Here is a 57,671-nt window from a genome sequence, read left to right as displayed (position 1 = left end):
CCGGCACATTTAATTTAAAAGAAATTAAAACCGAGTTCCCCTCACCTAAAATAAATTTATTTTTGATGTATAACAGAGCGTCACTCAATAATAATGGGTTTGACGATTTCATTAAAAAAATAAACAACAAGCACAACCTAAAAAACTAACAAGTAGACCTTTATCAATTCATTTTGAATTTGTATGAATAAATGCAATCCAAAATAATTGTGAATATATTAAAAAAGTTGCACCCAACAAAAATTAGCATATCTTATTGTCAGTATTTGTTATTATTTTGAATAATGATTCTGATATGAGTTCAATATGTCTATTTATAAAATCCCGCTTGGTCAAAACGTGCTGGAAGCCGCTCTGGAGCGCATAACCTGGACACTTGAAACCCTACCTCGTGTTTGTGTCTCCTTTTCCGGCGGGAAGGATTCAGGACTAATGCTACATCTGACAGCCATGCTTGCACGCCAACTGCATAAAAAAATAAATGTGTTGTTTATCGATTGGGAAGCACAATTCTCCTGCACTATCGACTATGTAGGAGCTCTACGTGAACATTATTCCGATGTCATCGAAAATTTCTATTGGGTGGCATTACCGCTGACGACGCAGAATTCACTGTCACAATTTCAACCCGAATGGCAGTGTTGGGAGCCGGGTACGCAATGGGTTCGCCAGCCGCCCGCAGATGCCATAACCGATCCTGAATATTTCTCCTTCTATCAACCCGGCATGACCTTTGAACAATTTGTTCGTGAGTTCGCTGACTGGTTTTCGCAGAAACGACCGGCTGCCATGATGGTGGGCATCCGCGCCGATGAGTCATATAACCGCTTTGTTGCCATTGCCAACTCGCAAAAGCAGCGTTTTGCCGATGACAAGCCGTGGACGACTGCAGCACCTGGTGGACACACCTGGTATATTTACCCGCTGTATGACTGGAAAACAGCCGACATCTGGACGTGGTTTGCGAAGTCAAAATTGCCGTGTAACCCCCTGTATAATCTGATGTACCAGGCCGGGGTCCCGACACGATATATGCGCATTTGCGAACCCTTTGGCCCGGAACAGCGTCAGGGATTATGGCTATATCATGTCATTGAACCCGAGCGCTGGGCGGCTATGTGCGCCCGTGTCAGCGGTGTTAAAAGCGGGGGTATTTATGCCGGTCATGACAACCATTTTTACGGTCATCGGAAAATACTTAAACCAGAGCATTTAAGCTGGCAGGAATATGCCATGCTGCTATTGAACAGCATGCCGGAGACTACCGCAGAGCATTACCGCAATAAAATCGCCGTCTATTTGCAGTGGTATAAGAAAAAAGGCATGGATAATATCCCGCAAACTCAGGAAGGCGATATTGGTTCGAAAGATATTCCTTCATGGCGACGTATCTGCAAAGTCCTGTTGAATAATGATTACTGGTGTCGGGCACTTTCATTCAGTCCAACGAAACCCAAAAACTACCAACGCTATAACGAACGTATGAAAACAAAACGCCAGGAATGGGGAATCTTATGCAACACCGACTAACTCACGAACTCCTCGGCTTTCTTTCTGGCCTGTCAGAAGAAGAACGAATTGAAGCCATCAATGAATTCAGGCGGGCGATACACAGCGTCAGTCCCTTTCGCGAGGAACCCGTAGATTGCGTACTTTGGGTTAAAAATGATCACATTTCACCCAATGACTACAACCCCAATAACGTTGCACCACCGGAGAAAAAGCTGCTGCTGAAGTCCCTTGAAGCAGACGGGTTTACACAGCCCATTGTGGTGGTTCACTCAACGGCAGAGGAATACGAAATTGTCGACGGTTTCCACCGCCACGAGTTAGGTAAAGCCAAAGCCTCACTGAGGCCCAGGCTTAAAGGATACCTGCCGGTTGCCTGTTTAGAACGAGAACGCCATGAGCGTATGGCGGCGACCATTCGCCACAACCGCGCCCGTGGGCGTCATCAAATCCACGCCATGTCCGAGATTGTCCGCGAGCTATCGCAACTGGGATGGAGTGAAGAAAGAATTAGCAAGGATCTCGGCATGGACAACGACGAGGTGTTACGCCTGAAGCAAATCAACGGTCTGCAAGAGTTGTTCGCCGACCGTCGATTCTCCAAAGCCTGGACGGTGAAATAGCTACAGCGACACCAGACGTTCAGCTGCTGTTAACAGCGTCGATTCTTGCTTGGCAAAACAGAGACGAATCAGTTTATGCGGGAAAGGATCGGCGCAGAACACAGACAGCGGTATCGCCGCAACGCCCACTTCAGTGGTCAGCCACTGGCAAAATTCCACGTCGTTAAGCGTGGAAACGGCGCTGTAATCGACCAGCAGAAAGTACGTGCCTTCACACGGCAGAATTTCCAGTCGGCTGTCACGCAGCGCATTCACCAACACGTCGCGTTTTTTCAGATAAAACGCAGGCAGCTCGCGATAGTGTGCAGGATCTTCTCGTAGCATATCCGCCAGGGCCAACTGAGCCGGCGTGTTGACGGAAAACGTCAGATACTGGTGTACCTTGCGTAACTCAGCGCTAATGGCTGCTGGCGCAACGCAGTAGCCAATCTTCCAGCCGGTCATATGGTAGGTCTTACCAAACGATGAAACAGCAACAGCGCGTTCCCGCAGCTCTGAATGTGCCAGCACACTGGCATGCCCTTGCCTGGCAAAACAGATATGCTCATAAACTTCGTCGCTGATGACAAAGATCTCGCGTTCTTTAATTGCTTGCCACAGCGCGTCAAAATCGGCGTGATGCCACACGGTGGCAGAAGGATTATGTGGCGTGTTCAGGATAACCAATCGGGTACGGTCGCTGAGTAAGGCACTAAAAGCCTGCCAGTCGACGCGAAAAGACGGTGGTTGCAGCGCGATACGTTTAACCACCCCGCCGGATAATTCAACCGCAGGCGCATAGCTGTCGTAGCTCGGATCAAAACAAATCACCTCATCACCTGGGCGCACCAGCGCAGTGATCGCGGCATACAGCGCTTCTGTGGCCCCCGCAGTGATGGTCACTTCACTATTCGCGTCGGGTTTGTAGCCGTACAGGTCTGCCGTTTTATCCGCGATGGCTTCGCGCAGCGGCTGCACGCCCGTCATCGGTGCATACTGGTTTGCACCGTGCGCGACGTGATACGCCAGACGCTCCTGCAAAAAGAGCGGACCGTCAAAATCAGGAAATCCCTGCGAGAGATTAATGGCCTGATGCTGCTGCGCCAGCGCACTCATTTGCGTGAAGATAGTAGTGCCCAGGTTAGGCAGTTTGCTTTGCGGAATCAGCGGGTTATTACTCATTATTGTTATCCCAGCGTGTGATGTTGTGGTTGAAGCCACTATAACACGATGCTAGTATTTGGCAATCAAGACGTTCAGACGTCTATATAAAAATAACCTGCCTGGACAGGACAGCCAAAGGACAACACAACATGAGTAATACAGAGATTCGCGTCGTCACCGGCCCGGCCAACTATTTTTCCCATCCCGGCAGCCTGTCGAGACTCAACGATTTTTTCACTACCGACCAACTTTCACGCGCCGTGTGGGTTTATGGTGAGCGCGCTATCGATGCGGCCCGCCCTTATCTGCCAGAGACATTTCATCTCGCCGAGGCTAAGCGCCTGCTGTTTACGGGACATTGCAGCGAAACCGATGTTGCTCAACTGGCAAAAGAGTCGGGAGATAATCGCAGCGTCGTGATTGGCGTGGGCGGAGGAACATTGCTCGACACCGCTAAAGCGTTGGCCCGTCGTCTGGATCTGCCGTTTGTCGGTATTCCTACGATTGCGGCGACCTGCGCCGCCTGGACGCCGCTCTCCGTCTGGTATAACGATACAGGCCAGGCGCTGCATTTTGAAATTTTTCCTGATGCCAATTTCCTCGTTCTGGTCGAACCCGAGATCGTTCTCAATGCGCCAGAGGAATATCTACTGGCGGGGATCGGCGACACGCTGGCGAAGTGGTACGAGGCCGTCGTGCTTGCGCCTCAGCCGGAAAACCTGCCATTAACTGTTCGTCTGGGTATCGATGCCGCGCAGACGATCCGCGACGTCCTGCTGGAAAGCAGCGAGCAGGCGCTGACAGACAAACAACAAGGCTCGTTAAGCCGCACGTTTTGCGATGTAGTGGATGCGATTATTGCCGGAGGCGGCATGGTTGGTGGTCTGGGCGAGCGCTACACCCGCGTGGCGGCGGCGCATTCTGTTCACAATGGCCTGACCGTCCTCCCACAAACAGAGAAGTTTTTACATGGCACTAAAGTCGCGTACGGCATCCTGGTGCAGAGTGCGTTGTTGGGACAAGATGCCGTGCTGGCGCAGTTAATTACCGCCTATCAGCGCTTCAACCTGCCCACCCGATTAGCTCAACTGGACGTGGACATCAATAATCGCGCAGAAATCGACAAAGTGATTACGCACACCCTGCGCCCGGTGGAGTCCATTCACGCCCTGCCGGTAACGTTAACGCCGGAGACACTGCGCGCAGCATTCGAAAAGGTAGAGTCGTTTACGGTATGATTAGGGTATGGGATGCCTGATAGCGGCTTCGCCTTATCAGGCCTACGACGACTAATTATAACGGCAAATGCGATGTTGTAGGCCGGATAAGCGTCAGCGCCATCCGGCAAAAAATCAACAGCACTTCGCGCCGCCTTTCCCCCCATATCGCGCATCCTGGCGCTCGCGGAAAAATTCTTCGTAGGTCATTGGCGTTTGGTCCGGATGCGTGACGCGCATATGTTCAACATAGTTGTCGTAATCCGGCACACCTATCATTAATCGGGCGGTTTGACCTAAATACTTCCCGGCTTTGGCGAGTGTTTCAAACATAGTGATTCCCTGTCGTACAAACGCCCTCCCCGTTCAGGAGAGGGCTCATTGGTTAAGAGAATATTAGTGCGCGCCTTTCGCCTGCGCCACGATCTCTTCGATATTCTCAGGCATCGGCTCGTACGGCGTCTCTTTCGAAGTTGGTTTGTCCTCTTTCAATGCTGCCAGCGCAGTTTTGATGGAGAACAGACCCAGCACCACAACGACTACCATGAAGAAGATGGTGAGACCCGCATCCAGGCGGTTGTTAAACACCAGCTGCGTCAGCTGCGACTGGGTGTACTGCGCCGGAATGTTACCGCTGTCGATCATCGCCTGGAATTTGTTGGCGATAGCCAGGAAGCCGATTTTTGCATCCGGGCTAAACGCTTTCTGCCAGCCAGCGGTCAGGGTACAAATCAGCAGCCAGGCGGTTGGGACCAGTGCCACCCACGCGTAGCGCTGGCGTTTCATCTTGAACAGCACCACAGCACAGAGCATCAACGCCATACCGGCCAGCATCTGGTTGGCGATACCAAACAGCGGCCACAGGGTATTAATACCACCCAGAGGATCCACCACGCCCTGGTGTAAAAAGTAACCCCAGGCCAGTACGCACAGCGCCGTCGCCAGCAGGTTCGCAGGCAACGAATCGGTACGTTTCAGGCCCGGTGACACCACGCCCAGCAAGTCCTGCAGCATAAAGCGCGCAGCGCGTGTACCGGCATCAACCGCCGTCAAAATAAACAAAGCTTCAAACAGAATGGCGAAGTGATACCAGAACGCCACATCCATCATGCCACCCAGTGCGCCATGCAGAATGTACGCCATCCCGACGGCCAGCGTCGGCGCACCACCTGCGCGGGAGATAATGGATTGCTCACCCACTTCATTGGCAATTTGGTGCAGAGTATCTGGCGTAATAGCAAAGCCCCAACTACTGACTACCTGTGCCGCAGAAGCCACTACATCAACCGTGCCCGCAGGAGCCAGCACCGCCATCGGGCTGTTCATCGCAAAGTACACGCCCGGATCGATGATGCACGCGGAAACCAGCGCCATAATGGCGACAAAGGATTCCATCAGCATTCCGCCGTAGCCGATAAAGCAAGCCTGCCCTTCATTCGCCAGCATCTTCGGCGTGGTACCGGAGGAGATCAGCGCATGGAAGCCAGATACCGCACCACATGCAATGGTGATAAACAGGAACGGGAACAAGTTACCGGTCCAGACCGGGCCAGTACCGTCAACAAACTTGGTCAGAGCTGGCATGGTCAGCGTCGGACGCATGATCAGAATCCCTACCGCCAGACCAACAATGGTGCCGATTTTCAGGAAGGTAGAGAGGTAATCACGCGGGGCCAGCAGCAGCCACACCGGCAGCACGGCGGCGACAAAACCGTAGCCCACCAGCATCCAGGTCAGCTGTACGCCGGTAAAGTCAAAGTACGGTGCCCAGGTCGGGCTTTCCGCTACCCAGCCACCGGAAATAATGGCAAACACCAGGAATACCAGACCGATGACCGACACTTCACCAATGCGGCCCGGGCGCAGATAGCGCAGGTAAATCCCCATAAAAATCGCCAGCGGGATAGTGAACGCTACGGTGTAAGTTCCCCACGGGCTGTGGGTCAGCGCTTTCACGACAATCATCGCCAGTACCGCGAGGATAATCACCATGATCATAAAACAGGCCACCAGCGCAATAACACCCGCCGTAGGGCCCATCTCTTCTTTCACCAGTTCGCCAAGGGAACGACCATCGCGACGGGTAGAAACAAACAGCACCATGAAGTCCTGTACCGCCCCTGCCAGTACCACCCCGGCGAGCAGCCAGATCATACCCGGCAGGTAGCCCATTTGCGCCGCCAGCACCGGTCCAACTAACGGACCCGCTCCGGCAATCGCTGCAAAATGGTGACCAAACAGTACTTTTTTATCGGTGGGTACATAATCCAGACCATCGTTATGACGCACGGCTGGCGTCATACGCGTCGGGTCCAGCGCCAGTACATTTTTCGCGATGTACAGGCCGTAGAAACGGTAAGCGATAAGGTAGACACAGACTGACGCCACGACTATCCACAACGCGTTGATCTGTTCACCACGATTTAACGCAATATATCCTAGGGCAAATGCTCCGATAACGGAGAGCAATGTCCAGAGGAGGTATTTCCCTGATTTATTCATAGTTGTTGTCCGTTTGCGTGATCCAGAAAGATGTTACATTTTGTTTCTATAACATCTTTCCTGATTTTAACAACCTGACAACCACATAAACCTGAGACATAACTGACTATTTACATTGCATTGTTAACTGGATCACTTCATTTACCTGTTAACTCTGCAATTTCATTTTACTTTGCCGGGTAACCTCACCCCATCACCGCCGTGCCTAAACGGCAGGTGCAGCAGCGTCGTCCCTGCTCATCAAAGATGACGATTTCCCAGCTTTGATTTTGACGCCCAAGATGCAACGGCTGACAAACGCCGCGTACTTTCCCCTGCGATACCGCCCGATGATGCGTGGCGTTTAGTTCCGTCCCCACGACACACTGCCCGTCGCGCGTCATCAGATAACCCGCCATCGAACCCAACGTTTCCGCCAGGGCCGCCGACGCGCCGCCATGCAGCAGGCCAAACGGCTGATGCGTTCGGCTATCCACCGGCATTTCGGCTTCCAGCACATCATCACCCAGTCGTGTATAGACCATTCCCAGATGCGCCACCATCGTGTTCTGACTGGTGGCATTGAGTTCATCCAGCGTCAAATGACGTTTCCAGATCATCGTCATGCCCCCAGCGTGGAACCGCCGTCCACCACGATATCCTGTAATGTAATGTGGCTGGCCAGATCGGAAGCGAGGAATAAAATAGTGTTGGTGATCTCTTGCGGCCGGGCGATTTTCCCCAGCGGAATCCCAAGCTTAAACTGCTCGCCAAATCCACGAATGCGCTGTTGCTCCGCGTCATCGCTGACCCACAGCGTACGCTGCATGTCGGTATCGGTCGACCCCGGAGAAACCACGTTACAACGCACACCGCTGCCTGCCAGTTCAAGTCCGACGGTCAGAGCCAGGCTTTTCAACGCGGCCTTTGACGCACCGTAAGCACTCATGCCGATACGCGGCGTGTGCGCCGCATCCGACGCGACGGTCACGATCGCCCCGCCCTGCTGGCGACGAAACTGCGCCATCGTCTGCTGAAACAGATTGAACGCTCCGCCAACGTTAACCGCAAACGTCTGCTGCCACTCCTCAGCGCTTAGCGCATCGGTGGCACCCATACGCAAAATACCTGCGGCATTGACCAACACATCCAAACGCTCGCGCGCTTTGAGGACGCGCTGGCACACCTCAGCTACCTGTCCAGCATTCGCCACATCCAGCACTTCGGTCGTAAACGGGTAGTTATCCTGAGGAAATTCGCGATCGAATCCAGTCACCTCAGCACCTGCATTCGCAAACGCCAGCGCCGTGGTGTAGCCAATCCCTTTTCCCGCCCCGGTTACCCAGACGGTTTTCCCGGCAAAATCAAATCCGGCCATTACTTCAACTCGCGGGAGAGCAGAGCCCACCATGCGTCAATGGTCGGTTTTTTCGCCAGCATCACGAAATCAATATCACCATGAACCTTACGCCAACGCGCCGCCAGCGCCATCATGCGCACGGAATCCAGCCCATAGTCGATCAGGTTTTCGTCATCCATCGGCTCTTCGGACTCATCCAGCAGCGGCAGAATAATGCTGCGTAACGCATCTTTACTGGCCGGAACCGGCGTCGGTAATAATTCCTGGGTCATAACCACACGCCCGGAACGTCCCGCCACGTATTTCAGCGACATCAAGTGTTCGTCACGGCTAAAGTCCGCCAGCGCATCGGCAACCATAAACGGCTTGATGTCACGCATGAAAGCGTCCGTTGCGGTGGTCATACAACCAATATGTGCATACACCCCGGTAATGATCAGTTGATTACGCCCGGTTTCCTTGAGCATCTGTTCCAGCGGGGAGCGATGGAATGCGCTATAACGCCATTTCACAAGAATGGTATCCGCTTCATCCGGCGCCAGCGCCTCAACAATCTTTTGTTGTTCCGGCGAACGCGTCAGGCCCGGTCCCCACATATCATTGAGCAGAGCGCGGTCTTCATCGCTCTGCTCTTTCGGTTGAGCGGTGTAATACACCGGAATATTATGCTCTTTGCAGTACTGGCGCAGCGCGGCGATGTTCGCGACGACCTGCTCCATCATCGGACAGTTATCGCCCCAAAAGCCGATAAAATAATCCTGCATGTCGTGGATCAGCAGCGCGGCGCGTTCAGGGTCAAATGCCCAGTCGACTTTGTTCACCGGAACATCAAGCGCCGTTGGTAGCGCATAAGCCTGCAGTTTAGGAATTGCCATTTCTATTTCTCCTTCAGGCCAGTGAACGTGATGCCAGCCACTGACGTAATTGTTTTTTATCTACCTTCCCCACTGGAGTCAGCGGTAATGACTCAACGCACTCAACACGATCGGGTAATTTGAATTCCGCCACACCCTGTTCGCGCAGAAAACGGCGCACCTGAACCGCGCGCAGCGGCTCTTTTACCACTAGCCAGGCACAGCTTTTCTCGCCCATCAGTTCGTCATCCATACTGACCAGCGCGGCATGGATAACCATTGGATGGCGCAGCAGCAGGTTTTCAATCTCTTCAGCAGCGATCTTCTCCCCGCCGCGGTTGATCTGATCCTTTTCGCGTCCCTGAACGGTGATGTAGCCATCCGGGTCGATAGCGATCAGATCGCCGGAACAGTAAAAGCCGTTGGCGTCAAAGGCGCTGGCATTATGCTCAGGGCTTTTGAAATAACCACGGAAGGTGTACGGACCACGTGTCATCAAGCGTCCGGTCTCTCCCTGGGCTAAGGGGTTGCCGTCAGCGTCTGCTACCCAGACTTCATCATCAGGACACATCGGGCGCCCCTGGGTATTGATGATGCGCTCAGGACTGTCGTCCAGACGGGTGTAGTTCACCAGCCCTTCCGCCATGCCGAAGACCTGCTGCAACTGGCAGCCAATCTCAGCCGGAATACGCGCCGCAAGCGTGGCGGAAAGTCTCGCTCCACCGACCTGTAGCAGTTTCAGCGAAGCCAGTTGCGCATTGCTGCCCCACTCCGCAATCGCCTGCAACCACAGGCTCACCGCAGGTGGCACCAGCGCCGTGACGTTAACCTGATGCTGTTCAATCAGCGGGAAACACAGGGTAGCGCTAGGGTCGGCCGCCAGCACGACGGTGCCGCCGGCCAGGAACACACCCAGCGCGCCTGGCGAACTCATGGCGTAGTTATGCGCCGCCGGGATTGCGCATAAATAACGCGTTTCCCCGGTGAAGCGGCAAATCTCATTGCTGCGACGCACGCTGTAGTAGTAATCGTTATGAGTGCGAGGAATCAGCTTTGGCGTCCCGGTCGTCCCGCCGGAAAGCTGGAAGTACGCCACCTCATCAGCGGGCGACGGTGTAGCCGTAAAATCAGTCGCAGGTTGGCTTATCGCCGTTTGCAGATTGTGTTCACCTTCGTCGTTGTGCAGTTGCACCACGCGCACTGAATTGTGTTCGGCCACAAAAGCGTTTAGAAAATCGTCCCCGCTAAACAGCGTATGCTGGCGATCGGCAATCAGCAGCGCCGGTTCAATCTGTTTGGCATAGGCGTTGAGTTCGTTACGCTGATGGCTGAACAGGGCCAGCACCGGAGCTACGCCCAGCTTGAGTAACGCAAAGAAGGTGATATACAGCTCAGCCACATTGCCCAGTTGTACCAGCGCGGTTTCACCGGGTTTAATCCCTTGGCGACGCAAACTGCAGGCTAGATTGTCAGCGGCCTGATTCAGCTGGCGATAGCTCAGGTGGCATTCACCATCAATAACCGCCGTATGGTCGCTGTCGGCGTGACGGGTCAGAATGTCGGTCAGCGGCAAATCCTGCCAGTAACCTTTTTCACGATACCTGCGGGCAAACTCTTCCGGCCAGCGGGTGAATGGAATACTCATTATTGCTCCTTAAAACCAGTCCACAAGGCTCTTAATGCAGTCCAAAAACATTCAACATCGTGGAGAGCTTGGCCCCCGTTTCACGCCATTCCGCAACCGGGGAAGAGGCTGGAACAATTCCTGCTCCGGCAAAAAAACGCACCTGATTGCGCAGCAGCTTCGCACAGCGGATCGTCACTACCCACTCACCGTTACCTTCGGCATCACACCAGCCGACAATACCGCCGAACAGTTCGCGATCGAACGGCTCCAGCTCGGCGATAAGTTTGCGCGCAACCTGATGTGGGAAGCCGCTCAGCGCAGGCGTCGGGTGCAGCAGGCACGCCAGCGTCAGGGCGTTTTCCTGCGCGTTGGCTTTACCTTCAAACGGCGTGCCGAGGTGCCAGAGCGTCGGCGTAGTAACCAGCTGCGGAGAAGAAGGCAGTTGCAGTTCACGGCTGCGATCGCGCAATATCGTTTTCATAGCTTGCGTCACCAGTTCGTGCTCATGGCGGTCCTTCTCAGATGCCAGCAGGCGGATCCCTGCTTCGCGATCCAGCACATCATCAGGCTGACGACGTGCAGAGCCCGCCAGCGGCAGAGAACTGAAACGCTCGCCTTCTTTGCGCAGAAGCAATTCCGGGCTGGCACCAATCAATACGCCGCCGTCTTCAATCGGCACATGGAAGTTGTAGCTCGCTGGATTTTGCGCCACCAGACGCTCCAGCAGCGCACCGCTGTCAATGTTGGCATCGGTGGTGATATCGATCAGGCGTGACAACACCACTTTGTCGACTTCCGGAGTAGACGTCAGCGCAGCCGCCCGGGCGACCATATCTTCAAAAAAGTCCTGTTCCGGGATCGATTTACGTTCCACGACGTTCAGCGACTGATGCGCGGTAAAGTAACGTGATGATTGCTGCTTCGCCGTACGAGAAAAGCTCTGCCACGATTGGGGAATAAACAGCGATGATGGCTGGCGGGTATCAAAGGGAATCGCCCCGACCATGACAGGATTCGCGATACCCTGTGATTTGGCATCAGCAAACAGTGCGTTCATTTTTTGTTGGAAAGGGCTGTCTGGCGAATCGCCATCAATTGCCGGTTCCGCATAGCGGGCGAAGCATCCTGACGTCGTAAAACTACGGTACGGCGACATAAAGAAAAAACTGTCGGAAGCGAGCGTCGGCATAGTCTGCGTTTTTTCCTCAGCCAGTGACGTATCCATATCATCCTCCAAAAATGATAAAGGCTCTAATAATGATTATCATTTATATTTTCGGTCGCTAACCTAAAAGTAAAGCGGCGGTATGTCAACTCTTGTGGTAACACAATGTGCGACTTTGGCTTGCATCCTTGCCCGCTAACAATGAAAATGAGAAGCATTACTTATACTGATAACAGGAAGCTGATTCGTGAGTCTCCCCTCTTTTTGCCGCACCGTACTCTTACTGGCCGGTTTGTCTATTTCAGGAATTTCTTCAGGTCATGCCGCCGACTGGCCGCGTCAGGTTACCGACAGCCGTGGCACGCATACGCTTGAGCAAAAGCCGCAGCGCATTGTCTCCACCAGCGTGACCCTCACCGGCTCGCTGCTGGCGATTGATGCTCCGGTCATCGCCAGCGGTGCCACCACGCCGAACAATCGCATCGGCGATGCGCAGGGTTTTTTGCGTCAATGGAGCGAGGTCGCAAAAGAGCGCAAATTGAGCCGTCTGTATATTGGCGAACCGAGCGCCGAAGCCGTTGCGGCGCAAATGCCGGATCTGATTCTGATAAGCGCCACTGGCGGCGATTCCGCCCTCGCACTCTACGACCAGTTGTCCACCATCGCGCCCACGCTTATCATCAACTACGACGATAAAAGCTGGCAGTCGCTGCTAACGCAACTGGGTGAAATCACCGGTCAGGAGCAGCAGGCTGCAGCCCGTATTGCCGAGTTTGATAAGCAACTGCAAGCGGTAAAGCAACGCATCACCCTGCCGCCGCAGCCGGTCAGCGCGCTGGTGTATACCGCTGCAGCCCACAGCGCCAACCTGTGGACGCCTGAGTCGGCCCAGGGCAAGCTGATGGAACAGTTAGGTTTTACCCTCGCGCCGCTGCCTGCGGGTTTGCACACCAGCCAGAGCCAGGGCAAACGCCACGATATCATCCAGCTTGGCGGTGAAAACCTGGCGGCGGGCCTGAACGGCGAAGCGCTGTTCCTGTTTGCTGGCGACAGCAAAGATGCCGACGCCATTTATGCCAATCCGCTGCTGGCGCATCTGCCGGCCGTGCAGAACAAACGCGTTTACGCCCTGGGAACGGAAACCTTCCGTCTCGACTACTACAGCGCAACGCTGCTGCTGCAACGTCTTTCGGCTCTCTTTTAATCATCAGCGCCGGATGCGGCTAACGCCTTATCCGGCATTAACAGGTGTTTGCCGGAATCGGCGTACTTCCCTCAGCAACAGCAGCAATAGCAGACCAACAATCACCAACCCGAATCCACTCACACTTGCCGAAGCGACCGGCGTCATCATCGCACCCAGCCCGCCAAGCAGCGCCGCGCCAATCGCATCGCCGGTCACGTTCTGCGCAGTCCACAAACCGTTAATTCGCCCGAGCATCGCTTCCGGCGTCTGCGTCTGTAACAGGGTGTATTGCAACAACGAGCTGACCGCACTCAGCCAGCCAAACAGCGCCAGGCAAACAACCCCAAGCTCCCAGACTGGCATCAACCCAAACAGTCCGATAGCCAGGAACGACGCCACGGTCGATGCCAGCATGATCAGTCCCGGGCGAACGCTGTGCGCCAGTTGCCCGCTGGTCAATGCGCCCACTGCTGCGCCAAGAGGAATGGCCGCATACAGCAGACCAATTTGCGCGCTCGACATTTGCCAGTTAATCGCCAGCGCCGGATACAGCACGCGCACGGCGCTCGCCATGGTCAACAGACCGCCGAGCAGTGCAATGCCGCCAATCAGTGGGCTGGCAAGCAGAAAGCGGAATGCTGCCAGCAGCGATTTCAGCGGATGCTCACGCGGCTGCGGCGGAGGCGGCAACGCGGGAAGACTCAGCAACGGTAGTAAGGTAATGAAGGTCCCCGCCGCCGCCAGTCCGTAGTTCCAGGCCACGCCGCCGGTCGCGAGCAACACCCCGCCAAGCATCGGCGAAATTACCGATCCCAGACGTACCGTCAGCATGGTAATCGCCCCGGCCTGCATCAGATTCTCCCGCCCGACCAGCGCTGGCGTCGCTGCCAGTAAAGCAGTCACGCCCAGCGAAGCAAAGAAACCGTCCCATAAGCCAAGCAGATAAATTGCCAGTAACGACGGTTCGGGAAGTAACGCATTCAAACACAGGCCAATAAAGCCAATGCCACAGGTACCACGCGCCAGCAGGATCACTTTTTTACGCTCATAGCGGTCGGCCAGCACACCGCCCACCATCAGGCCAATAAACATTGCACTGCCGGTCAGCGTCACCGACAAACCGACCTGCCAGGTCGACTGGGTCATCATCTGGATTTGAACCGGAACCGCGACGCCGAGTAGCCCCAGAGAGACAATGGAAATAAAACGGGCGAGGAAGACTGCACGAAATGCAGGGTGGGTCTTTAACAGGCTGAGATTGAGCAGCCATGATTGTCGATTCATTACAGAGCCTTACCAGGTACTTTTTCAATATCCATTCGATGGCTGCACATGCTAACATATCCAAATAAGATCGATAACGATAATTACTATCATTATCAGGGAAGTTGATATGTCATGCTCTGTTTCCGCGACACGCGCCTTCGCCGTGCCCGGACTATTGTTATTACTTGTTCTGACCACGGTATTAAGTCTGGTTATTGGCGCCAAGTCGCTACCTGCCTCCGTGGTGCTGGATGCGCTCACCGGCAGTTGTCAAAGCGCTGATTGCACCATCGTGCTTGACGCGCGACTCCCACGCACGCTGGCGGGGCTGCTCGCCGGTGGTGCGCTGGGCCTGGCTGGCGCATTAATGCAAACGCTCACTCGTAACCCTCTAGCCGATCCCGGCATTCTGGGCGTCAACTCCGGTGCCAGCTTCGCTATTGTGCTGGGCGCCGCGCTGTTCGGCTTTTCCTCTGCGCAAGAGCAACTGCTGATGGCCTTTTGCGGTGCGCTGGCTGCGTCGCTGATCGTAGCTTTTACCGGTAGTCAGGGCGGTGGGCAGTTAAGCCCGGTACGTCTGACGCTGGCGGGCGTTGCCCTGGGCGCGGTGCTGGAAGGATTATCCACCGGCATCGCCCTGCTCAACCCGGACGTTTACGATCAGTTGCGTTTCTGGCAAGCTGGCTCACTGGATATCCGCAGCCTGCAAACGCTGAAGGTGGTATTGGTACCAGTACTGATTGCCGCGGCTGTCGCACTGTTTCTCAGTCGCGCCCTGAATAGCCTGAGCCTCGGGAGCGACACAGCTACCGCGCTTGGTAGTAAAGTCGCTCGCACACAGTTTATTGGCCTGCTGGTTATTACCGTACTGTGCGGCAGCGCGACCGCGATTGTCGGTCCTATCGCCTTTATCGGCCTGATGATACCTCACATGGCGCGCTGGCTGGTGGGGGCGGATCACCGCTGGTCACTGCCCGTCACCCTGCTGGCAACCCCTTCTCTGTTACTGATTGCCGATATCATCGGTCGCCTGATTGTTCCCGGCGAGCTGCGCGTGTCGGTGGTCAGCGCTTTCATCGGCGCGCCGGTGCTTATCTTTCTGGTACGCCGTAAATCGCGCGGGGGTGGCGCATGATGCACCTCTCCCGCCGCCTGATAATCAGCAGCCTGCTGCTGGTTGCAAGTTGTCTCGTCATTGGTTTATGGAGCCTGCGTAGCGGCGTTGTTACGCTGGAAACCCAGCAAATTATTGCCGCCCTGCTCGGCGATGCGCCGCGCAGTATTACCCTGGTGGTGACCGAATGGCGTTTGCCACGCGTGCTCATGGCGCTATTGATTGGCGCAGCGCTCGGCGTGAGCGGCGCAATATTTCAGTCGCTGATGCGTAACCCTTTGGGCAGTCCGGATGTGATGGGCTTTAATACCGGTGCCTGGAGCGGTGTGCTGGTGGCAATGGTGCTGTTCGGACAGCATCTTACCGCGATCGCGCTGGCGGCCATGCTCGGTGGGATCCTGACTTCTCTGGTGGTCTGGGCGCTCGCCTGGCGCAATGGGATCGACACCTTCCGGCTAATTATTATTGGTATCGGCATACGCGCCATGCTGGTGGCGTTCAACACCTGGCTACTGTTGAAAGCATCATTAGAAACCGCGCTAACGGCTGGACTGTGGAACGCTGGATCGCTCAATGGCCTGACCTGGGCCAAAACCTGGCCGTCTGCCCCGCTGATTATCATCATGCTGGTATGCGCCACATTGCTGGTACGCCGGATGCGCTTACTGGAAATGGGTGATGACAGTGCCTGTGCGCTTGGTGTCAGCGTTGAGCGCTCGCGTCTGATGATGATGCTGGTTGCGGTTGTACTAACCGCTGCCGCCACCGCGCTGGCGGGTCCTATCTCGTTTATTGCCCTTGTCGCGCCGCATATCGCGCGACGTATAAGCGGCACATCGCGCTGGGGATTAACCCTGTCAGCGCTGTGCGGCGCGTTGCTGCTGCTGATGGCGGATTTATGCGCCCAACAGCTGTTTATGCCTTATCAGCTTCCGGTGGGCGTTGTCACCGTAAGCCTCGGCGGTATTTATCTTATCGTCTTGTTAATTCAGGAGTCCCGCAAAAAATGACCGAATCAGTAGCCCGTTTGCGTGGCGACCAGTTAACGCTGGGTTATGGCAAGTTTACCGTGGCGGAAAACCTCAATGTGTCGATTCCCGACGGTCACTTCACCGCGATTATCGGGCCAAATGGCTGCGGGAAATCGACATTGCTGCGCACGCTTAGTCGCCTGATGACGCCCGCGAACGGCAAGGTCTGGCTCGACGGCGAACATATTCAACACTATGCCAGCAAGGAAGTCGCCCGACGAATAGGTTTGCTGGCGCAAAACGCCACCACGCCGGGAGATATTACGGTACAGGAGCTGGTTGCCCGCGGGCGCTATCCGCACCAGCCGCTGTTTACCCGCTGGCGGCAAGAGGATGAAATTGCGGTCTCAAACGCCATGCAGGCGACGGGTATCACCCACCTGGCATCACAAAGTGTGGATACCCTTTCCGGCGGACAACGTCAACGTGCATGGATTGCGATGGTGCTGGCGCAGGAAACGTCGATTATGCTGCTTGATGAACCCACCACCTGGCTGGATATCAGTCATCAGATCGATCTGCTGGAACTGCTGAGTGAGTTAAACCGGGAAAAAGGCTACACGCTGGCCGCCGTTTTGCACGACCTGAATCAGGCCTGTCGCTATGCGACGCATCTGATTGCGCTGCGAGATGGAAAAATTATTGCCGAGGGTGCACCGAAGGAGATCGTCACCGCGCAGCTTATTGAAAAAATCTATGGACTGCGCTGTATGATTATCGACGATCCAGTTGCCGGAACGCCGTTAGTAGTGCCGCTTGGACGCAGCAAATAACACGCGTTATCGTAAGGCGGCTGGCTTGCCGCCATACGACAATTCATCACACCAGTTGCTGATCAATAAACGTCATTTTTTGCTTACGCGACACCATGGCATAGTTCAGCAGAACGCCACCACACGCCACCATTCCACCCAGTAATGCGGCCAGAATAACGATCATTGATTTAGCCGGGCCATCTTTTTTCACCGGCAGCGAAGGCGTAAGTTGATATTTAAACGGTGTGAATTTTACGTCGCTCACATTCATCGCTAACAGTTGCTCAACGTGATACTGCCGATTACGTAATTCACCGTTAATTTCAGCAACATCCGTTACTGATTTTTCTATTTCTAATTTACGTTCGATGCCGTCAGCACCCAGTGAAATAGAGAAATCGGGATCATCCTTCACCGCCTGGCCATTACTGTAGACCGGCTTTTTAATCCCGACGGCATTGGCAATCTCCAGCGAGTAGTTCAGTCGCTGGATATTTGCTTCCAGTTGGTTCTTGAGCCTGACGCGATCCATCTCCAGCCTTTCTTTTTCGAAGCTGGTTTTGATGGACAGTTTATTGCGAATATCTTCCAGCGTTTCTTTCACTACAATATCAGAAATATACTGGATATATCCCTTCAGCACAGACTGAGCTTCTTCGGCCTGAGGTGCGGTAAAACTCAGCGTCCATGCGGTATACAGCGAAGTTTCGTTCTTCTTACCCAGGTTAGTATCAACCGCTTTCATTTTCTCACTAAGCCTGACAATTGCCTGATGCAACTCCATTTCGTCGATATCAGCGCCTTTCAATTGATCCATCACGTAAGGTGAAGAGCGCAGATACTCTTCTAACAATGAAGGCGACTGGAATTTTTTGATAAACAGGTTAAACACATCACCACGGCTAACGCTAATATCCATATCCAGCACGCGCAATTTGGTCAACATATTCTCGAGACTCTGCCACTGAACCGGTTCTGCGGGGGTCACGATTGCCTGACTGGTCCATTTTTGCGGAAGCAGGAAAGATACCAGAATACCCACACAAGCAAAGGCGAAAACGGTCGCGATAATTTTCGTTCTTGCTCGCCATAAGATTTCGATTAGGTTCACTAAATCGATTTCATTTGCGTTTGCCGCTGGCTGAGGATAGCCAGTAAATTCCGAAACGTTATCTTGCTTAATATTTAATGATGACATGTTGCGTGACCTGAAAACTTTCCCAAAAGAAAAACATTTCTGTAGGGAGAGTCTACCAGCTAGTCAGAATAATCCGAAACACTCTTTGTGCTGGAAGCCCTACCAAAAATTATATTAGGAATTTATTCACCCCTTTAATCGCCCTCTGTCCCCAAGAAGATCAACTCCATAACATATCATTTACATTATGGAGTTATTCGATCGTTCCGATAACGAAATAAGTCTGGTTATACCGATTTATTGATCAGGGTGTTTATGATTGGCCCTATCACCTCAAACGAGGCGGGGGAAATAATATCAACATGCGCGCAGTCGTGGCGGTAAACATCCAGACTGGATATCCACGGGGCCCAGCTACGTTCAGGGCTGACACCCGGCACTAAGGTACGCTCAGCAACGAACAGCGTGGCGTGGCCTGCAAACGGTACGCTGTGTGCCGTCGTGAGCAGGCGAACCGCATCGGCATAGTTGCCTTCGATAGCGTTAAATAAGGCCTCTGACGCATTCCCCTGCTGCGTCGCCAGAAAGGCTTCGCGTTCACGCTCGATCTCCGCCAGCACCGCTGGATCCAACCCATTGGCCTCTTTTTCTTGCCAGTTTTGCGTCTCTGGCGGCCAGGTATCCAACAGACCGAGGAATGCAACCGACTCTCCTCTGGCATGTAAGCGCGCGGCGATCCCCTGTGCCAGCGTGCCGCCCAGCGAATAACCTAATAAATAGTAAGGTCCGTGAGGTTGTTGACTGAGCAGCGTTGCCAGGTGATGTTCGCATACCGAGTCGAGATTTTCCGCCGTTTGCATCGGGCCATCCGGTCGTGGCGACTGAATACCCATAATCGACCACTGAGGGCTGAGATAACGCGACAGCACGCTAAACTGCCAGGCAAAACCCGACGCCGGATGGAAGCAGAACAACGTTGGGCCGTGACTTTCACGCAGTGGCAATAGCGTCTCGAATCCCAGACGCTGCGACTGTTCATCATCATTGCTCTCCAGCAATGCGCTCAGTTGTTCCACGGTGGAAGCCACCATAATCTGCCCGGGCGTCACCTGACGCTCAAAAATGCGGCTCAACTGCGCTGCCAGCTTCATCGCCAGCAGCGAATGCCCACCAAGCGCAAAGAAATCAGCCTCTACATCATTCACCTCACAATCCAGCAAGGCCGCAAAAGACTGCGCGATGGTGGTCTCAGTCCCTGTTCGCGGTGCGCGCCCGGAAACACGCGACGTCAACTGCGGCATCGGTAGCGCTTTACGATCCAGTTTACCGTTCGCACTAAGCGGCAACTCCGCCAGTTGTAACAATACCGTCGGTACCATGTGCGCAGGCAGTTTTTCGCGCAGACATTCCCGCAACACAGTCGTATCCAGCGGCAAACCCGATTGCGACACCAGATACCCCACCAGTTGGCGCGCATCGCCGCCTGTCGCCGCAGCCTGGTTGAATACGCAGGCATGGGCAACGGCATGCTCGACATCAGGCAACTGCTGCATCACCCGGTCAATCTCGCCGAGCTCAATGCGCTGTCCACGAATTTTAAGCTGGTCATCGCTGCGCCCGAGGTATTCCACCGCGCCATTTTCCAGCCAGCGCGCCACATCTCCGGTGCGGTACATACGTTCACCGACGCTAAACGGATCGGCGATAAAGCGGCTCGCCGTCAGATCCGGACGCCCCAGATAGCCTTGCGCCAGTTGGATCCCCGTCAGATACAGGTCACCCGCTACGCCGAAAGGCACCGGGCGCATCATGGCATCCAGAATGCGTAAACCGGTATTCCAAACCGGATAGCCAATCGGCACGCTGTTGCCGGTTACGGCAGCGAGATCTTCTCCCCAGGCCGGATACCAGCTCACATCGACCGCAGCTTCCGTTGGTCCGTACAAATTGTGCAGTGGCGCATGAGTCAACTGCTCCCACTCACGGCATAAATCGGCTGGCAAGGCTTCGCCGCTGCAAAATACCCGTTTCAGAGAGGCACAGCTCTCCCGCGCGGTTTCCGGCGTCAGTGAAGCGACAAAAGCGGCCAACATAGAGGGGACAAAGTGCGTGGTCGTCACCCCATAACGGGCAAAGAACTGCTGCATCACCAGCGGATCGCGGTGCGCTTCAGGTTCTGCCATGACCAGTTTTGCCCCGGCAATAAACGGCCAGAAAAACTCCCATACCGAGACGTCAAAACTGCATGGCGTTTTTTGCGCCACCACATCATCTGCGGTCAGCGGATAGTGATTTTGCATCCACAGCAGACGGTTAACGATGGCGGTTTGACCAACCATCACCCCTTTTGGTCTACCGGTAGAACCGGAAGTAAAAATGATATAGGCCGTATGATTGGGTTGAGATAGCGCCAACGGAGCAGCATCTTCTGCTGGCAGCGGCGAGTCATAGCACAGACTTTCCAGCCCTGGGATATCGCTAAAACGCGCCAGTTGCTCTTCAGTCGCTATCAACAATTTTGGCTTCGCGTCTTCGAGCATCATCCGCAGGCGATCGTCCGGGTATCCGGTATCCAACGGCAGCCAGGCAGCTCCGGCTTCCACAATACCGTGCAGCGCCAGCGTCAGGAACACAGAACGCGGTAATGCCACAGCTACGCTGTCGCCAGGACGGACGCCGCGTTCGCGCAGAAGGCTCGCCAGCGCCACGACCTGCTGGCGCATTTCGCGATAGCTAAACTGATAACGGGCATCGGCCAGCGCCGGGGCATCCGGCGTTTTATCGGCCTGCTGTGTCACCAGTGCGCTAAGCGTAGTGAACGGGATCTCCACGGTCGTGTCGTTAATCTTCGCCAGCCGCTCATGTTCTGTAGGCAACAGCATCCCGGCGTCGCCGCAGCATAGCGACGGATTGTCAGCAAACTGCTCGATAAGCCCGATTAAACGCGAGGCATGCTGCGCCAGCGTTTCTGCATCGTAGCGCTGTTTATTGGCCAGGATTTCAATACTCAGTCCGCCGTTTTCATCCGGGAACAACGCCAGTTCAAGATCGTTCACCGGTCCTGTCGCCAGCGTATGAGTTTGCGCCTGAACGCCGGGAATATTCAGATGATAGTCGAATATTTTCACATTCAGCACCGGGCCAAACAGCGGCTCTGCACCGGCTGCACGCCCGCTGTCGCGAACGATTTGTTCGGCATCATAACGTTGATGCCGACGCATTTTCTTCAACTGCCCGGCCAGTCGTTGTGCAAGCTCAGGCAAGCTTTCTGCCGCATCCAGCCTCACACCAAATGGCAGAACGTTTAAAACCGGTCCAGTGGACGTCAACGCCGCCGAGCCCATGCGCCGCATAAAGATAAACCCGGCGGCATAATCCATTCGGCTGCATAAGCGTCCCAGCCACAATGCCACCAGCGCAAGGGCCAGATCCGCACGCTGAACGTCAGGCATGCGTGCCGCAAGCCGGCGAAACGCTCCTTCAGGCGCGGTTAACTTCATGCGAATAATATCCGCGCTGGCCGAGCGTCCCGGCAACGGATTGTTCGACAGCGAAGCAGGAGGTGGGAGTTGCTTTCGCTGATCGCGCCAGAAGGCGCCGTCGCGTTGCCAGGCATCACTTTGACGGTACTGTTGATACTCTTCCACCACCTCGGCGAACGGCGTAAAAGGCGAGTCTGGCGTAGACTCGCCATCTAGCCATGCGCGATAGATTTCGGCTATCTGGCGGGTAATGGCCGGGAAGCTGAAGCCATCGACCAGCAAATGATGGTAACGCTGATACCAATACCAACGTTTATCTCCCACCTGTATAAGCTGGTGAAAAACCAGCGGCTTATTGCCGTCAGCACGTATGTCCTGCTGCAGGTCTGCCTGCATCAACGCACGCGCCGCCTCATGTGGGTTGGATTTTTCGCGCAGATCGATGATTTCGGGTTGCGCAAAAGTGAGCGCAGGATCCACCCATTGCCAGACCTCGCCGTTATCTTCGCTAAACTGCATTCGCAAGGTATCGGCCTGCTCCAGGCCCGCCACAACCGCTTTCGCCAGCAACAACGCGTCCAGTTCGCCGGTTAATTCTACGTAGTGCGCCACGCTCCACGCCGATGGCAATGTGGAGAGTTTTTCCGCCATCCAGATCCCCGGCTGAGCCGCCACTAACGGTAAACGCTGAGTCATGGAGCCTCCTGCACATCGACATAGTTCGCGGGCGTCAGCGTGGTCCAGTTTGCATCCAGCCATTGCTGGCAGGCTTCCTGGGATTGGGGTTCGCAAGCAATTTGCCAACCAGCAGGAAGTGAACACTGCTGCGGCCAAAGGCTAAACTGACGTTGGGGATTTTGCAGAATGTAAAACTGGCCCTGCGGATTATCGAAGGGGTTACTGAATTCCATACTCAACTCCTGTCGTGGAATGTCGTCCGGTTAAATCGTGTCGGTAAGCGGTTGCCAGAGCGTCATTAGCCCTTGCATCAGACCGCCGCGCCAACAAAGCGCATCGTGTCCACCATCAACCTGACGCCAGAAAATAGACTGTAGTGCAGAAGGTAACTGGGCATATAACGCCTGATTAGCGCGATAAATAATGGGCTCGCGGATCCCCGCTTCCAGGACAATACGCAGTCCCTGAGCGCTGATGGTCCCGGTCTTCAGTTGCTCGATGATCGCTCCGTCCTGACCACCACCACGATGCGGCCACCAGTAAGAGCCCGACTGGCTAAGAACACAGCCAAAGCGCGCGGGCCAGTTCAGCCCGGCATACAGCGATGACAACCCGCCAAAACTTTGTCCGGCGACGACAGTACGCTGCGGATCGTCACTGAATGCGGTCGTCGTCTTCACCAGCGGCAACAGCTCCTCTTGTACCGCCAACCAAAAATCCGCGTTACACGGCAGTTCGCGGCTACGGTGAGTCGTGTCGATGGCATCAATCAGGAGATAAACGGCAGGAGGAAGGTGTCCACGATGCGTAAGTGAAGTTAGCGCAGGCCAGACCGGCATACTCTGTGCCCAAAACTGCCCATCCAGCATGATAGCCAGCGGACGAGATTCCGCTTGGGCCTCACCGGTGGTAAATACCCATACGCGACGCGTATTACCAAGCCTGGCGCTACGCCATTGCAGGCAAACTGCGGGTGAATCGGGGTTTTCAGGTCGATCCCATCCGGGCTGTACGGGCGCCTCCGGCATTTCCAGCGCAGACACCGCATGACCGCGACCGCCCTGCCAGCTCTGCGGATTAAGGGGATCGGCAATGGCCTGCGGCAGCAATTGCCGCCAGCCTTCACGCAGTGCGCTTCGGTCAGGCGCTGCGCCCACCGCCAGCGAGGAAAAGATATCGTTTCGTGTTGTCGGGATAAAACAGTAGCTGCCGCGCCAGTTGGCGCTGAGAGAAACACGCCAGCACCAAACATTTGTTCCATCAATGCGTTGCATCGACTGAGGGGTAGCGTTTTGATGATGATCGGTGACGCCAGTGATATAGACCCACACGCGATGAATGGCTGACTCTTTCTCCGTTCCCTGCGGGTCACGCCACCAGAAGGTTACCCGATAATTTCCGTTGTCTTCACGCTCCCACTCCGGGCCTTTTTTTGACTGCCACCACGCCTCGCTTCCCATCTTTAACGTCGTCACCGCCATAACCCCATGTTTATTGTGAAATTTTATGATCTAGCGTGAAATATATTGATAATATTATTGATAACTATTTGCATTTGCAATAGCGTATTGTCGCGCTGTGGGAAGCGCGCACAGTTTTTCACCACTTATAAACCGACCTGGCGCTGCGTACTTTTTCTGGAATGGATAGTTTACGCAGATGCGGGCGACATCAGACCAAATGCCGCACCGAGGCACATTGGTACTCGTGGCTAAAAGAACAGCAGGACATACAATGAACAACAAGATTCATTCACTGGCCTTATTGGTCAATTTAGGGATTTACGGGGTAGCCCTGCCAGCAATGGCAGAAGATCAAACCGATAGCGTAGCTGTCTCTCATGAAGACACCATCGTCGTTACCGCCGCCCAGCAGAACCTACAGGCGCCGGGCGTGTCAACCATTACCGCTGATGAAATTCGTAAGAACCCTCCCGCTCGCGATGTGTCGGAAATCATCCGTACCATGCCTGGCGTTAACCTGACCGGTAACTCAACCAGCGGTCAGCGCGGCAACAACCGCCAGATCGATATTCGCGGCATGGGGCCAGAAAACACCCTGATTTTGATCGACGGTAAACCGGTTACCAGCCGTAACTCCGTACGCCAGGGCTGGCGCGGCGAGCGTGATACCCGCGGCGATACCGCCTGGGTTCCACCGGAAATGATTGAGCGTATTGAAGTGCTGCGCGGTCCTGCCGCGGCACGCTATGGCAATGGCGCAGCTGGCGGCGTGGTGAATATCATCACCAAAAAAGGCAGCAATGAATGGCACGGTTCCTGGGATACCTATTTCAACGCCCCGGAACACAAAGACGAAGGATCGACCAAGCGCACCAACTTTAGCCTGAATGGTCCAATGGGTGGGGATTTCAGCTTCCGCCTGTACGGTAATCTCGATAAAACCCAGGCCGACGCATGGGACATCAACCAGGGTCATCAGTCAGAACGTACCGGCACATATTCAAATACCTTACCAGCCGGTCGTGAAGGGGTGATCAACAAAGACATTAACGGTGTGGTTCGCTGGGATTTCGCCCCACTCCAGTCACTGGAACTGGAAGCCGGTTATAGCCGTCAGGGCAACCTGTATGCGGGCGACACTCAAAACACTAACACCAACCAACTGGTGAAAGATAACTACGGGAAAGAGACCAACCGTCTTTACCGTCAGAACTATTCTCTGACCTGGAATGGCGGCTGGGATAACGGCGTCACCACCAGCAACTGGGTACAGTACGAACATACACGTAACTCCCGTACGCCTGAAGGTCTGGCGGGCGGTACTGAGGGTATCTTCGACCCGAATGCGTCACAAAAATATCTCGACGCCGACCTGAGTGACGTCATGCTGCACAGTGAAGTCAGCATTCCGTTAGATCTGCTGGTCAACCAAAACCTGACGCTTGGTACCGAATGGAACCAGCAACGCATGAAGGACATGTTGTCCAATTCACAGACCTTTATGGGCGGTGATATTCCAGGTTCGAGCAGTACCAACCGTAGCCCATACTCAGACGCAGAGATTTTCTCTCTGTTTGCTGAAAACAACATGGAACTGACCGACAGCACCATGTTGACGCCGGGTCTGCGTTTCGACCACCACAGCATCGTTGGCGACAATTGGAGCCCATCTCTGAACCTGTCCCAGGGTCTGGGTGATGACTTCACGCTGAAGATGGGGATTGCGCGAGCCTATAAAGCACCAAGCCTGTACCAGCTCAACCCGAACTACATTCTGTACAGCAAAGGCCAGGGTTGCTACGCCACCGGTTCCGCGACGGGCATTGGTTGCTACATGATGGGCAACGATGACCTGAAGGCCGAAACCAGTATCAACAAAGAGATTGGTCTTGAGTTCAAACGTGACGGCTGGCTGGCCGGGGTAACCTGGTTCCGTAACGATTACCGCAACAAGATTGAAGCGGGTACGGTACCGTTCGACAGAACGTCTATCACCAGCAAAGGGAAGACGACTTACACTGATATCTATCAGTGGGAAAACATTCCTAAAGCAGTGGTTGAGGGTCTGGAGGGTACGTTGAACGTACCGGTTAGCGAAACCGTTAACTGGACCAACAACATTACCTACATGCTGCAAAGTAAGAATAAAGAGACCGGCGAGCGCTTGTCGATTATTCCTGAATACACGCTGAACTCAACGCTGAGCTGGCAGGCGCGTGAAGATTTATCGCTGCAGTCAACCTTCACCTGGTACGGTAAACAGCAGCCGAAGAAATACGATTACCAGGGTAAACCGGTAACCGGTAGTTCGGCGAGTGAAGTCAGCCCGTACAGCATCGTCGGCCTGAGCGCGACCTGGGATGTGACGAAAAATGTCAGCCTGACTGGCGGCGTGGATAACGTCTTCGACAAACGTCTGTGGCGTGAAGGCAATGCCCAGACCACGGGCGATATTGTAACCGGGAACTATATGGCGGGCGCTGGCGCGCACACCTATAACGAACCGGGCCGGACGTGGTTCATGAGCGTTAATACGCACTTCTGATAACGTTTCTCCCTCTCCTCGCTACGGGGAGAGGGAAACAATAACGACGATGCACACAACGCACACAACGCTCACTTTCGCAGACCACACGCTGCACATTGTCGAGTTCGATCCCGACACCTTCCAAGAGCACGACCTGTTCTGGCTCCCCCACCATACTCAGCTTCAATCCTGTGGGCGTAAGCGTAAAGCTGAGCACTTAGCGGGGCGTATTGCCGCAGTACATGCATTACGTGAATACGGTATCAAAACTGTGCCTGGCATCGGCGGGCAGCGACAACCGCTGTGGCCACAAAAGTTGTTTGGCAGCATCAGCCACAGCACGTCAACTGCGCTGGCGGTGGTATCGACGCATCCCGTCGGACTGGATATAGAAGCTATTTTTACACCGCAAACCTCAGTTGATCTGACTGGCGGCATTATCGATAACTGTGAACAACGGCTTTTACAGTTCAGTTTGGTTCCCTTTCCGCTCGCCTTAACCTTGGCGTTTTCCGCCAAAGAGAGCGTGTATAAAACATTTTCCGCGCAGGCATCGGAGCTGCCGGGTTTTGCCAGCGCCAAAATAGTTGCACTCACAGCGACACACTTAACGGTGCAAATCACCCCGTCATTTTCGCAAAACCTCGGCGGACAGGAATTTAATGTTCGCTGGTTTCAGCATGATGAAAACATCATTACTCTGTGTGAAGCGACTTTGTAACAAAGTCCGCCATTGACCGGCGTTGCCGCCCGTGTTCATCAAAGTTCTCCGCCGCCAGCCAGCGCTGTAACACGGCGTCACACTGGGGCCATTCGCCGTCAATCATCGATAACCAGTCGCTGTCGCGATTGCGACCCTTGCGCACAATCTTCTGACGAAAGCGTCCTTCGAAGATAAACCCAAGGCGCTCCGCTGCCCGTCGAGAAGCGGAGTTCAAAGAATCGCATTTCCACTCCACGCGACGATAACCCAACGCAAACGCCTGGCGCAGCAGCAGCCAGATGCTTTCGGTGCCAAGTACCGTATTTTTCATGCGCGGTGACCAGGTCACATGACCAATTTCGACCGAACCGTGCTCTCGTTCGATCGCCATAAAACACACCAGTCCGACGGCACGTCCGAAACGCTGCTCAATGACGGCATAGGGAACCAGAGAGGCATCAGTGGATTTCCCCTCAACCCAACAAGCTGCAGCCTCAACGCTTGTGGGGCGAGAGCTTGCAAGCCAGGTCCAGTCGCGATCGTCCGGTGCCTGCGCGTAGGCATCAAACAGATCGGCGGCATGGCTGTCGGCATCCAGAGGAACCAGTCGACAATATTGACCGACAAGCGTTTCCCGTGGCAGTACGGCAGCGCCATTCCAGTCCGGCACAACATCGCCGACGGTCTGCCCATAAAGATTTATTTCCGGCACGATTCAACCCCAGTTGCGAAGTAAAAAATAGTTATAACACCAGCTATTTCACCTTCAAAGCGTCACCAGGGAATATCTGACAACGAACAGAAAATCAGCCGCCCTTCTATACTGATTAAAAATCAACGCTGAAGAGAGTCTTATGCCACTTCCCGATTTTCATGTTTCTGACCCTTTCACGTTAGGCATTGAACTGGAAATGCAGGTGGTCAATCCTCCAGGCTACGACCTGAGCCAGGATTCTTCCCGACTGATTGACGCCGTAAAGCCGCTGCTTACCGCCGGAGAAGTCAAGCACGATATCACGGAAAGTATGCTGGAGATGGCGACCGGAGTTTGTCGTAATATCGACCAGGCGAGTGCTGAATTATCCGCCATGCAGCAGATAATCACGCGGGTTGCTGCAGAGCAGCACCTCGCCATTTGTGGCGGTGGTACGCATCCATTTCAAAAATGGCAACGTCAGGAAGTCTGCGATGACGAACGCTATCGGCGTAACCTGGAAAATTTCGGTTATCTCATTCAGCAGGCGACGGTATTCGGTCAGCATGTGCATATCGGCTGCGCAAACGGCGATGATGCCATTTACCTGCTGCACGGCCTGTCGCGATTTGTTCCGCATTTTATTGCGCTCTCTGCCGCTTCACCTTATATGCAGACGTCCGACACGCGGTTTGCCTGCGCGCGACTGAATATATTCTCCGGATTTCCCGATAATGGCCCGATGCCATGGGTGAATAACTGGCAAGAATTTGAGGGGCTATTCCGTCGACTGGCTTACACCAGCATGATTGATAGTATTAAAGATTTACACTGGGATATCCGTCCCAGCCCGCACTTTGGCACGGTAGAGGTTCGGGTAATGGATACGCCACTGACCCTTGATCATGCGGTCAATATGGCAGGGCTTATTCAGGCTACCGCCCACTGGTTACTCACCAAACGGCCGTTCAAGCACCAGGAGCGGGATTACCTGTTGTATAAATTCAATCGTTTTCAGGCCTGTCGCTTTGGTATGGCGGGAATCATCACCGACGTCAATACCGGCGACGGTTGTCGCTTGTCAGATGACACATTGCGACTACTGGAGAATGTTGCGATCTCTGCGGATAAAGTGGGCGCGGCCAGCGCGATTGAAGCTATACACCTGCAGGTTAAAAATGATCATGATGAAGCACAAAACATGCGTGACTTCGTCGCCGAAGGCGGGTCACTGAGTGGTCTGGTGAAAAAACATTGTGAGATTTGGACCGGGCTTTGAGCGTGGGAATTTGCGTTGCCCGCAGAGATCCCGGACAATGGCTTTTTAACTCAAGTTTAACAATGTTATGAAACACCCGCTTGAATCACTGATGACCGCCGCCGGGATCCTGTTGCTGGCATTTTTGTCCTGTCTGCTGCTGCCCGCCCCCTCAGTTGGCCTGGTACTGGCGCAAAAACTCGTGGCCACCTTTCATTTGATGGATCTCAACCAGTTTTATACTTTGCTGTTTTGTCTGTGGTTTTTACTGCTGGGGGTGATTGAGTATTTCGTTTTGCGCTTCATATGGCGGCGCTGGTTCTCGCTGGCGGATTAGGCCCGCGAGAACCCTTAGCTGTTAATGCGTTCGGCTATGATTTTCTTTGCGATAAGCGCCCGGCGGCTGGCTGAACGTACGGGTGAAAATACGCGTAAAGGTCTGCTGCGAATCGAATCCGTATTTCAAACAGATGTCGTACACTTTCTGGTCGGTATCGCGTAGATCGCGCGCGGCCAGTAGCAGCTTGCGTTCCCGAATGTAACGCCCGAGGCTTTCGCCTTTATACTGCATAAAAAGACGCTGCAGGTGCCATTTTGAATATCCCGCATGGCGTGCAATATCATCAATGCGCAATGGTTGATTCAAATTATCATCAATCCATTCAACAATCGTATCAATTACCTGAGCAGAAATCGTCATCATGCTCTCCCCTGTATTCATTGAGTCACCTGTTGCCACCAGGCCGTAAACAGTTGGTCCGGTGCGGACAGTATTACCGGTTCACCCAGCATTGGCGTCAGCAATCGGTAATCGTAACGACGGCTGGCAAGCGCCAGTCGTTTGTAAGGATCATCCCAGGTATGTTTCGCCAGAACGAAACGACCTGCATGCCCTGGTAGAACGGCTTTCGCATGCAGATCGACCGCAGCCTGTGCCGTCTCTTCCGGCATCATGTGAATAAACTTCCAGTCATGGTCATACTGGCCGTTCTCCATAATCGCCAAATCAACCGAGCCAAACTGCTCGCCGATGGCTTTAAAATGCGGTCCATAGCCGGAATCGCCGCTGTAATAAACGTTCTGCTCCGGCGTTTCAAACATGAAACTCGCCCATAGCGTCTGATTGCGCTTGATGCCTCTCCCCGAAAAATGACGGGCTGGCAACGCATGAACGATCAGCGAATCCGTTACTCTGATGGATTGATTCCAGTCCATCTCGTCGATTATCTCGCCGCGCATTCCCCAATAACGCAGATGTGACCCTACGCCAAGCGGCGTAATCACCCGCTTAATTTTCGGCATCAACGCCTTGATCGTGGCAAGATCCAGATGGTCATAGTGATCGTGCGAGATAATGAGCAGATCGATCTCCGGCATCGTCTGTGCGGACCACGGATAATCACCGGCAAAGGCTTTGTTCAGGAATGAAAGCGGTGCGGCATAGTTGCTAAACACGGGATCGATCAGGATACGTTGACCCGCCAGTTGCAAATACCACGAAGAGTGACCCAGCCAGACAAGCGTGTCCTGCTCTGGAGATAACCCGGCGAGATCGGTCGCCACCAATGGCAACGGATGTGCTGGCCGCGCATTTTCGCGCTTAGCGACCAAAAACTCCCACCAGGCAGCCAGCATACTTTTGTTGCCGGTATAGCCCGGTGTTGGTACCTGGTTATGAAACTGTCCATCACGATAGTGCGGTGACTGTTCAACCTGACTCAGCTGTGCCCCTTTCGGTGCCTGACCAAACCCGGCATTGAGTAAAAACGGTAAACTTGCAGCTGCGCCAATGAGCATAATAACAACCACACAAACTGTGAGACGCTTCATATCCTGACCTTAAACACGCCCCCTTTCCGCTGGTTTGCGTGACTGACCCTTGATTATGAGTGAGTAAGCACTCATTATAGAAATCGAAAGTTCGCCGTCAAGATGATTTTCAATCTTTGACATTCACCGTTGCGGTGCTGCAAAGGCCGTGATTCAATCATGCTTTTTACAACTTAAGGGTAAAGTGTAGTGGCTCGTCCGAAGAGTGAAGACAAAAAATTGGCATTACTGGAAGCTGCAACCACAGCATTTGCACAATCAGGTATTGCGGCGTCTACCGCCGTAATTGCCCGCAATGCAGGTGTTGCGGAGGGAACGTTGTTTCGCTATTTCGCGACCAAAGATGATTTAATCAACGAGCTTTACCTCTTTTTAAAGCACGATCTCTGTCAGTCGATGATGGCAAATCTGGATCGCTCCGTGACCGATGCCAAAACCATGACTCACTATATCTGGAACAGCTACATTAGCTGGGGCCTGAACCATACCTGTGGGCATCGCACGATTCGCCAGTTAGCCGTTAGCGAGAAAATCAGCAAAGAAACAGAACAGCAGGCCGACGATATGTTCCCGGAACTGCGCGATCTTTGTCATCGCTCCGTGCGACCTGAGTTTATGTCTGACGAATATCGCGCCTTCGGCGATGGCCTTTTTCTCTCTTTGGCGGAAACCACCATGGAGTTCGCAGCCCGCGACTCTGCCCGGGCCAAGGAATACATATCGATGGGATTTGAAGCGATGTGGCGCGCACTAACCCGCGAGGAACAATAATGGACGGCCTGACCCTGCCTACCTGTGCGAAACGCCTTGCGCTCGAACTGCCTTTTACCGAACACTGCTGGCCATTCGGCCCGGAATACGATGTATTCAAGGTTGGCGGTAAAATTTTTATGCTGGTCACGGAGCTTCGCGGACGTCCGCTTATTAACCTGAAATCCGATCCGCAAAAATCACTGTTAAACCAGCAGATCTACCCCAGCATTAAACCCGGCTATCACATGAATAAAAAGCACTGGATCTCGGTCTATCCGGGCGACGACATTACCGAGTCATTACTGGCAGAGCTGGTGAATGATTCCTGGCACCGCGTCGTTGACGGCTTGCCGAAGCGGGATCAAAAACGCCTGCGTCCAGACTGATTTATCGTTAACCCCGATAAGTGTTTTTGCATTTTCCTGTCTTATCTTTTTCCTGCTAACCCTGTACCCTGCTGAAACAAAACGTACCCGCAGGGTATAAAAAACCACCAGGAGTAGTTATGGATATTGTTTCTGTCGCCTTAAAACGTTACTCCACTAAGGCATTCGATCCGACTAAAAAACTGACCGCTGAGCAGGCCGAAAAATTAAAAACGCTGCTGCAGTTTAGCCCATCCAGCACCAACTCTCAGCCATGGCATTTTATCGTTGCCAGTACTGATGAAGGTAAAGCGCGTGTGGCCAAATCCGCAGCCGGCGGCTTTGCGTTCAACGAACGTAAAATGCTGGATGCTTCCCATGTAGTAGTGTTCTGCGCCAAAACGGCGATGGACGACGCGTGGCTGGAGCGCGTGGTGGATCAGGAAGAGAGCGATGGCCGCTTCGCCACCCCTGAAGCTAAAGCTGCAAACCACAAAGGTCGTACATTCTTTGCTGATATGCATCGCAAAGAACTGAAAGATGACAACCACTGGATGGCAAAACAGGTGTATCTGAACGTTGGTAACTTCCTGCTGGGCGTTGCAGCAATGGGTCTGGATGCAGTGCCGATCGAAGGCTTTGATGCAGCGGTGATGGATGCAGAGTTTGGTCTGAAAGAAAAAGGTTTCACCAGCGTAGTGGTGGTCCCGGTGGGTCATCACAGCGTAGAAGATTTCAACGCCGCGCTGCCGAAATCCCGTCTGCCGCTGGAAACAACGCTGACGGAAGTCTAGTCCCCGCATTTGCATAAGCTCCGCACAGCGGTCATCATAGACCGCTGTTTATTAAGGAGACGTTATGCAGGAATTGATATCTCAGGTAGAAGAACTCGGCATTGAAATAAATCACACCACTTCGCTGGTGATGATTTTTGGCATTATTTTTATCACCGCCATTATTGTTCACGTTATTTTGCACTGGGTGGTATTACGCGCATTTGAAAAACGCGCCAGCACCAGTTCCCGTCTGTGGTTGCAAATTATCACGCAGAACAAATTATTCCACCGCCTGGCGTTTACGCTGCAAGGTATCATCGTCAATATACAGGCCACGCTCTGGCTACAAAAAGGCAGTGAAGCGGCCGATATATTAGTGACTTGCGCACAGCTGTGGATCATGATGTACGCCCTGCTGTCCCTGTTTTCTCTGCTGGACGTTATTCTTAACCTGTCACAAAAGCTCCCAGCCGCATCCCAATTACCCTTAAAAGGTATATTTCAGGGTATTAAACTGATCGCCGCCATCCTGGTCGGGATCCTGATGATTTCCCTGCTGATAGGTCAATCGCCGGCAATACTGATAAGCGGCCTGGGTGCCATGGCAGCCGTGCTAATGCTGGTATTTAAAGACCCGATACTCGGTCTGGTGGCCGGAATACAGCTCTCGGCCAACGACATGCTTAAGCTTGGCGACTGGCTGGAAATGCCGAAATACGGTGCAGACGGTGCTGTTATCGATATTGGTTTAACCACCGTCAAAGTGCGCAACTGGGATAACACCATCACCACGATCCCCACCTGGTCACTGGTATCAGACTCTTTTAAAAACTGGAGCGGAATGTCGGCTTCAGGCGGTCGGAGAATTAAACGCAGCATCAGCATTGATGCCACCAGCATCCATTTTCTTGATGAGGATGAGCGTCAGCGACTGCATAAAGCACACCTGCTGAAACCGTATTTGACCACGCGTCACCAGGAAATCGACGCGTGGAATCAGCAATTAGATGCGCCTGAATCGGTATTGAATCACCGCCAAATGACCAATATTGGCACCTTCCGCGCTTATCTGAACGAATATTTGCGTCATCACCCGCGTATTCGCAAAGATATGACGTTAATGGTGCGCCAGCTTGCGCCAGACGATCACGGATTACCAATCGAAATTTATGCTTTTACCAATACGGTGGTCTGGCTGGAATATGAAAGTATTCAGGCTGATATCTTCGACCATATCTTTGCCGTGGTCGAAGAGTTTGGCCTGCGCATTCATCAGTCGCCTACCGGAAACGATATTCGCGCACTGTCTGGCGCGTTTCAGCGATAACGCTCAGGTACTGGCGCGTGAAATATAGCGCCAGTCCATCATCACCCTTTCCGTCTGCGCGTCAGGATTTTCTATTTTATTCAGCAGCAATCCTACCGCTTTGCGGCCTATATCCCGCGAGGGCTGCTCAATGGTCGAAAGCTGAGGGGAAACCATTTCTGCCAGTTCCGTACCGTCGAATCCAACGACGGCGATATCCTGCGGGATCTGTAATCCGGCATCGAAAATAGCTCGCATCGCACCAGCGGCTAACGTGTCCGATACGGCAAACACCGCGTCGGGTTTCACCTCTGCGGCAAGGAATGTTTTCATCGCCGCAATTCCTGCGCTGGAACTTAATTCACTGGCGTATTCCACGGCCTGATATTCAAGCGACAGCGCATGTAGCGCCGCTTTATAGCCGCGTTCGCGTAACCGGGCGTATTTATAACTTAGATCATGGTTGATTAAGGCAATGCGTTGGTAGCCCTTTTCCACCAGGTGAGATATTACCGACTGTGCAGCGTCAACATCGTTAATCCCGACGCAGGAAACCGCACCTTTATCAGCGTATTCCGCACACTGAACCCAGGGCGCGTCGCCAATCAGCGTAGTCAGTTCCGGTAATTTTGAGAATGCATCCATGGTGATAATGCCATCGACGATTTTCCCCGACAGCAACTTCAACGCCGATTTTGAGCGGGCTGTATCCGAGCCGGAATTACACAGCAAAATGCGATAGCCATTCTTCTCCGCCTCCTCTTCAATACCTTTAACAACCTCTGCACAAAAAGGGTTGGCAATGTTGGAAACCATTACCAGAATCATCGAACTACGTGCCGTACGCAACTGACGCGCCAGCAGGTTGGGCTGATAATTGCTTTCTTTAATAGCCTGTAGCACGCGCTCGCGATTTTTGGCTTTGACGGTATCGCTGTGATTCAGCACACGCGATACCGTCGCCACTGACACACCGGCAAGCTGAGCGATTTTTTGAATAGACATAACGACAACACATCCTGCGGTTTACGCTTTGCGTTGAGGCTACCATAAAATCGCCGCCTGGCGAACCGGATGCGTGTTTAGCGCTGTACTGATATCCAACGCTGCTGCTGATGGCTTTTTATAATTGCATCAATGACATACATCACATCCGCGCCATCAGAAAATGACGCAAATCGACGCTCCGCCGTCGCGGGCATTTTGCCTGCCGACACCGCCTGATAAAACTGCTGCATCATATTCTTGAACGCATCCGGCCAGCCCTCAATATGCCCGCCAGGAAAGTGCGCACTGGCAGCAACATCCGCATTCATCAATCCAGGGTCATCCGTCAGGATCTGGTTCGCCTGCTGACGGTGCCCAACCCAAAGCTGTTGCGGCGTTTCCTGATCCCAGTGCAGTGAACACTGGCTACCGTTAATTTCAAAGCTCAGGTGATTCTTGCGCCCTGCACTCACCTGCGAAACGCTAAAGCAGCCTTTACTGCCATCATCAAAACGTACCAGCACCGATCCACGATCTTCCGTCGTAACCGCTTTATCCTCAAATTGCACATCAGCCATTTGCTGACCAAACGTAGCGTTACTGGCAATGCTGGCTTTACGTACCGGCCAGACGATAGCCAAATCTGCCATCACCTCGACAATACGTTTTCCAGTCACGAATTGCACCGTGTCACACCAGTGTGAACCGATATCCGCTATCGCCCGCGAATTGCCGCCCTGTACAGCATCGACCCGCCAGTTGTAGTCAGTCTCCAGCAGCATCCAGTCCTGCAAATAGCTCCCCTGAACGGCAAACAGACGGCCTACGCTGCCGCTTCTGACCATACTGGCCGCCTGCTGCACCATTGCAAACTGACGATAGACAAAGCTCACGCCGTGCACCACTCCCACCTGCTGTGCCAGCCTTTCCAGTTCACGAGCCTCATCCGGCGTCATACACAGCGGCTTTTCTGAAAACACATGCAGGCCCGCGCGTAAAATCTGCCGATTGATGTCGGCATGCAGATAATTCGGCGTACAGTTATGCACTACCTGCAGTCCGGGATGCGCCAGCAGCGCCTCAACGCTGCCATACGCATGAGGAATATGAAGAGCATCTGCACGTTCCTGGGCAACCGCCAGCGAGCTATCACAGAGCGCCACCACGTTCACACCGCCGAGTCGACGCAATGCCTCAATATGTGCAGGTCCAATAAATCCGCTACCAATAATGCCAACCTGTATCATTTGCGTACCTCATCGCCAGCGGCGAAATCATCAAATGCGCGTGCAGAAACCGGAATAATATGGCGGCGTATAAAATCACTCCCCTCACGCGCCCCGGTTTGCGCGTCTTTCAGGCAACACTCCCATTCCAGCACCGCCCAGCCAGGGAAATCATATTGTGTGAGCTTGCTGAAGATCGTTTTGAAATCGACCTGCCCGTCCCCCAGGGAACGGAAACGCCCGGCACGATCGAGCCACGGCTGGTAACCGCCATAGGCACCGCTACGGCTACTGGCGTGGTACTCAGCGTCCTTGACGTGAAACGCTTTAATGCGGGAATGGTAAACATCGATAAATCCAAGATAATTCATCTGCTGCAATAACAGATGGCTAGGATCATAGAGAATGTTGCAGCGAGGATGATTATCAACCAGCGCCAGAAAACGCTCAAACGTCACGCCATCGTGCAGATCTTCGCCGGGATGGATCTCAAAGCAAACATCCACCCCATGATGATCAAAGCGATCGAGAATCGGTCTCCAGCGCCGCGCCAGCTCCAGAAAGGCCTCTTCAAAACGCTGACGATTATGCGGTGGCCATGGATAAAAGAAAGGCCAGGCGAGCGAACCTGAAAACGTGGCATGCGCAGTCAGCCCCAGTCTTTGCGAAGCCGCAGCGGCCTGGTGTAAGGTTTCGATGGCCCACGCCTGTCTGGCCTGCGGATTAGCGCGTACAGATGGCGGAGCAAATCCGTCAAAAGCGTCATCATAAGCCGGATGGACTGCAACCAGTTGACCTTCAAGATGGGTCGATAATTCGCTAATCACTAACCCATGCCCGGCCAGCATCCCGCGAATATCATCACAATAGGCCTGACTTACAGCAGCTTGTTCGACATCAAACAGCGACTTGTGATTACACGGGACTTGTAATGCCTTATAGCCCAGCTCCGCTGCCCATTTTGCCACGCCTTCCAGGGTGTTAAATGGCGGGCGTTCCCCGATAAATTGCGCCAGAAAAATGCCAGGCCCTTTGATGGTTTTCATAACCCCTCCTAAAAATTACGCCTGCTCTTTATCGTCATACTTGAAAGAGAAAAGGAAAATCACGGCAATGACTGCGGCAGCTACTGCCGGGATCCACCAGAATGTGGTCCATGCCTGAGGCACGGTTTGCCCCGCCACCAGCCGGTTGTAAAGTGCGCCTGAAATTTGCGAGCCCAGCAGCATCCCGATCCCATAGGTAAACATGACGATCATGCTTTGCGCCTGACCTTTTACTTTTTCCCCGGCGATACGATCGGTGTAAATAAAGCCGACCACGAAGAAGAAGTCGTAACACACGCCGTGCAGCAGAATGCCGAGATACAGCAGGAATCTGCCCTCTTCGCTGATGCCGAGGGCAAAGAAGGCATAACGCACGAACCAGGCGCACATCCCGATTAACAGCATGTATTTCACGCCCAGGCGTCTGAACAGGAAAGGGATTACCAGCATGAAGAAAATTTCAGACATCTGACCAAATGACATCGCCGTACTGACGTCGCCAACGCCCGCATCAGCAAGAAACGACGCGGTATATGCGTAATAGGTTCCCAACGGCACAGAGATGAGCGTCGCGCAGAGTGAGAAAACAAAAAAGTGACGAACCTTGAGTAAGGCGAAAGCATCCGCACAAAACAGATCGCGAACTTTTACCGGCAGTCCTTTCGCCGGTGCTGGTGTGTTGGGCAGCGTCAGGCTGTAGAGTGCCAGAATCACAGAGATAATCGCCGCCAGCGTAAAGATGCCGGTGGTGTCTGAAATTCCGGTTACACCGATAAAGATCCCCGCAACAATCCAGCCAATGGTGCCAAACACCCGCACCACCGGGAAGGTTTTGTCCTTATCCGACAGGCTATGAAAAGCAATGTTGTTAGTAAGCGCCAGAGTTGGCATATAGCACAACGTGTAGCCAAACAGCAGACCAATCAACAGCGCGCCGTTTTGCGCCACCAATGCCTGCGGAACAAACCACAGGATTGCCGCACCAGCAAGGTGCATCACTGCCATCACCTTTTGCGAGGCAAAGAAGCGATCTACCAGCATCCCTAAGACGAACGGCGACAGAATAGAAGCAATGGGCCCGGCTGAAAACGCATCCCCAATCAACAGTGACATGTTGTGCTGGCTCATCACCAGCCCCAGCGTGACGGACCAACTTCCCCAGATAAAGAACTGTAAGAACATCATTAGCGACAGCCGGGGCACCAGCAGCCGGTACTGTACGCTCTGTTTTCCACTACTTTCGGTTGTTGACACCATTTTTGCCCCACCCTTAAAAAGTAATCGATTACAAAATAGATTCAATAGAAAAGTAATCGATTACAAAATAAAGATCCTGTCAGCAAAAGCAAAATTGCGAGAACGGTCACGATAAACGTTGAGGGAGGATCCGATCCCATCCTGACGATGGGATCGGTAGCAACAAGATAGGTAGAAACTTAGCGGGACTTACGACGCAGCAGTTTGAAGGCCACAAACAAGAAAATGATCCACACTGGCAGCAGGATAGCTGACAGGCGCATCTCATCTATCGTACACATCAGCACCAGGATCATGCCAAGGAAAGCAATACACAGGTAGTTCCCTGCTGGATACAGCAGCGCTTTAAACTGCGTGTCACGGCCCTTGCGACGCATCGCCGCCCGGAACCGCAGGTGTGCCAGGCAGATCATAATCCAGTTCAGCAGCAGCGTCGCCACCACCAGCGCCATCAGCAGGCTAAAGGCCTTTTGCGGCAGCACATAGTTGATCAGTACCACCAGCGACGTAATAGCACCGGAAAGGATCAGTGAATTCACCGGTACGCCGCGACGGCTGACGCGGGTTAAGAACTTCGGCGCGTTCCCCTGAACCGAGAGACCAAATAGCATACGACTGTTAGAGTAGACGCCACTGTTATACACCGACAGCGAAGCCACCAGGATGACAAAGTTCAGCGCAGAAGCCACCACGTTGCTATCAAGATTATGGAATATCATCACAAACGGGCTGCTGTTGGATTTCACTTCCACCCACGGGTATAGCGCCAACAGCACCACCAGAGAACCGATGTAAAACAGCAGGATACGGTACACCACCTGGTTTACCGCCTTTGGAATGCTTTTCTGCGGATCCTGCGCTTCCGCGGCGGTAATCCCGATAAGCTCCAGCCCGCCAAAGGAGAACATAATCACTGCCAGCGACAGAATTAATCCGTTCCAGCCGGTAGCAAAAAAGCCGTTGTAACGCCACAGGTTATCGATGCTTGCATGTTCCCCGCCGTTACCGGAAAACAGCATCCACACGCCAAAACCTATCATGCCGATAATGGCCAGCACTTTAATCAGTGCGAACCAGAATTCCGTTTCGCCATACAGACGTACGTTGACCAGATTGACGGCGTTGATGATCACGAAGAATGCCGCGGCCCAAATCCAGGTCGGGACATCGGGCAGCCAGTACTGCATATAGATCCCGGCCGCTGTCAGTTCCGCCATACCGACCAGCACAAACATCACCCAGTAGTTCCAACCGGACAGAAAACCCGCGAACGGTCCCCAGTATTTATAGGCAAAGTGGGCAAAGGATCCGGAAACGGGTTCTTCCACTACCATTTCGCCCAGTTGACGCATGATCAAAAAAGCGATGATCCCGGCAACGCCGTAACCCAGTAACACCGCAGGTCCCGCCATCTGAATAGCCGGGCCAATGCCCAAAAACAGGCCCGTACCAATTGCACCGCCCAGTGCAATTAACTGAATATGGCGGTTTTGCAACCCTCGTTGAAGCGTCGGCTCATTTGTTGACGCGGCATCAGACACGCTGGTGTCAGATGCAGTTGACGCGTTTTTCACGCCCTTCCCCTGTGTCGTTTTTATTGAAGGGGCTTCTTTTAACATTTCAACCTGGTTGTCGCAAGGCGCAATAAGGACCTGCTATGCCCGTAGCATTGCGTTTGTTCATAATTACCGTGAATTATTCTGGACGAAAAGGCATCGCAGGCCACAGAATGCGCTTTACTGTTTTTCTAACATTTTCAAACGGGTGAACCTGTTGTACTTCAGCCACTCGTTTTTTAGCCAGGCCAGGCAACGACTGTCATGAATAAGATCATCAAACGACTGGAAATCGTCAAAAGCGCTATTGAACTGGAAGATGAGGAGATTATTTTCCAGCAGGTGGCGCATCTTAAAAATGAGCCGTTATCCGTCGTGCCAGGCACCATTGTGCAGGCGATCGAAGAACGACGCTTTAGTGATGCCCTGCGTGAAATCTCGGCCTGGCTGCAATCTCAACGGGCAGTCTCTACGTGGCAGGATCCAGCCATTGCCGCCAGTAAGCTGGAACTCAAAGCGCTCGAAACACAGCTGCGTGACCTGATCGATAAGCGCAACACGCGCATTCAAATCCTCGATGATTTCAACGATCTGTATCACCTCCGTCTTGGACCGCTGATGAGCCGCATTCTCGAACTGCGTAAACAGCTCGCCGCCAGCGCCCAGCGCAAACAGGAAGCGGAGCGAAAACGCCGGGAAAAAGACTATCAATCCTGCCAGCACTATATTTCCCAGGCTGTTGATCAACTGGCAAGGCTCAAGCAGCACTGGATGAACCAGAATTCAGATTCGCGCGAATCGGTGGAAACACGCCAACGTATTCAGCAACAAACGGAACTGATTACCGCCCTGCTGGCGGAGATTCGTGAGTTGGAAAACGACTTTTCTCGCCAGGACGACAGCGCAACCCGTCAGGCACAGGAAGAGGCCAGCCATGAATATGATGAATATCAGGAGCAGCAGCAGGATGCGCAGCATCGTTTTAGTCGTGACCAGCGGCTTTCCTCTGATGAACGTAATGAGCTAAAACGCCTGTGGCGTCAGGCCAGCCGTCTTTGCCACCCGGACGTGGTAGCCGATGATCTGAAAGAGAAAGCGCATCAGATGATGGTGCAGCTTAACCAGGCACGCCAAAATGCCGATCTTGCCGCCGTCCGGGCGCTACTAACTCAATTGCAAAGCGGCCTCGAACCGATGATGGCGAGTGACCGATTGAACGATTTGCAGCATTTACGCAGCAAAATACAACAGCTCAGAGAACACATTAACGCGCTGCTGAAAGAGATTACCGAACTGGAAGCGGAGAACGCCTGGCGGCTTGCCACCTCCGTGACAGATAAAGAGGCCTACTTCTCCGATCAACAACGGGCGCTTACGGAAATCCGCAATACGCTGGAACAACAGGTGCAACAGGTTGAGCAGGAGCTGTTGGCGGGCTAAGCGCTATCGCTAGCGCATTAAGACAAAATGACACCTGCAAGCCAGATTTCAACATTAGGCACAAAAAGACCAAAAAAGGATAAAGCACTAATAAATTGCTTTAACGTAGAAATATAATCTGGAATGATCCTATTTTTAGCCGATAGGTGTAAATTCGGCAATATTTCCCTCTTCTCCTGACCTTCCACCTCCTACGTCCTGGCCAGGATTAAGAATTCTCCTACCCTCAATTAATCCCATGAAGAAAAATGAGTATCTTATTGAAATTAAAGCCATTACATATAAATACCTTTCTTTAACCCTAGGAATACCCTGCCTTTATACAAACCTCCTTCTTATTATCATCCCGATCCATAAGCGAAATCTATCAATCATTTACGCAGAGCTGAAATAAACGATTTATCTTAAATTTTAACAAAGTGTAATATCCACTTTAAGGATAGTTAATGATTCTAATTAATACAGAGAACTTCTGTTTAATCTGGAATTAATAAGGATACGTTCACAGCACAGAACGTTATACGAGATTTAATTAACATTTCACGCGTCGCAAGAAACTCTTTTTTAACCTAAAAAAAGAGGCGACTGCTTGCACCAAAATTTCAAGGAGATCGTTATGTCAAAAGCTATTTTTTTGGGTGACTCAATTTACCCTTGGCTAGGCATGCGAGAAATCCTACGTGGCTCATCATTATTTATTGATATCACGTACTACTCCTCCCAGACACTTTCTGCTGTCAAAATGCTCCCTTATGAAACGGATTGCATCATCATTAATCCTGACAAATCAGATTTTTTAAAATATGCCAGGATTATCCGCAACATGGCTTTACGACCTATCACCAAAATTATTGTTTTGGCAGATGAAGCTACCTTTGCCATTTTTCAAACCGTTTGCGGGAAGAACATGCAATTTCTCGATCAAGACACCAGCCTTGATCAGCTATTACAGACCGTCACACGTATCACGCAAAACAAAAAACAACAAAGTATCAAAGAACTACACACAAAAATTACAGCTAACGAATTTAACGTAATGATGATGCTTGCCCGAGGATGGTCACTGACACAAATCGCCGGGGCATCACAAAAAAGTGAAAAAACCATCGGGGCGTACAAAAGCAATATTGCCAGAAAACTCGGCAAAAATAACACCCGGCTCAAGTACACCATTTCCCACTATAGCCAGCCGTAACTGACTTATTTAAGGACAATTATCACGGTTATTATTTAAAGAGGTTTTCTTTCGACTCGCTTTTTTAATTCCGCATCGCACGGAAGGGAACCCTATTTCCAAAATCCATTACCGGGTAGCACATCCGCGTGCCAACCATAGCCAACAACTCAACGTATTAACACATACATAACAGGAATGTAGACAAGGGTTATATATGAACAAAGTTTACAGCATTATTTGGAACGCGGCGCTCGGTATCTGGGTGGTCGTTTCTGAATTAACGAAAGGAAAGAAAAAAAGCAGCTCGCGTAAAACTGTCGCCGTACTGGCAGCTGGCGCATTAAGCGGTGCTTCATTGCTGGCTTCTGCAGCCCAGATTACCGCAACGGGTGAACACGATATTCATGAAGACTTCAAGACAGGTATTTCCGCTGGGTTTTATGAGGGTATCCACGACTACGGCTTCTTATATGAAGATAACACCACCGGTCAGGCACTGAATATCAGTGGTGCAATCCCAACATTTAGCCCGGGTCAAAGCGGCGTTGTTGAATCAACCACTATCCGGGAACTGCTGGAAAGCGGCAAAATCACCCTGCTGGCGACCAGCCCTGACCAGAGCGTAAAAACCATTACCAACTCTGAAGAACTGGCGGAATACCTGACTTACAACCAGTCGTCAACGCCTTCGCAGAGCACAGAATTTGATATCAACGATCCGGCGTTTCCCGGTGAAAAAACGACCATCAAAGTCTTTGATACCAATGAGTTAAATGGTTTTCTTACCGAAGCGCAAGTCGGCGATGCGGTATTAAACACCTTTGATGCTCAGAAATCAGAAATCTATAAGCAATTTGGTATCGCACTGGCGACAAATGGCTCCATTGCCAATCTGAATATTGGCAACGACACCCTCAATGTGCGTGACAAAGCCAATACCATTGAAATGCTGGCAAAAGATTCCTCGCTGCTGGAAGCACAAGGTACTGCAAGCCAGGTGAACTGGCAGTCAGATAACTATATAAAATTTAACGCAGCCCCGGTGATCCCTGAAAAAACGTTCACCGGTTCAGCGCAAACCTCCGTGTTTGGCGATGATGTGACGCTGATGACCTATGGCTATGACGAGGATGGTCAGGTCGTCAAAACCGGGGAGCGCACATTTACCATTACCAACACACAAGAACTGGCCGAATTCAATGACTGGCTGTTGGGCAAAAGCGACGACGCGGCACTCAACCCTGATGGTGAAAAAGTCAGCCAAATCCAGCTGTGGATAGATGCGGAGGAAGTCACAACCGTCACCGCAGCACAAACAAAGTACGCCGGGCTGATTGAAAATCTGCTCACCTCCGGTAAGCCAGCTGACATACTCAGCTGGGATTACGACGTCTGGACCGACGGTTTGTCACATACCAACAACGCGACCGCTGGCCGTGGTGAGTTACATGCCATCTACGCCAACGGCGCAGGCACCTCAGGCACCTTGAACAAAGACGCGATTATTGCCGTTGACGGCAGTATTAATGGCGTGATGAAAGCCATTAATGGTGGGGTTATCACTAACCTTGGTGAGCTGAACGCATTACGCACGTCTACCGGGCAAAGCCTGGCGATTGGCATGCTGGCAAAAGACGCGACGGCAACCAACAACGGGATCATCAACTCCGGGCTGTTTATTGATAAAGACGGCAACCAAAACGTCAACAGCTATGGCGCATTTGGTATGCAGGGGCAAGGCGCCAGTCAAATCACCAACGAAGGCACCATCAACCAGGCGATCACCACCGATAACTTCGGTACCGCTTCTGCCGCCGATCCCTGGAGTAAGGACAAACCCGCTGGCGAGCTGACGCTGGCCATTGGTATGCAACTGTCTGACAATGCTCAAGGGGTCAACAACGGCGATATCAACGTCGTGGACGGGCGCAAAAGCGGTGCATCCTACGGCAGCGGCATCGCCTATGGCGTAGAAGTCGCCGACAACGCCACCTTTACCAACAGCGCAGGTGCCTCTATTTATCTTGGCCGTAACGCAAGTGATCCGTCTAAAGATGTCACCATGGCAGGCGGTTCAAGTCTGAGCGCCGGGATCATGACCAAGAGCGCCAAAGAGGTGATTAACAACGGCCTTATCACGCTGGGAACCGGCGTACGTAACGCCGCGGGTATGCTGATTGGTAACGCGACCGGCAACGTCATCAATACCGGTAATATCGTGATCAATGGCGATTCCAGCGCGGGGAGTAGCAGGAACTACGGTATCACCGTGCGTGACAGCGGCGCGGAAAATAATCAGGAAATTCGCAACGACGGCAAGATTAACGTCAACGGCACCAACAACGTCGGCATCCACGTCAGCGCAACTAACAAAAATGCCGAAGCCACGACCAGCGCTTCAGGCTCTATCGTAGTTGATGGTGAAGGTAGTGTCGGTAACCGTAACTATGCCGTCTGGGCTGAAGGTGGCAAAGATGGAAAGGCAGTGGTCAACGTCTATTCCAACATCACGCTAAACAAAGCCGGGAACATCGGCGTACACGTGCGTGATAACGCCGTCGCTAACGTCGACAGTCTGAGTAGCCCGGCATTCAACAGCACCGATCAGATTGGCTATTACCTGTATGGTAAAGGCGCAACTGCGAATATTGGTCAGGCGGTAATGAATGACAACGGGCAAGATCGCACCACCATTTTCCGTATTGCCAATGGTGCAATGCTGGCCGGTAACACCACCACTCCTGACGGTCAGCCCAGCTCAAACCTTGACCTGACCTTAAGCGGCGAACAGTCCGTTGGCGTATTAGCGACGGGCACAGGCAGTAGTGTGGATACCGGCGAAGCCACGTTCACCGTGCAGGGCACCGACTCCGCCGCGCTGCTGATTGAAGGCGGTGCCACAGGTAACATCAGCGATAAAACCACCATCAATTTAACCGGTGAAAGAACCATTGCCGGGGTAGTGGACGGTCAGGCTCATCAGTTGAATGGCAACGCAGAAGGTAGCGCCACTCCGACCATCCTCACTTCAAACGCAAAAATCACTTCAGAAGCCAGCGGCAACAAGGTTATTGCCTATGTGGCAAGGAACCAGGGCAGCCTGATCCTCGATACCCAGGCAATTATCGATCTTGCCAGCACCGACAGCATTGGTGTTAACGTGCAACAAGGCGGGAGTTTAACCAATAACGCGACCGCTGCCTTACATGTGAGTAACGGCATTGGCGTACAAGCTTCGGGTTCGAACGCACAGATTAAAAAATTGGGTCAGATTCAAGTTGATGATGGAACCGCAGGGGTTCTGCTGACCAACGGTGCCAGCCTGAGTATTACCGGTAATGCCGGTGATGCCATCACGACTGATGGTTCGGCCGATGGTATTCGTCTTGATACAGGAGCCGGTAAGCTGGCTGCCAAAGGGGTGATTATTAGCGCCGAAGGTACTGGTGCTGGCATTCAAAACGACGCCAACAATACCGATATCACACTCAACGATGTCACTATCAATGCCAACGACGGTCCGGGGATCCGTACCAGCGTCGCGTTAAACATGAAAGATGGCCTGAATAACATTCTGAACGTTAACGGTAAAGGTACCGGCTTCGCCTTTGAGCAGCGCAATGGTGACGCAGTGACAGGCAATCTGACCATCGGCAAAGGCTATACCGTTGAGGTGCATAACAGCGAAGGCAGCGGTATCCGCGCCAATACGGACGGTAAGGTCACCACCAATGCCGATATCAACGTCTACGACAGCGCAGGTGGTTCTGCAATCATCGCTAAAAATGTTAGCGCAATAGCCAATAGCGGAAAAATTATCTCTGCCAGCACCACCGCACCCGTTATTGATGCCAGCGGTGACAGCAATAAAAAAATCACCAATACCGGTACCCTTCAGGCTATCAACGATACAGCAGTGGCGATTCAATCTGGCAAGGGCAATGACACCATTGATATCAGCCAGGGTATCACCAGTGGTGTGATCAACACCGGAGAAGGCAAGGACACCTTTAACTGGCAAAGCGGAACCTTTGCGGGCGAGGTGAATTTCGCCGGAACCGACGGCAACAATAAAGCCAACATCGGCAATGTGACGCTGGATAAAACGCGCCATATCACTACCGAAGCCGGCAGTAGCAACGCCCTCACCTTCACCAATACACACGGTAACAGTGCGAAAATTGGCAGTCTGAGCAGCGATAACCTGACCACCGGTACCAACATCGGCACGGGTTGGGACTCACTGACCATTAGCGGTTCAAGTGCAGATATGCGCATCGTCGATCGTCTGCAACTGGCAAGTAAAACCATTGCGGTTACCAATGGCGCAACGCTGCGTACCGGCGATCACGGCGAGTCCACCAGCACTGCCGCGACCATCGCTGACTACAATGTGACGACTCAGGGTGCAGGCAGCCGGGTCATCTTTGACACGCAGGGCGACACGGCGGCTGCGCAGATCTATAACGGCGTCATCAGCGGTGATGGGAAGTTTGAACGCGCGGCGGGCGGCACCACTGTCTTTACCGCCAACAACACCTATACCGGCTCTACCACTATTGATCAAACCGGTACGCTGCAGTTGGGTGACGGCGGAAATACAGGCGGAGTCAACGCCGTGTCTGACATCATCGACAATGGCGTACTGGCGATTAATCGGGCCAATGATGTGCTGCTTGGCGGCGTAATCTCCGGGATCGGTGCGTTACAGCAGATTGGTAACGGTATTACTCGCCTGACGGGCAATAACACCTATACCGGCGACACGACCGTCACCAGCGGTACGCTACTGGTGAAAGGTAATCAGAGTGCCGCGACGGGTGTGACCAAAGTAAGCGGTACGGCGACGCTGGGGGGTAACGGGGTAATCGGCGGCGACGTGCTGATGAACGATGCCTCTACCCTCAGCGCCGGTGACGGCGGTGCGGGTACGTTATCCATTAACGGTAATCTGCAGCTTGGCAGCAAAACGACCTCCGCTTTCGAACTGGGTCAAGCCTATACGCCAGGCGGCGCGCTAAACGATCTGATTAACGTCGCAGGCGATCTGCAACTGGACGGGACTCTGGACGTCACCACTTCACAGGGTGGTAACTTCGGACCGGGCGTGTACCGTATCTATAACTACGGTGGCACGCTGGATAACCAGACGCTGGAATTAGGCGCGATACCGAATAGCCAGGATAAGAGCAATATTTTTGTTCAAACCTCCATCGACAAACAGGTCAACCTGGTGAATGCCAACGGCGTTACCCTGCAGTTCTGGGACGGCGCAACCGTTAATCAGAGCCACGGTGCGTCGGGCATTGAAGGCGACAGCAAAATTGACGGTGGCGATGGCAAATGGATGGCAATCGGCAGTCAGGGTGATAACAACTGGACCACCGCAACCGGTGAGGGTAACGCCCCTTGGGCACAGAAGTCCTTCGCCGTCTTCACCACCAAAGGCGGTACCGTTACCGTGGATAACGCCGCGGGAGAAGTTAACTTCTCCGGAGCACAGTTTGATGCCGATGGCTATGTCGTTAAAGGCGATGCGCTTAACGCGTATGCCACCACGGAAAACGCGACCCACGCAGGCCAGACGCCGGGGACTGGCGAACTGCTGGTGCGCGTTGGCGCTGGTGGCGCGGGGCAAAACTATACCGCGACCATTGAGTCCGTTATCCGCGAGGCCAGTACTGCTGACAAGCTGACGCTGGTGAAAACCGACCTTGGCCGTCTGATCCTCAGCGGTGACAACGAATATCGCGGCGGCACGCGCATTGATGGCGGCACGTTGCAGATCTCCTCCGACAGCAATCTCGGCCAGAGCGGAACTGACCTGGCCATCAATAACGGTTCAACGCTGCAACTGGGCGCGGACCTGACCAGCAATCGCACCATTGAGCTGGGAGCGAATGAGAATGCTGCGGTGTTTGACCTTAATTCGCACCACTTCACGCCAACCGGTGAGATTACCGGCGAGGGTAAACTGAAAGTTACCAGCAGCTCTAGTGATGCGGGCAGCACCTTGTCGCTCGACCGCGCAAACAGCTACAAAGGCGACACCGAAATTGCCGGTACCGGAAACGCCAACAATGTGACGGTCAACGTCAGCAAAACCGGAGCCTTTGGCAGTAATGAAAGCAGCACCGTGAACGTCAATAAGGGTGCGACGCTCAATGTCAGCGGGACAGATACCAGCCTGAAATCCCTGACTATGAACATCGCCGACAGCCTGTTAACGCTGGCGGATAACGTCACCGCCGCAAGCGCAATGCTGAACCTGACGGGCACGGCGAAAGCGGTGTTAACCAACAACGCCAGCGCGGGCAACGCGACGGTTAACGTGTCAAAAGACAGTACCCTGGCGCTGGAAGAAAATGCCAGCGGGGGCAATGCCACCGTGAATAACAGCGGACTGATGACCTTTGCTGACTATGCGATGGCAGAGAACACCGTCGTTAAAAACCTGGTTGGCGGTAAGGTCGATATCAGCGCAGTCGACAGCGCAACGTCTATCGGCTCGTTGTCCGGCGCGGGTAATGTCGAACTGGGCAATAAAGAACTGTCGCTGGGTAATCTGCATCTTGATGACACCATCAGCGGTATTATCAGCGGCAACGACGGCAGCCTGGTGAAAATCGGTGACGGTACGTTGACGCTGACCGGCGATAACACTTACACCGGCACCACAGACGTCAATGAAGGCGTGCTGCTGGTCAACGGTAATCAGTCTGCGGCTACCGGCCAGGTGACGGTGAAATCCGGGGCAACGCTCGGCGGTAACGGTATTATCGGCGGCGCGGTTGATGTGCTGGACGACGCGCATATTACCGCGGGTGCAGCTATCAACAGTGTGGGTAAACTCACTACCGGTTCTCTGACGCTCAGTGATAACGCCCAACTGGATTATCAGTTTGGTCAGGCTTATACCCCGGGCGGTGCCTTCAACGACTTGATTGATGTAAATGGCGATCTGACGCTCGACGGTAAGCTCAACATTGAAACCTCACCAGGCGGAAGCTTTGATGTGGGCGTTTACCGCGTCATCAACTACACCGGCACATTGACCAACAATGTGATGGATATTGCTAACGCACCGGAAGCAGCTGACAGCCTGTACGTGCAGACATCGGTGAAAAATCAGGTCAACCTAGTCAACCACGCCGGACTGACGCTGCGCTTCTGGGACGGCACCGGCGGTGAGAATGGCGAGTTGAAAAATAACGGCGTCATCAACGGCGGCGACGGTATCTGGCAATCCAGCCAGGGTAACGACAACTGGACTACCGATGAATCGACGCCAGAAGGCGCGTTGAACGCACCGTTTACCGATGCCGCATTCGCCGTCTTCCAGGGTGAAGCGGGCAACGTAACCGTCGATAACAGCAAAGGCGATGTCATCATCAGCGGCGCGCAGTTCGCCACCGATGGTTATCGTGTGGGCGGCGAAGCCATTACCACCGACACGGCAAACACCCTGATTCGTGTCGGCGATGGCACAGTAGACGGCGCCAGTTATACCGCCACTATCGACAGCGTTATCCGCGGTACCGGCGGCCTGAATAAAGGCGATCTCGGTACGCTGATTCTCACCGGCGACAATACTTATAGCGGTGGCACCACCATCACCTCAGGGACGCTGCAGGTGGCGGGTGATACCAACCTGGGTGCGGCAGATACGGGAATTACCTTTAATGGCGGTACGCTGAAGTATGGCGAAGCGTTTGATACTGCCCGTCAGGTGACGCTGGAATCCGGCGGCGGGACATTCGACACCAACGGGCATGACGTTTCTCTGCTGACGGAAGTCGAAGGTAACGGTCAACTGACCAAAACCGGTAAAGGCTCCCTCACCCTGACGCTGGATAACACCTACACCGGTGGCACCACCATCGAACAAGGCGTTTTACAACTGGGTAACGGCGGTGATATTGGCAGCATTCAGGGGGATGTCGTTGATAACGGCGTACTCAACGTCAATCGTGGCGATACCCTGGCGCTGACCGGCAATATCAGTGGTAAAGGCCAGTTGCATCAGACCGGTAGCGGCATTACCGAGCTGCAAGGTGAAAACAGCTACAGCGGCGCTACGTTGATCGCCAACGGCGTGCTGCAAGCGGGTAATACCAACACCCTGAGTAGCGCATCACACCACTATGTAGTCGCAGACACCACGTTGAACACGCAGGGCTATAACCAGACGGTAGCGGGCCTGAGCAACGGTGGCGATGTCTCGCTCATCGGTCAGCAGACTGGCACAACCTTAACCGTCAAAGGGGATTACACCGGCGAAAAAGGGACTATCAACATGGCAGCTATCCAGAATGGTAGCGGAGCAGGCATTGCCGACCGTCTGATTATCGATGGCGGTAAAGCCAGCGGTAGCACACTGCTGGATGTCGATGGTTCTGGTCTTGGCGCGCCGACCATTGGGGATGGTATCGAAGTGGTGACTGCGCTCAATGGCGCAACCACAACCGCGCAAACGTCGCGGGATGCCTTCCATCTTGCCGCCGATCGTATGGCTGTAGGTGCGTTTGAGTACCAACTACATGCGGGTAATGCTCAGGGCCAGGGTGAAAACTGGTATCTGAGAAGTGAATACCGTCCAGAAACCATGCTGTATTCTGGCCTCGCCAGCGTAGTACGTCAGGGTGATATTAGCCTGTTAGGTAACATGCACCAACGTATGGGGGACGAGGTTAAACCGGGCATTGATGAAGACAATCGCGCCTGGGCAAGAATGATTGGCTACTCCGGTAAAACCAAACTGGATGATGCGGCCGGTACGCAAACCAGCTCCCATACCATGGGTATCCAGGTCGGCGTTGATATGTATGCTAACGAAAGCTGGAAAGCCGGGATGTATACCAGCATCCTTGATATCGACAGCAACGTGAAAGGCACGAAGACAGGCAGCGATGGCAAAGGCGGTAACATCGACGACAACGCATTTTACGTCGGTGGCTATGCGACCTGGTTCTCGGGTGACGGTATGTATGTTGATAACGTCCTGCAGTACGGTAACCATAAATCCCGCCTGGCGGCGACCGGTAACAACGGCTCGTATACCGTCAGAGGCAACACGCTGACGGCGTCGACAGAGGTGGGTAAATCGTTCCGTTTAGGCGCCAGCGCATGGAGTCTGGAGCCTCAGGCTCAGTTGATCTACCAATACAGCGACTTTGATAACAGCACGCTGGATGGTGTGACCCCAACGAAAGTGAAAATGGATACCGCAGACTCCTTTACCGCGCGTCTGGGCGTGCGTCTGGTCGCTGACTATGACACCAACCATGGCAAATTCCAGCCGTACGGCAGGGTTAACGTCTGGCAGGGTCTGGGTTCAAAAGACAAAACGCACTTTAGCAATGCGGTAGCCACTACTACGCTGGAATCTTCACAGCAGTACTCCAGCACTGAAGTTGCAGCCGGCCTGTCATGGTCTATCGACAGAAACCTGCAGGTCTACGGTGAGCTGGGTACGCAATTCAGCAACGGCGGCAGTAAGTCGCAAGTCGAAGCGCCGGTCAATGCCTCTATCGGCTTTAAGAAATCGTTCTAAGCTGACATAAAGTCGCCAGCCTCCTGTTCAGCAGGGGGCTTTTTTTTGCTTATAGTATTACAGGGGTGCTGATGCGCGACGCGTATCAGGCCTACAGACTTACCAGCAATGTGGAACAATCAAGGGATTGGGAAACGTAAATACGGAGGGATTAACGATTATATTGCGCTAAGAGTGAAGGGATCTCTTGTGCCTGCACCGGGGGAGAAATGAAAAAGCCTTGAATTTTGTCACAACCAATCTGCATCAACCGGTCCAGTTGGGACTGGGTTTCCACCCCTTCGGCAAGGACTTCGATACCAAAATTATGCGCCAGTGAAATAATACCCTCAACAATCTTTGTCGATCGGGTGTCGGGTTCAATGCCAGTTACAAATTCTTTATCAATTTTTAAGGTATCAAAAGGATATTTCAACAGGTAATTAAGATTAGCATGCCCGGTTCCAAAATCATCAAGCGCAAGCTTGACCCCTATCGCCTTTAATTCCGTCATATTTTTAGCCGCAATCTGACTGTCGTACAGCGGTGACGTTTCGGTGACCTCTATTTGGCATCGATGGACCGGCAATCCGGAGGTGGCAAGATTTTGTCTGACGCGTTGGGGTAACAGAGGATCGCAGAATTCAAGCGCGGAAATATTGACGGATAATACAATGGGGTCAGGCCAGGAAGTTGCAACATCCCACGGAGAGTGAGTAACCATATCTTCAATTGAAATAATATTGCCGCTATCTTCCAGTAACGTAATAAAAACATCGGGAGAGATCATACCCATCTGAGGACTATTCCAACGCATTAATGCTTCAAATCCGCTTATACGCTGGGCATGTAAATTGAAAATAGGCTGATAAACCATATAAAGTTGACTGGTATTCAAAGCCTTTTCAAGCGCGGTTAGCACCTCACTGGAATTAAACATTCCCTCTCCCTCTACAAATCATAACATTAAAAACCAGTCAAAATCACTCCCGAATTGTATCTACTATTAGGTGTATTACATCAGAAAAGAATGGTCAGGTTAGGGTAAAAAAGACATACGATGGGTAAATCTGACAATTAACTTATTTAAATCAGAGGTATTGGTCAGGCCAAGCTTGGCGACGACTCTCATCTTATGTGCCTGAATCGTTTTATAGTTCAGGCTAACTAACTCAGAAATTTCTTTGGCTGTATAACCACTTACCAGTAAGTTCAGGATCTGCTGCTCTCTTTCGGTTAATCTTTTCTGCGAACGATACAGTCGGGGGTTCCATTTCCCGACTGATAATGTCGCCAATTGACCAAAATCACGCAATGAAGATTTTTCAGTCAAAACTATTATTTTTTCGACATATAATAACTCTACGCATAATTTCGCCACCAAACTATCAGCAACAATCACCACGACGTTATTATAAAATTTGAATCGGTTTTTATTCAAAAATTGAACAATGTCCGAACACGCATGTTCATTATCGATGATATTAAAAACCATGGTTTGATGCTGGCATAATGATGACTGATGCAACATATCCTCAAACTGGAATGTTTGTATCGGTACATGTTTGCTGGTGAGGTAGGCAAACATACCATTGCCCACAAAATTATCACTGCCACACATCAACATCCTGTTCACCGTTCCTTATAAGCTTCTAATCTTGTTACTCATTAAAAATTTAATAATAATTTTCTCGACTTCAGTCTCTTCACGACGATTTTTAAAATCAAACTCACACGAGATCTGATGACAGGAATACAACTGGTTATCCTCATCAAACTCATTGATCAGGACGACATCGATCACTTTTAAGTCCAGTTGTAAACTGCCAAATGTATCGAAATCCAGAGATGCATTTTTAATCACCGCATCTTTATAAAGAAAACGGGCGTTTACATCTTTAACGATTAACGCACAACCACCCTGCGAGATATTTTTGATCTTGAAAGAGTAGTTTTCTCCATTTTTGTAACGACCAAAACAGAAAAAGTCATACCCTTTCATGAAGGAAAAACGCTGATTTTGTCTCTGCTGGGCAAAGAAAATCAAATCCGGTATGAGGTAGGATAATCCTACTTCTGCACCTGCTGATGGGGTTTGCTCGAATCTGGCACTAAATTTCACAATCCCGCTTTCGCTGTGCAGGATAAAGTATTGGACCTTTTCAGGAACAATGTCTTCGTGCCAGGAGATAACAAACCGCTCGAAATCAACCTTCTCTAACTGCGTGATAACGCTACTGTTTTCACATAACACTTCCAGTTTCGTTTTCTTGTGCAGCTCTTCACGAAGGGTAGCTATGATTTCAAACTTATCTTCCTTTGCTAATCCAAAGCTCATTCTAAAACCCTTATTTCCATATTTAAGATATGTCCCGCGTTTGGTTACTCACAAAACGCGAGATCAGCATCCACCCCTGGTGCTTAATTACCATAGTGGATTCCATGTCGAACAGTTGATTAAAAATTAAGTTTTTAACTATCTTTAGCCATTTATTGATACGTAAAAACATTTAATCAAAGTTAATTCTAGCTGAAGTCATGCCTAAAACCATGCGAACGTGTTGTTTAATTATAACAAAAGTGAATAACAATCTTTTTTAAAGTGTCATTTTGAGATAACAAATAGCAAGAATTGCACAGAAAAAAACAGAGAAAAATGAATGGGTTTTGATGGAGGAACTACGCAATATGCGAACTGGTGCGCTATCGAAAGAAGAAAGAAGATGCTTACTTCACTATATTATTAATCAGTAATATAAGTCCGACTGGTTATTGTGGCAAAGCGAATCATTGTATTTCATGTATAACATAAATTTCCCTTAGGGCAGAAAAAAGGCCAGCGTCCTGCTGGCCCGGTAATTACCGAATCGAACTATAGTGGCTTACTGTCTTGCAGAGGGTACAACGTTAAAAATTCAATACTTTTGCTTAATAATTGATCGGGAAGAATCCGCGATGATCATCACCGCTCCCGCCAACATTAACGTATCTTTTAACACCAACCGTCCAGCGCCTGACAAGTACGGAAATCCGTGGTGTAAATCACCCAGCGGCATCACCCATGCTTCTGGTGTGGTTATTAAAAATGATAAAGTTACAATTGGTGTGGCAAATGCCAGAACGCCGCCAATTAATCCCAGCCAACGGCTAACAGGATTAGCCAGCACCAGCAAAGCGATAAGAACTTCGACTACGCCCAGGCCATTTGAGAACGTATACGTGTTATTCGCCGTCTGCCATTCACGCTCCTGCGGTTTGAATTCACCTTCGTGGGTTAAATGTTGTTTGTATTCTTCTGGATGCTCATAAAAAAATGACATTACCGGACTATTGGCGACAAACGGCGTAATGCTGTCGGCTTCGTAAGGTACAAATTTTAATAACCCAATCCAGATAAAAACAATCGCGATACTCAGGCGAATCAAGGTTAATCCAACCCTATCACCTTTGCCCAATATACGAAGATATTTTTCCATTCCAGCTCTCCTCACTTGTACAAAATTGCCGTTGCGTGAGTGCTGCTATCAATACGCATTGAGGTAATTTTCCAGGAAGTCGCTTTCTTTTCCTGTGCCAGTTTCGCAATGGCATCTTCCACCACGGAAGGAGTGCCAGACACAGCTGATACGCTAACGTGGGCAACCTCGGTTTGCGCTAACACGGAAAATGTCACCGGAGCAGTCAGTAATGCAGTCATTAGTAACGTAGTTTTAAACATGTTCATTTCTATTCCCATTAACAAGTTATTTCAGTGGAAATATAATAAAACATGTCACTTTATTTTATTTCATCCGTAACGCCAAAATAACTGTCAATTAGTATCAGGAAGTATAAAAACAAATAAAAAAGCCCCACACGGGTGGGGCAAATATGTAGACTACGCTATTATTATTTAATGAGAGAAAAGAGATCGTTTAGTGATTCGCTCATGCTTGGATGGGTAAATATTTGGTCACGCAATGTGGTATAAGGTAACCCCGCATCCATAACCGTCTTGATGATATTAATCATTTCATGAGAATCCACGCACAGCAGCGACACACCTAATATTTGTTTCGTTTCGCTATCCACCACCGCTTTAAGTACGCCACGGGTATCATTCATCACCCGCGCACGCGGGATAGCCGCTACCGGCAACGTCACGACCTGCACCGCCGCACCACTGGCACGAGCCTGTTCTTCAGTCATTCCGACGCGGGAAAGCGGCGGCGTCATAAAGACGGAATATGGTACATTTTGACGATCACCCGTGTTACGTACCCCCTCGCCTAGCAGGTTGTCGCGCACAATACGGAAGTCATCCAGCGAGATATAGGTAAATTGTAATCCACCAGTGACATCGCCCATTGCCCATATGTTATCTGCCGAGGTACGTAGATATTTATTTACAATAATGGCACCACGGTCGTTTACATCTACACCCGCATTCTGCAGCTGCAGATTTTCAGTCGCCGGTTTGCGACCCGATGCCACCAGCAGCACATCCACCGTCTGGGTACCTTCCGGCATGTGCAGCTGTACTGCACTATCGTGAGAGGAGACCGACTGCACGTTGGCATTGAGGATCAGCTCAACGCCTTGGTCGCGTAAAATGTTGGCGATAGTGTCAGCAATATCCCGGTCTTCACGAGGCAAAAACTGCGGAGCTGCTTCATAAATAGTGACTTTGCTACCAAAGTTGGCAAACATCGATGCGAATTCAACGCCGATATACCCACCGCCCAAAATGCCCAGACGCTCGGGACGTTGCGTCAAATTCAACAACCCGGTGCTGTCAAATACGCCAGGCGTCGTGGTTAATCCCTCAACGTTCGGAATCGTTGACTGGGCACCAGTATTAATAAAGATTTTCTCGCCGCTCAGTTCAACCTCACCTGTTGGCTGTACGACCCGCACTGTATGGTTATCAATGAATTCAGCACGACCTTCAATCACATCCACGTTTTCCAGATCGGCAAGATTGTGGAAGTTTTTATCGCGCAGAAAACTGACAACGGAGGTCTTGCGCTGCATCGCTGCGGCAAAGTCATGCTGAAGTTCAGCATCGTGTACCAGGGTTTTGGTGGGAATGCAGCCGATATTGATGCATGTCCCACCATACATGGTGTTTGACTGTTCAATAATCGCTACCCGCCAACCCGTTTTG

Annotated in this window: 46 protein-coding genes (2 of these 46 only partly in view); 19 read left to right on the top strand and 27 right to left on the bottom strand. The window is 52.4% G+C overall.

The features are described from left to right. From citR to OGV89_RS18545, 3 genes are all read left to right on the top strand, one after another. Positions 1-149, top strand: partial view of a DNA-binding transcriptional repressor CitR gene (citR, locus tag OGV89_RS18555; protein ID WP_139935209.1) — the 3' end only. 766 nt of this gene lie to the left of the window's left edge; only the last 149 of its 915 coding nucleotides appear in the window; its start codon lies off the left edge, out of view; it ends in the stop codon at positions 147-149. A gap of 157 nt (positions 150-306) precedes the next feature. Further along, a complete protein-coding gene (locus OGV89_RS18550) occupies positions 307-1,530 on the top strand; it encodes a phosphoadenosine phosphosulfate reductase (RefSeq protein ID WP_286559111.1) in 1,224 nt (407 codons plus the stop codon). Then, complete coding sequence (locus OGV89_RS18545; RefSeq protein WP_088902609.1) at positions 1,515-2,132, top strand: IbrB-like domain-containing protein; 618 nt, start codon at positions 1,515-1,517, stop codon at positions 2,130-2,132. Before OGV89_RS18550 ends, OGV89_RS18545 begins: the two co-directional genes overlap by 16 nt. On the opposite strand, the gene OGV89_RS18540 is transcribed toward OGV89_RS18545, so the two are convergent. Next, positions 2,133-3,293, bottom strand: a complete 1,161-nt coding sequence (locus OGV89_RS18540) for a pyridoxal phosphate-dependent aminotransferase (protein WP_172750543.1) — start codon at positions 3,291-3,293, stop codon at positions 2,133-2,135. A gap of 131 nt (positions 3,294-3,424) precedes the next feature. Here OGV89_RS18540 and OGV89_RS18535 point away from each other — a divergent pair, with 131 nt between their 5' ends. Then, a complete protein-coding gene (locus OGV89_RS18535; protein ID WP_071688068.1) occupies positions 3,425-4,513 on the top strand; it encodes an oxidoreductase in 1,089 nt (362 codons plus the stop codon). Between the two features lie 114 nt (positions 4,514-4,627). Here the strand turns inward: OGV89_RS18535 and OGV89_RS18530 are convergent, their stop codons facing one another. From OGV89_RS18530 to entC, 7 genes are all read right to left on the bottom strand, one after another. Continuing rightward, the gene (locus tag OGV89_RS18530; protein ID WP_003022064.1) at positions 4,628-4,825 is read right to left on the bottom strand and encodes a YbdD/YjiX family protein; all 198 of its coding nucleotides are present in this window, start codon (positions 4,823-4,825) and stop codon (positions 4,628-4,630) included. Positions 4,826-4,888: 63 nt separating this feature from the next. Further along, complete coding sequence (gene cstA, locus OGV89_RS18525; RefSeq protein ID WP_044712737.1) at positions 4,889-6,994, bottom strand: pyruvate/proton symporter CstA; 2,106 nt, start codon at positions 6,992-6,994, stop codon at positions 4,889-4,891. 185 nt (positions 6,995-7,179) lie between these two features. After that, a complete protein-coding gene (entH, locus tag OGV89_RS18520) occupies positions 7,180-7,593 on the bottom strand; it encodes a proofreading thioesterase EntH (protein ID WP_003022055.1) in 414 nt (137 codons plus the stop codon). Positions 7,594-7,595: 2 nt separating this feature from the next. After that, a complete protein-coding gene (gene entA, locus OGV89_RS18515) occupies positions 7,596-8,351 on the bottom strand; it encodes a 2,3-dihydro-2,3-dihydroxybenzoate dehydrogenase EntA (RefSeq protein WP_003022049.1) in 756 nt (251 codons plus the stop codon). After that, positions 8,351-9,208 (bottom strand): isochorismatase, encoded by an 858-nt coding sequence (locus OGV89_RS18510; protein WP_286559108.1) that lies wholly within the window; start codon positions 9,206-9,208, stop codon positions 8,351-8,353. Before OGV89_RS18510 ends, entA begins: the two co-directional genes overlap by 1 nt. Before the next feature lie 13 nt (positions 9,209-9,221). Next, positions 9,222-10,832, bottom strand: coding sequence for a (2,3-dihydroxybenzoyl)adenylate synthase EntE (gene entE / locus OGV89_RS18505; protein WP_286559105.1), 1,611 nt, complete (start codon positions 10,830-10,832; stop codon positions 9,222-9,224). A gap of 31 nt (positions 10,833-10,863) precedes the next feature. Beyond that, entirely contained in the window at positions 10,864-12,039 is a 1,176-nt protein-coding gene (gene entC, locus OGV89_RS18500) for an isochorismate synthase EntC (protein ID WP_060855578.1), read from the bottom strand. A 187-nt stretch (positions 12,040-12,226) separates the two neighbouring features. Between entC and fepB the strand changes: the two genes are divergently transcribed. Then, on the top strand, positions 12,227-13,183 hold the full coding sequence (gene fepB, locus OGV89_RS18495) for a Fe2+-enterobactin ABC transporter substrate-binding protein (RefSeq protein ID WP_286559102.1): 957 nt from the start codon (positions 12,227-12,229) through the stop codon (positions 13,181-13,183). Positions 13,184-13,210: 27 nt separating this feature from the next. On the opposite strand, the gene entS is transcribed toward fepB, so the two are convergent. Continuing rightward, a complete protein-coding gene (gene entS, locus OGV89_RS18490) occupies positions 13,211-14,449 on the bottom strand; it encodes an enterobactin transporter EntS (protein ID WP_286559100.1) in 1,239 nt (412 codons plus the stop codon). Between the two features lie 109 nt (positions 14,450-14,558). Here entS and fepD point away from each other — a divergent pair, with 109 nt between their 5' ends. Genes fepD through fepC form a run of 3 tightly spaced genes read left to right on the top strand, consistent with a single transcriptional unit; the run spans position 14,559 to position 17,349 of the window. Beyond that, on the top strand, positions 14,559-15,566 hold the full coding sequence (gene fepD, locus OGV89_RS18485; protein ID WP_003835646.1) for a Fe(3+)-siderophore ABC transporter permease: 1,008 nt from the start codon (positions 14,559-14,561) through the stop codon (positions 15,564-15,566). After that, positions 15,563-16,555 (top strand): iron-enterobactin ABC transporter permease, encoded by a 993-nt coding sequence (gene fepG / locus OGV89_RS18480; RefSeq protein ID WP_257679377.1) that lies wholly within the window; start codon positions 15,563-15,565, stop codon positions 16,553-16,555. The genes fepD and fepG overlap by 4 nt, the downstream gene beginning before the upstream one ends. Further along, a complete protein-coding gene (gene fepC, locus OGV89_RS18475; protein ID WP_003022023.1) occupies positions 16,552-17,349 on the top strand; it encodes an iron-enterobactin ABC transporter ATP-binding protein in 798 nt (265 codons plus the stop codon). Before fepG ends, fepC begins: the two co-directional genes overlap by 4 nt. Positions 17,350-17,395: 46 nt before the next feature. On the opposite strand, the gene wzz(fepE) is transcribed toward fepC, so the two are convergent. The 4 genes from wzz(fepE) to fes form a co-directional block, all read right to left on the bottom strand. Further along, positions 17,396-18,529 (bottom strand): LPS O-antigen length regulator Wzz(fepE), encoded by a 1,134-nt coding sequence (gene wzz(fepE) / locus OGV89_RS18470; RefSeq protein ID WP_286559098.1) that lies wholly within the window; start codon positions 18,527-18,529, stop codon positions 17,396-17,398. Between the two features lie 227 nt (positions 18,530-18,756). Further along, positions 18,757-22,647, bottom strand: a complete 3,891-nt coding sequence (gene entF, locus OGV89_RS18465) for an enterobactin non-ribosomal peptide synthetase EntF (RefSeq protein WP_286559096.1) — start codon at positions 22,645-22,647, stop codon at positions 18,757-18,759. After that, positions 22,644-22,862, bottom strand: coding sequence for an MbtH family protein (locus OGV89_RS18460; RefSeq protein WP_003835654.1), 219 nt, complete (start codon positions 22,860-22,862; stop codon positions 22,644-22,646). Before OGV89_RS18460 ends, entF begins: the two co-directional genes overlap by 4 nt. A gap of 30 nt (positions 22,863-22,892) precedes the next feature. Then, a complete protein-coding gene (fes, locus tag OGV89_RS18455; protein WP_286559094.1) occupies positions 22,893-24,110 on the bottom strand; it encodes an enterochelin esterase in 1,218 nt (405 codons plus the stop codon). A 253-nt stretch (positions 24,111-24,363) separates the two neighbouring features. Between fes and OGV89_RS18450 the strand changes: the two genes are divergently transcribed. Together OGV89_RS18450 and entD are read left to right on the top strand one after the other, a co-directional pair. After that, the gene (locus OGV89_RS18450; protein ID WP_003835658.1) at positions 24,364-26,637 is read left to right on the top strand and encodes a TonB-dependent siderophore receptor; all 2,274 of its coding nucleotides are present in this window, start codon (positions 24,364-24,366) and stop codon (positions 26,635-26,637) included. A 49-nt stretch (positions 26,638-26,686) separates the two neighbouring features. After that, positions 26,687-27,340, top strand: coding sequence for an enterobactin synthase subunit EntD (gene entD / locus OGV89_RS18445; protein ID WP_286559092.1), 654 nt, complete (start codon positions 26,687-26,689; stop codon positions 27,338-27,340). Here entD and OGV89_RS18440 read toward each other — a convergent pair. After that, positions 27,315-28,034, bottom strand: a complete 720-nt coding sequence (locus OGV89_RS18440; RefSeq protein WP_286559090.1) for a GNAT family N-acetyltransferase — start codon at positions 28,032-28,034, stop codon at positions 27,315-27,317. The two genes, entD and OGV89_RS18440, sit on opposite strands and share 26 nt — an antisense overlap. Before the next feature lie 142 nt (positions 28,035-28,176). Between OGV89_RS18440 and OGV89_RS18435 the strand changes: the two genes are divergently transcribed. Both OGV89_RS18435 and OGV89_RS18430 read left to right on the top strand, forming a co-directional pair. Continuing rightward, a complete protein-coding gene (locus tag OGV89_RS18435; protein WP_286559088.1) occupies positions 28,177-29,295 on the top strand; it encodes a YbdK family carboxylate-amine ligase in 1,119 nt (372 codons plus the stop codon). A 67-nt stretch (positions 29,296-29,362) separates the two neighbouring features. Next, positions 29,363-29,611 carry a DUF1158 domain-containing protein gene (locus OGV89_RS18430; protein ID WP_196614710.1) on the top strand — a complete coding sequence of 83 codons (249 nt, stop codon included), beginning with the start codon at positions 29,363-29,365 and terminating at the stop codon, positions 29,609-29,611. A 21-nt stretch (positions 29,612-29,632) separates the two neighbouring features. On the opposite strand, the gene OGV89_RS18425 is transcribed toward OGV89_RS18430, so the two are convergent. Further along, positions 29,633-29,974 carry a RamA family antibiotic efflux transcriptional regulator gene (locus OGV89_RS18425; protein ID WP_003021996.1) on the bottom strand — a complete coding sequence of 114 codons (342 nt, stop codon included), beginning with the start codon at positions 29,972-29,974 and terminating at the stop codon, positions 29,633-29,635. A 17-nt stretch (positions 29,975-29,991) separates the two neighbouring features. After that, positions 29,992-31,104, bottom strand: a complete 1,113-nt coding sequence (locus OGV89_RS18420; RefSeq protein WP_003835671.1) for an MBL fold metallo-hydrolase — start codon at positions 31,102-31,104, stop codon at positions 29,992-29,994. Positions 31,105-31,293: 189 nt separating this feature from the next. On the opposite strand from OGV89_RS18420, the gene OGV89_RS18415 reads away from it, so the two are divergent. The 4 genes from OGV89_RS18415 to OGV89_RS18400 all read left to right on the top strand — a co-directional run bounded on the left by OGV89_RS18415 (position 31,294) and on the right by OGV89_RS18400 (position 34,325). After that, positions 31,294-31,875: a TetR/AcrR family transcriptional regulator gene (locus OGV89_RS18415; protein WP_003835677.1), complete on the top strand. Its 582-nt coding sequence runs from the start codon at positions 31,294-31,296 to the stop codon at positions 31,873-31,875. After that, positions 31,875-32,243 carry an MmcQ/YjbR family DNA-binding protein gene (locus OGV89_RS18410; RefSeq protein ID WP_016149755.1) on the top strand — a complete coding sequence of 123 codons (369 nt, stop codon included), beginning with the start codon at positions 31,875-31,877 and terminating at the stop codon, positions 32,241-32,243. Before OGV89_RS18415 ends, OGV89_RS18410 begins: the two co-directional genes overlap by 1 nt. A gap of 119 nt (positions 32,244-32,362) precedes the next feature. After that, positions 32,363-33,016 carry an oxygen-insensitive NAD(P)H nitroreductase gene (gene nfsB / locus OGV89_RS18405; protein WP_049016344.1) on the top strand — a complete coding sequence of 218 codons (654 nt, stop codon included), beginning with the start codon at positions 32,363-32,365 and terminating at the stop codon, positions 33,014-33,016. Between the two features lie 64 nt (positions 33,017-33,080). After that, a complete protein-coding gene (locus tag OGV89_RS18400; RefSeq protein ID WP_003835682.1) occupies positions 33,081-34,325 on the top strand; it encodes a mechanosensitive ion channel family protein in 1,245 nt (414 codons plus the stop codon). A gap of 3 nt (positions 34,326-34,328) precedes the next feature. Here the strand turns inward: OGV89_RS18400 and OGV89_RS18395 are convergent, their stop codons facing one another. From OGV89_RS18395 to pheP, 5 genes are all read right to left on the bottom strand, one after another. After that, a complete protein-coding gene (locus OGV89_RS18395; protein WP_003835685.1) occupies positions 34,329-35,309 on the bottom strand; it encodes a LacI family DNA-binding transcriptional regulator in 981 nt (326 codons plus the stop codon). 77 nt (positions 35,310-35,386) lie between these two features. After that, on the bottom strand, positions 35,387-36,538 hold the full coding sequence (locus tag OGV89_RS18390; protein ID WP_003835687.1) for a Gfo/Idh/MocA family protein: 1,152 nt from the start codon (positions 36,536-36,538) through the stop codon (positions 35,387-35,389). Continuing rightward, complete coding sequence (locus OGV89_RS18385; protein WP_003835689.1) at positions 36,535-37,563, bottom strand: sugar phosphate isomerase/epimerase family protein; 1,029 nt, start codon at positions 37,561-37,563, stop codon at positions 36,535-36,537. The genes OGV89_RS18390 and OGV89_RS18385 overlap by 4 nt, the downstream gene beginning before the upstream one ends. 15 nt (positions 37,564-37,578) lie before the next feature. Beyond that, positions 37,579-38,820: an MFS transporter gene (locus OGV89_RS18380; protein ID WP_003835691.1), complete on the bottom strand. Its 1,242-nt coding sequence runs from the start codon at positions 38,818-38,820 to the stop codon at positions 37,579-37,581. Between the two features lie 179 nt (positions 38,821-38,999). Next, positions 39,000-40,394, bottom strand: coding sequence for a phenylalanine transporter (pheP, locus tag OGV89_RS18375; protein ID WP_032947920.1), 1,395 nt, complete (start codon positions 40,392-40,394; stop codon positions 39,000-39,002). A gap of 246 nt (positions 40,395-40,640) precedes the next feature. Here pheP and OGV89_RS18370 point away from each other — a divergent pair, with 246 nt between their 5' ends. The 3 genes from OGV89_RS18370 (at position 40,641) to OGV89_RS18360 (ending at position 52,546) form a co-directional block, all read left to right on the top strand. After that, positions 40,641-41,816, top strand: coding sequence for a coiled-coil domain-containing protein (locus OGV89_RS18370; RefSeq protein WP_003021972.1), 1,176 nt, complete (start codon positions 40,641-40,643; stop codon positions 41,814-41,816). Between the two features lie 616 nt (positions 41,817-42,432). After that, positions 42,433-43,011 (top strand): LuxR C-terminal-related transcriptional regulator, encoded by a 579-nt coding sequence (locus tag OGV89_RS18365; RefSeq protein WP_046669840.1) that lies wholly within the window; start codon positions 42,433-42,435, stop codon positions 43,009-43,011. A gap of 196 nt (positions 43,012-43,207) precedes the next feature. Beyond that, entirely contained in the window at positions 43,208-52,546 is a 9,339-nt protein-coding gene (locus tag OGV89_RS18360) for an autotransporter outer membrane beta-barrel domain-containing protein (protein ID WP_286559085.1), read from the top strand. Positions 52,547-52,697: 151 nt separating this feature from the next. Here OGV89_RS18360 and OGV89_RS18355 read toward each other — a convergent pair whose 3' ends face one another. The 6 genes from OGV89_RS18355 to rclA all read right to left on the bottom strand — a co-directional run. Then, entirely contained in the window at positions 52,698-53,465 is a 768-nt protein-coding gene (locus OGV89_RS18355) for a putative bifunctional diguanylate cyclase/phosphodiesterase (protein ID WP_049002157.1), read from the bottom strand. A 99-nt stretch (positions 53,466-53,564) separates the two neighbouring features. Beyond that, positions 53,565-54,146, bottom strand: a complete 582-nt coding sequence (locus tag OGV89_RS18350; RefSeq protein ID WP_008319941.1) for a helix-turn-helix domain-containing protein — start codon at positions 54,144-54,146, stop codon at positions 53,565-53,567. A 21-nt stretch (positions 54,147-54,167) separates the two neighbouring features. Further along, positions 54,168-54,863, bottom strand: coding sequence for a flagellar brake protein (locus OGV89_RS18345; RefSeq protein WP_003021965.1), 696 nt, complete (start codon positions 54,861-54,863; stop codon positions 54,168-54,170). Between the two features lie 577 nt (positions 54,864-55,440). Next, on the bottom strand, positions 55,441-56,001 hold the full coding sequence (rclC, locus tag OGV89_RS18340) for a reactive chlorine resistance membrane protein RclC (protein ID WP_016149749.1): 561 nt from the start codon (positions 55,999-56,001) through the stop codon (positions 55,441-55,443). 11 nt (positions 56,002-56,012) lie between these two features. Next, complete coding sequence (gene rclB, locus OGV89_RS18335; RefSeq protein WP_003021959.1) at positions 56,013-56,243, bottom strand: reactive chlorine resistance periplasmic protein RclB; 231 nt, start codon at positions 56,241-56,243, stop codon at positions 56,013-56,015. Between the two features lie 170 nt (positions 56,244-56,413). Further along, a protein-coding gene (rclA, locus tag OGV89_RS18330) for a reactive chlorine resistance oxidoreductase RclA (protein ID WP_174501072.1) crosses the window boundary here: on the bottom strand, positions 56,414-57,671 show its 3' portion. It continues 68 nt past the right edge of the window; only the last 1,258 of its 1,326 coding nucleotides appear in the window; the start codon falls outside the window, past its right edge; it ends in the stop codon at positions 56,414-56,416.

The sequence above is a fragment of the Citrobacter sp. Cf125 genome, from assembly GCF_030333935.1.
In the GTDB taxonomy this organism is placed as follows: domain Bacteria; phylum Pseudomonadota; class Gammaproteobacteria; order Enterobacterales; family Enterobacteriaceae; genus Citrobacter; species Citrobacter freundii.
Note: the sequence above shows the minus strand (reverse complement) of the source record. Positions and strands in the feature narration are given on the sequence as shown.

Excerpts from the sequence above, each read along its gene's own strand:
- OGV89_RS18540 (WP_172750543.1), bottom strand. The coding sequence starts at position 3,293 with ATGAGTAATAACCCGCTGATTCCGCAAAGCAAACTGCCTAACCTGGGC.
- OGV89_RS18425 (WP_003021996.1), bottom strand. The coding sequence starts at position 29,974 with ATGACGATTTCTGCTCAGGTAATTGATACGATTGTTGAATGGATTGAT.
- OGV89_RS18535 (WP_071688068.1), top strand. The coding sequence starts at position 3,425 with ATGAGTAATACAGAGATTCGCGTCGTCACCGGCCCGGCCAACTATTTT.
- rclB (WP_003021959.1), bottom strand. The coding sequence starts at position 56,243 with ATGTTTAAAACTACGTTACTAATGACTGCATTACTGACTGCTCCGGTG.
- OGV89_RS18530 (WP_003022064.1), bottom strand. The coding sequence starts at position 4,825 with ATGTTTGAAACACTCGCCAAAGCCGGGAAGTATTTAGGTCAAACCGCC.
- fepD (WP_003835646.1), top strand. The coding sequence starts at position 14,559 with ATGTCATGCTCTGTTTCCGCGACACGCGCCTTCGCCGTGCCCGGACTA.
- OGV89_RS18355 (WP_049002157.1), bottom strand. The coding sequence starts at position 53,465 with ATGTTTAATTCCAGTGAGGTGCTAACCGCGCTTGAAAAGGCTTTGAAT.
- entE (WP_286559105.1), bottom strand. The coding sequence starts at position 10,832 with ATGAGTATTCCATTCACCCGCTGGCCGGAAGAGTTTGCCCGCAGGTAT.
- OGV89_RS18380 (WP_003835691.1), bottom strand. The coding sequence starts at position 38,820 with ATGGTGTCAACAACCGAAAGTAGTGGAAAACAGAGCGTACAGTACCGG.
- OGV89_RS18385 (WP_003835689.1), bottom strand. The coding sequence starts at position 37,563 with ATGAAAACCATCAAAGGGCCTGGCATTTTTCTGGCGCAATTTATCGGG.
- nfsB (WP_049016344.1), top strand. The coding sequence starts at position 32,363 with ATGGATATTGTTTCTGTCGCCTTAAAACGTTACTCCACTAAGGCATTC.
- entA (WP_003022049.1), bottom strand. The coding sequence starts at position 8,351 with ATGGCCGGATTTGATTTTGCCGGGAAAACCGTCTGGGTAACCGGGGCG.
- OGV89_RS18510 (WP_286559108.1), bottom strand. The coding sequence starts at position 9,208 with ATGGCAATTCCTAAACTGCAGGCTTATGCGCTACCAACGGCGCTTGAT.
- OGV89_RS18460 (WP_003835654.1), bottom strand. The coding sequence starts at position 22,862 with ATGGAATTCAGTAACCCCTTCGATAATCCGCAGGGCCAGTTTTACATT.
- OGV89_RS18360 (WP_286559085.1), top strand. The coding sequence starts at position 43,208 with ATGAACAAAGTTTACAGCATTATTTGGAACGCGGCGCTCGGTATCTGG.
- entF (WP_286559096.1), bottom strand. The coding sequence starts at position 22,647 with ATGACTCAGCGTTTACCGTTAGTGGCGGCTCAGCCGGGGATCTGGATG.
- OGV89_RS18395 (WP_003835685.1), bottom strand. The coding sequence starts at position 35,309 with ATGTCTATTCAAAAAATCGCTCAGCTTGCCGGTGTGTCAGTGGCGACG.
- OGV89_RS18365 (WP_046669840.1), top strand. The coding sequence starts at position 42,433 with ATGTCAAAAGCTATTTTTTTGGGTGACTCAATTTACCCTTGGCTAGGC.
- fes (WP_286559094.1), bottom strand. The coding sequence starts at position 24,110 with ATGGCGGTGACGACGTTAAAGATGGGAAGCGAGGCGTGGTGGCAGTCA.
- OGV89_RS18345 (WP_003021965.1), bottom strand. The coding sequence starts at position 54,863 with ATGAGCTTTGGATTAGCAAAGGAAGATAAGTTTGAAATCATAGCTACC.
- OGV89_RS18390 (WP_003835687.1), bottom strand. The coding sequence starts at position 36,538 with ATGATACAGGTTGGCATTATTGGTAGCGGATTTATTGGACCTGCACAT.
- OGV89_RS18550 (WP_286559111.1), top strand. The coding sequence starts at position 307 with ATGTCTATTTATAAAATCCCGCTTGGTCAAAACGTGCTGGAAGCCGCT.
- OGV89_RS18350 (WP_008319941.1), bottom strand. The coding sequence starts at position 54,146 with ATGTGTGGCAGTGATAATTTTGTGGGCAATGGTATGTTTGCCTACCTC.
- OGV89_RS18370 (WP_003021972.1), top strand. The coding sequence starts at position 40,641 with ATGAATAAGATCATCAAACGACTGGAAATCGTCAAAAGCGCTATTGAA.
- entC (WP_060855578.1), bottom strand. The coding sequence starts at position 12,039 with ATGGATACGTCACTGGCTGAGGAAAAAACGCAGACTATGCCGACGCTC.
- OGV89_RS18450 (WP_003835658.1), top strand. The coding sequence starts at position 24,364 with ATGAACAACAAGATTCATTCACTGGCCTTATTGGTCAATTTAGGGATT.
- cstA (WP_044712737.1), bottom strand. The coding sequence starts at position 6,994 with ATGAATAAATCAGGGAAATACCTCCTCTGGACATTGCTCTCCGTTATC.
- OGV89_RS18400 (WP_003835682.1), top strand. The coding sequence starts at position 33,081 with ATGCAGGAATTGATATCTCAGGTAGAAGAACTCGGCATTGAAATAAAT.
- OGV89_RS18545 (WP_088902609.1), top strand. The coding sequence starts at position 1,515 with ATGCAACACCGACTAACTCACGAACTCCTCGGCTTTCTTTCTGGCCTG.
- entS (WP_286559100.1), bottom strand. The coding sequence starts at position 14,449 with ATGAATCGACAATCATGGCTGCTCAATCTCAGCCTGTTAAAGACCCAC.
- fepG (WP_257679377.1), top strand. The coding sequence starts at position 15,563 with ATGATGCACCTCTCCCGCCGCCTGATAATCAGCAGCCTGCTGCTGGTT.
- OGV89_RS18410 (WP_016149755.1), top strand. The coding sequence starts at position 31,875 with ATGGACGGCCTGACCCTGCCTACCTGTGCGAAACGCCTTGCGCTCGAA.
- entH (WP_003022055.1), bottom strand. The coding sequence starts at position 7,593 with ATGATCTGGAAACGTCATTTGACGCTGGATGAACTCAATGCCACCAGT.
- OGV89_RS18435 (WP_286559088.1), top strand. The coding sequence starts at position 28,177 with ATGCCACTTCCCGATTTTCATGTTTCTGACCCTTTCACGTTAGGCATT.
- entD (WP_286559092.1), top strand. The coding sequence starts at position 26,687 with ATGCACACAACGCACACAACGCTCACTTTCGCAGACCACACGCTGCAC.
- fepC (WP_003022023.1), top strand. The coding sequence starts at position 16,552 with ATGACCGAATCAGTAGCCCGTTTGCGTGGCGACCAGTTAACGCTGGGT.
- OGV89_RS18430 (WP_196614710.1), top strand. The coding sequence starts at position 29,363 with ATGAAACACCCGCTTGAATCACTGATGACCGCCGCCGGGATCCTGTTG.
- OGV89_RS18420 (WP_003835671.1), bottom strand. The coding sequence starts at position 31,104 with ATGAAGCGTCTCACAGTTTGTGTGGTTGTTATTATGCTCATTGGCGCA.
- rclC (WP_016149749.1), bottom strand. The coding sequence starts at position 56,001 with ATGGAAAAATATCTTCGTATATTGGGCAAAGGTGATAGGGTTGGATTA.